General features: G+C 53.0%; 52 protein-coding genes and 2 pseudogenes (1 of these 54 running past the window's edge). 11 read left to right on the forward strand and 43 right to left on the reverse strand.

Going from position 1 to position 57671, the window contains the following annotated elements:
- Window positions 1–384 precede the first annotated feature (384 nt).
- Together CHU32_RS21565 and pepT are read right to left on the reverse strand one after the other, a co-directional pair.
- Entirely contained in the window at window positions 385–831 is a 447-nt protein-coding gene (locus CHU32_RS21565; RefSeq protein ID WP_103678035.1) for an REP-associated tyrosine transposase, read from the reverse strand.
- Between the two features lie 271 nt (window positions 832–1102).
- Window positions 1103–2341 (reverse strand): peptidase T, encoded by a 1239-nt coding sequence (pepT, locus tag CHU32_RS21570; protein ID WP_176691701.1) that lies wholly within the window; start codon window positions 2339–2341, stop codon window positions 1103–1105.
- Between the two features lie 254 nt (window positions 2342–2595).
- On the opposite strand from pepT, the gene potA reads away from it, so the two are divergent.
- From potA to potD, 4 genes are read left to right on the forward strand one after another with little or no spacing between them, the layout of a single operon-like run.
- Window positions 2596–3732: a spermidine/putrescine ABC transporter ATP-binding protein PotA gene (potA, locus tag CHU32_RS21580; RefSeq protein WP_103678036.1), complete on the forward strand. Its 1137-nt coding sequence runs from the start codon at window positions 2596–2598 to the stop codon at window positions 3730–3732.
- A complete protein-coding gene (gene potB / locus CHU32_RS21585; RefSeq protein ID WP_103678037.1) occupies window positions 3716–4573 on the forward strand; it encodes a spermidine/putrescine ABC transporter permease PotB in 858 nt (285 codons plus the stop codon). Before potA ends, potB begins: the two co-directional genes overlap by 17 nt.
- Window positions 4570–5349, forward strand: a complete 780-nt coding sequence (gene potC, locus CHU32_RS21590) for a spermidine/putrescine ABC transporter permease PotC (protein WP_103678038.1) — start codon at window positions 4570–4572, stop codon at window positions 5347–5349. The genes potB and potC overlap by 4 nt, the downstream gene beginning before the upstream one ends.
- A 1-nt stretch (window position 5350) precedes the next feature.
- Window positions 5351–6397: a spermidine/putrescine ABC transporter substrate-binding protein PotD gene (potD, locus tag CHU32_RS21595; RefSeq protein ID WP_103678039.1), complete on the forward strand. Its 1047-nt coding sequence runs from the start codon at window positions 5351–5353 to the stop codon at window positions 6395–6397.
- A 67-nt stretch (window positions 6398–6464) separates the two neighbouring features.
- On the opposite strand, the gene CHU32_RS21600 is transcribed toward potD, so the two are convergent.
- From CHU32_RS21600 to CHU32_RS28165, 8 genes and pseudogenes are all read right to left on the reverse strand, one after another.
- Window positions 6465–6788 carry a hypothetical protein gene (locus CHU32_RS21600; protein ID WP_103678040.1) on the reverse strand — a complete coding sequence of 108 codons (324 nt, stop codon included), beginning with the start codon at window positions 6786–6788 and terminating at the stop codon, window positions 6465–6467.
- A 105-nt stretch (window positions 6789–6893) separates the two neighbouring features.
- Window positions 6894–7712, reverse strand: a complete 819-nt coding sequence (gene cobB / locus CHU32_RS21605; RefSeq protein ID WP_103678041.1) for a Sir2 family NAD+-dependent deacetylase — start codon at window positions 7710–7712, stop codon at window positions 6894–6896.
- 2 nt (window positions 7713–7714) lie between these two features.
- Window positions 7715–8638 carry an N-acetylglucosamine kinase gene (gene nagK / locus CHU32_RS21610; protein ID WP_103678042.1) on the reverse strand — a complete coding sequence of 308 codons (924 nt, stop codon included), beginning with the start codon at window positions 8636–8638 and terminating at the stop codon, window positions 7715–7717.
- 18 nt (window positions 8639–8656) lie between these two features.
- Window positions 8657–9901, reverse strand: a complete 1245-nt coding sequence (gene lolE, locus CHU32_RS21615) for a lipoprotein-releasing ABC transporter permease subunit LolE (protein ID WP_103678043.1) — start codon at window positions 9899–9901, stop codon at window positions 8657–8659.
- Entirely contained in the window at window positions 9901–10602 is a 702-nt protein-coding gene (gene lolD, locus CHU32_RS21620) for a lipoprotein-releasing ABC transporter ATP-binding protein LolD (RefSeq protein ID WP_103678044.1), read from the reverse strand. Before lolD ends, lolE begins: the two co-directional genes overlap by 1 nt.
- A complete protein-coding gene (gene lolC / locus CHU32_RS21625) occupies window positions 10595–11794 on the reverse strand; it encodes a lipoprotein-releasing ABC transporter permease subunit LolC (RefSeq protein WP_176691702.1) in 1200 nt (399 codons plus the stop codon). Before lolC ends, lolD begins: the two co-directional genes overlap by 8 nt.
- A gap of 169 nt (window positions 11795–11963) precedes the next feature.
- Window positions 11964–12524 (reverse strand): annotated as a pseudogene (locus CHU32_RS28160) (substrate-binding domain-containing protein); the annotation flags it as partial.
- 24 nt (window positions 12525–12548) lie between these two features.
- Window positions 12549–13451 (reverse strand): hypothetical protein, encoded by a 903-nt coding sequence (locus CHU32_RS28165; protein WP_139156244.1) that lies wholly within the window; start codon window positions 13449–13451, stop codon window positions 12549–12551.
- A 126-nt stretch (window positions 13452–13577) separates the two neighbouring features.
- Between CHU32_RS28165 and mfd the strand changes: the two genes are divergently transcribed.
- On the forward strand, window positions 13578–17024 hold the full coding sequence (gene mfd, locus CHU32_RS21635) for a transcription-repair coupling factor (RefSeq protein ID WP_103678046.1): 3447 nt from the start codon (window positions 13578–13580) through the stop codon (window positions 17022–17024).
- A gap of 74 nt (window positions 17025–17098) precedes the next feature.
- On the opposite strand, the gene bhsA is transcribed toward mfd, so the two are convergent.
- On the reverse strand, window positions 17099–17356 hold the full coding sequence (gene bhsA / locus CHU32_RS21640; protein WP_103678047.1) for a multiple stress resistance protein BhsA: 258 nt from the start codon (window positions 17354–17356) through the stop codon (window positions 17099–17101).
- Window positions 17357–17592: 236 nt separating this feature from the next.
- Here bhsA and CHU32_RS21645 point away from each other — a divergent pair, with 236 nt between their 5' ends.
- Complete coding sequence (locus tag CHU32_RS21645; RefSeq protein ID WP_103678048.1) at window positions 17593–18228, forward strand: TetR/AcrR family transcriptional regulator; 636 nt, start codon at window positions 17593–17595, stop codon at window positions 18226–18228.
- A 58-nt stretch (window positions 18229–18286) separates the two neighbouring features.
- Here CHU32_RS21645 and CHU32_RS21650 read toward each other — a convergent pair whose 3' ends face one another.
- The 8 genes from CHU32_RS21650 to hinT form a co-directional block, all read right to left on the reverse strand.
- Window positions 18287–18826, reverse strand: coding sequence for a glycine zipper 2TM domain-containing protein (locus tag CHU32_RS21650; RefSeq protein WP_103678049.1), 540 nt, complete (start codon window positions 18824–18826; stop codon window positions 18287–18289).
- Between the two features lie 324 nt (window positions 18827–19150).
- Window positions 19151–20455, reverse strand: coding sequence for an NAD(P)/FAD-dependent oxidoreductase (locus CHU32_RS21655; RefSeq protein WP_103678119.1), 1305 nt, complete (start codon window positions 20453–20455; stop codon window positions 19151–19153).
- Window positions 20456–20698: 243 nt separating this feature from the next.
- Window positions 20699–21241, reverse strand: coding sequence for an alpha/beta hydrolase YcfP (gene ycfP / locus CHU32_RS21660; protein ID WP_103678050.1), 543 nt, complete (start codon window positions 21239–21241; stop codon window positions 20699–20701).
- Between the two features lie 34 nt (window positions 21242–21275).
- Window positions 21276–22301: a beta-N-acetylhexosaminidase gene (gene nagZ, locus CHU32_RS21665; RefSeq protein ID WP_103678051.1), complete on the reverse strand. Its 1026-nt coding sequence runs from the start codon at window positions 22299–22301 to the stop codon at window positions 21276–21278.
- Window positions 22302–22315: 14 nt separating this feature from the next.
- The gene (gene thiK, locus CHU32_RS21670) at window positions 22316–23134 is read right to left on the reverse strand and encodes a thiamine kinase (protein WP_103678052.1); all 819 of its coding nucleotides are present in this window, start codon (window positions 23132–23134) and stop codon (window positions 22316–22318) included.
- The gene (gene lpoB / locus CHU32_RS21675; RefSeq protein WP_103678053.1) at window positions 23115–23762 is read right to left on the reverse strand and encodes a penicillin-binding protein activator LpoB; all 648 of its coding nucleotides are present in this window, start codon (window positions 23760–23762) and stop codon (window positions 23115–23117) included. Before lpoB ends, thiK begins: the two co-directional genes overlap by 20 nt.
- 22 nt (window positions 23763–23784) lie before the next feature.
- Window positions 23785–24162, reverse strand: coding sequence for a YcfL family putative periplasmic lipoprotein (locus CHU32_RS21680; protein ID WP_103678054.1), 378 nt, complete (start codon window positions 24160–24162; stop codon window positions 23785–23787).
- A gap of 4 nt (window positions 24163–24166) precedes the next feature.
- Window positions 24167–24523 carry a purine nucleoside phosphoramidase gene (gene hinT / locus CHU32_RS21685; RefSeq protein ID WP_103678055.1) on the reverse strand — a complete coding sequence of 119 codons (357 nt, stop codon included), beginning with the start codon at window positions 24521–24523 and terminating at the stop codon, window positions 24167–24169.
- A 368-nt stretch (window positions 24524–24891) separates the two neighbouring features.
- Here hinT and fhuE point away from each other — a divergent pair, with 368 nt between their 5' ends.
- Window positions 24892–27081 (forward strand): ferric-rhodotorulic acid/ferric-coprogen receptor FhuE, encoded by a 2190-nt coding sequence (gene fhuE / locus CHU32_RS21690; protein WP_103678056.1) that lies wholly within the window; start codon window positions 24892–24894, stop codon window positions 27079–27081.
- A 149-nt stretch (window positions 27082–27230) separates the two neighbouring features.
- Window positions 27231–27659 (forward strand): hypothetical protein, encoded by a 429-nt coding sequence (locus tag CHU32_RS21695; protein ID WP_103678057.1) that lies wholly within the window; start codon window positions 27231–27233, stop codon window positions 27657–27659.
- Between the two features lie 63 nt (window positions 27660–27722).
- Here CHU32_RS21695 and ptsG read toward each other — a convergent pair whose 3' ends face one another.
- The 14 genes from ptsG to yceD all read right to left on the reverse strand — a co-directional run bounded on the left by ptsG (window position 27723) and on the right by yceD (window position 40160).
- A complete protein-coding gene (gene ptsG / locus CHU32_RS21700; protein ID WP_103678058.1) occupies window positions 27723–29156 on the reverse strand; it encodes a PTS glucose transporter subunit IIBC in 1434 nt (477 codons plus the stop codon).
- Window positions 29157–29451: 295 nt separating this feature from the next.
- The gene (locus CHU32_RS21705) at window positions 29452–30246 is read right to left on the reverse strand and encodes a metal-dependent hydrolase (RefSeq protein WP_103678059.1); all 795 of its coding nucleotides are present in this window, start codon (window positions 30244–30246) and stop codon (window positions 29452–29454) included.
- Between the two features lie 10 nt (window positions 30247–30256).
- Window positions 30257–31261 (reverse strand): DNA polymerase III subunit delta', encoded by a 1005-nt coding sequence (gene holB, locus CHU32_RS21710; RefSeq protein ID WP_103678060.1) that lies wholly within the window; start codon window positions 31259–31261, stop codon window positions 30257–30259.
- Window positions 31258–31899 (reverse strand): dTMP kinase, encoded by a 642-nt coding sequence (tmk, locus tag CHU32_RS21715; RefSeq protein WP_103678061.1) that lies wholly within the window; start codon window positions 31897–31899, stop codon window positions 31258–31260. The genes holB and tmk overlap by 4 nt, the downstream gene beginning before the upstream one ends.
- Window positions 31889–32911, reverse strand: coding sequence for a cell division protein YceG (yceG, locus tag CHU32_RS21720; RefSeq protein WP_103678062.1), 1023 nt, complete (start codon window positions 32909–32911; stop codon window positions 31889–31891). The genes tmk and yceG overlap by 11 nt, the downstream gene beginning before the upstream one ends.
- Before the next feature lie 8 nt (window positions 32912–32919).
- Entirely contained in the window at window positions 32920–33723 is an 804-nt protein-coding gene (pabC, locus tag CHU32_RS21725) for an aminodeoxychorismate lyase (protein WP_103678063.1), read from the reverse strand.
- Between the two features lie 114 nt (window positions 33724–33837).
- Window positions 33838–35079: a beta-ketoacyl-ACP synthase II gene (gene fabF / locus CHU32_RS21730; RefSeq protein ID WP_103678064.1), complete on the reverse strand. Its 1242-nt coding sequence runs from the start codon at window positions 35077–35079 to the stop codon at window positions 33838–33840.
- 76 nt (window positions 35080–35155) lie between these two features.
- Window positions 35156–35392, reverse strand: coding sequence for an acyl carrier protein (gene acpP / locus CHU32_RS21735; protein ID WP_000103754.1), 237 nt, complete (start codon window positions 35390–35392; stop codon window positions 35156–35158).
- Window positions 35393–35602: 210 nt separating this feature from the next.
- Entirely contained in the window at window positions 35603–36337 is a 735-nt protein-coding gene (gene fabG, locus CHU32_RS21740; protein WP_103678065.1) for a 3-oxoacyl-ACP reductase FabG, read from the reverse strand.
- Between the two features lie 13 nt (window positions 36338–36350).
- Window positions 36351–37280, reverse strand: coding sequence for an ACP S-malonyltransferase (gene fabD / locus CHU32_RS21745; protein ID WP_103678066.1), 930 nt, complete (start codon window positions 37278–37280; stop codon window positions 36351–36353).
- Window positions 37281–37295: 15 nt separating this feature from the next.
- Window positions 37296–38249 carry a beta-ketoacyl-ACP synthase III gene (locus CHU32_RS21750; protein ID WP_103678067.1) on the reverse strand — a complete coding sequence of 318 codons (954 nt, stop codon included), beginning with the start codon at window positions 38247–38249 and terminating at the stop codon, window positions 37296–37298.
- Between the two features lie 6 nt (window positions 38250–38255).
- Entirely contained in the window at window positions 38256–39290 is a 1035-nt protein-coding gene (gene plsX, locus CHU32_RS21755) for a phosphate acyltransferase PlsX (protein WP_218113790.1), read from the reverse strand.
- Between the two features lie 123 nt (window positions 39291–39413).
- Window positions 39414–39587 carry a 50S ribosomal protein L32 gene (gene rpmF / locus CHU32_RS21760; RefSeq protein WP_103678068.1) on the reverse strand — a complete coding sequence of 58 codons (174 nt, stop codon included), beginning with the start codon at window positions 39585–39587 and terminating at the stop codon, window positions 39414–39416.
- Between the two features lie 51 nt (window positions 39588–39638).
- Window positions 39639–40160 (reverse strand): 23S rRNA accumulation protein YceD, encoded by a 522-nt coding sequence (gene yceD, locus CHU32_RS21765; RefSeq protein WP_103678069.1) that lies wholly within the window; start codon window positions 40158–40160, stop codon window positions 39639–39641.
- Window positions 40161–40303: 143 nt separating this feature from the next.
- Here yceD and CHU32_RS21770 point away from each other — a divergent pair, with 143 nt between their 5' ends.
- Window positions 40304–40888 (forward strand): Maf family protein, encoded by a 585-nt coding sequence (locus CHU32_RS21770; RefSeq protein ID WP_103678121.1) that lies wholly within the window; start codon window positions 40304–40306, stop codon window positions 40886–40888.
- 158 nt (window positions 40889–41046) lie between these two features.
- Here the strand turns inward: CHU32_RS21770 and CHU32_RS21775 are convergent.
- The 8 genes and pseudogenes from CHU32_RS21775 to rluC all read right to left on the reverse strand — a co-directional run.
- Window positions 41047–41280 (reverse strand): annotated as a pseudogene (locus CHU32_RS21775) (23S rRNA pseudouridine(955/2504/2580) synthase); the annotation flags it as partial.
- A gap of 143 nt (window positions 41281–41423) precedes the next feature.
- Window positions 41424–42209 carry a sulfite exporter TauE/SafE family protein gene (locus CHU32_RS21780; RefSeq protein ID WP_103678070.1) on the reverse strand — a complete coding sequence of 262 codons (786 nt, stop codon included), beginning with the start codon at window positions 42207–42209 and terminating at the stop codon, window positions 41424–41426.
- Between the two features lie 110 nt (window positions 42210–42319).
- Window positions 42320–44800: a (2S)-3-sulfopropanediol dehydratase gene (gene hpfG / locus CHU32_RS21785; RefSeq protein ID WP_103678071.1), complete on the reverse strand. Its 2481-nt coding sequence runs from the start codon at window positions 44798–44800 to the stop codon at window positions 42320–42322.
- A gap of 37 nt (window positions 44801–44837) precedes the next feature.
- Window positions 44838–45794, reverse strand: a complete 957-nt coding sequence (hpfH, locus tag CHU32_RS21790; RefSeq protein ID WP_103678072.1) for a (2S)-3-sulfopropanediol dehydratase activating enzyme — start codon at window positions 45792–45794, stop codon at window positions 44838–44840.
- A 154-nt stretch (window positions 45795–45948) separates the two neighbouring features.
- Window positions 45949–47073 carry a helix-turn-helix transcriptional regulator gene (locus tag CHU32_RS21795; protein ID WP_103678073.1) on the reverse strand — a complete coding sequence of 375 codons (1125 nt, stop codon included), beginning with the start codon at window positions 47071–47073 and terminating at the stop codon, window positions 45949–45951.
- A 173-nt stretch (window positions 47074–47246) separates the two neighbouring features.
- On the reverse strand, window positions 47247–48395 hold the full coding sequence (locus CHU32_RS21800) for an iron-containing alcohol dehydrogenase (protein WP_103678074.1): 1149 nt from the start codon (window positions 48393–48395) through the stop codon (window positions 47247–47249).
- A 20-nt stretch (window positions 48396–48415) separates the two neighbouring features.
- On the reverse strand, window positions 48416–49846 hold the full coding sequence (locus tag CHU32_RS21805) for an SLC13 family permease (RefSeq protein ID WP_103678075.1): 1431 nt from the start codon (window positions 49844–49846) through the stop codon (window positions 48416–48418).
- A gap of 328 nt (window positions 49847–50174) precedes the next feature.
- A complete protein-coding gene (gene rluC, locus CHU32_RS21810; RefSeq protein WP_176691703.1) occupies window positions 50175–51128 on the reverse strand; it encodes a 23S rRNA pseudouridine(955/2504/2580) synthase RluC in 954 nt (317 codons plus the stop codon).
- Between the two features lie 569 nt (window positions 51129–51697).
- On the opposite strand from rluC, the gene rne reads away from it, so the two are divergent.
- Entirely contained in the window at window positions 51698–54985 is a 3288-nt protein-coding gene (rne, locus tag CHU32_RS21820) for a ribonuclease E (RefSeq protein ID WP_103678077.1), read from the forward strand.
- Window positions 54986–55028: 43 nt separating this feature from the next.
- On the opposite strand, the gene CHU32_RS21825 is transcribed toward rne, so the two are convergent.
- A complete protein-coding gene (locus tag CHU32_RS21825) occupies window positions 55029–55964 on the reverse strand; it encodes a LysR family transcriptional regulator (RefSeq protein ID WP_103678122.1) in 936 nt (311 codons plus the stop codon).
- Window positions 55965–56071: 107 nt separating this feature from the next.
- Here CHU32_RS21825 and CHU32_RS21830 point away from each other — a divergent pair, with 107 nt between their 5' ends.
- Window positions 56072–57286, forward strand: a complete 1215-nt coding sequence (locus tag CHU32_RS21830) for an MFS transporter (protein ID WP_103678078.1) — start codon at window positions 56072–56074, stop codon at window positions 57284–57286.
- A 31-nt stretch (window positions 57287–57317) separates the two neighbouring features.
- Here CHU32_RS21830 and flgL read toward each other — a convergent pair whose 3' ends face one another.
- Window positions 57318–57671: the 3' end of a flagellar hook-associated protein FlgL gene (gene flgL / locus CHU32_RS21835; protein ID WP_103678079.1), read on the reverse strand. 600 nt of this gene lie beyond the right edge of the window; only the last 354 of its 954 coding nucleotides appear in the window; its start codon lies beyond the right edge, outside the window; it ends in the stop codon at window positions 57318–57320.

A 57671-nucleotide genomic window follows, 5' to 3' on the forward strand; every position in this document is an offset into this window, starting at 1 on the left:
GCGCCATCAGGCATTCAGCCCAACGCACCCCATCGTAGGCCTGATAAGCGCAGCGTCATCAGGCATTCAGCCCAACGTATCCTATCGTAGGCCTGATAAGCGTAGCGCCATCAGGCAATCAGCCCAACGCACCCCATCGTAGGCCTGATAAGCGTAGCGCCATCAGGCATTCAGCCCAACGCACCCCATCGTAGGCCTGATAAGCGCAGCGCCATCAGGCATTCAGCCCAACGCACCCCATCGTAGGCCTGATAAGCGCAGCGTCATCAGGCATTCAGCCCAACGCACCCCGTCGTAGGCCTGATAAGCGTAGCGCCATCAGGCAAATGGATTCGGTTCTCCCGCCGCAAAATCGGAAACGTCTCCCGCCCAGTCCACAGGATACTACCCGTCTTTCACATCGCGGTGAAAGGTCGAATATGGCCAGTCCTTAACATGTTGCACCAGGCCATGTTTGAGAGGGTTAACGTAAATATAATCAACATGACGTCGATAGTCCTCTTCATCCCTAACACCATGTTCCCAAAAGCGAGGCTGCCAGATCTGCACCTTACCCTCTTCTTGCCTGAGTGATTTGGTAAATGTTTTTTTGATATCACGCCAGCGTCCCGAATAATCATCGTCGTCTTCCGGTAACGTCCAGATACAGTGCATATGCTCAGGTAAAATAACCCAGGCATTGATGATGAAAGGCTTTTTATGACGGATCAGGTTAACAGCCTGACGCAAGAGGTTAATATGGCGAGTAAGTAAAGGCCGCCGACGATCGTGGAGGTTTACGGTGAAAAACGAGGTGCCGCCTTTGATATAGTATCGACGATAGGACGACATGCGAGACTCCTTTCCCAGTGAAGGCATTAAACGAAGCAATGTGCTCGTAATGCCGGGCGGCGCAAGCTTGCCCGACCTACGCCATCCCTGCGGCACCAGTGTCGCACCGCGCCCCATAGTAGGCCTGATAAGCGTAGCGTCATCCAGGCATTCAGCCCAACGCACCCCATCGTAGGCCTGGTAAGCGCAGCGCCATCAGGCATTCAGCCCAACGCGCCCCATAGTAGGCCTGATAAGCGCAGCGCCATCAGGCATTCAGCCCACCGGGTCATCAGGCAACGTTGGCGTTATGCTTCGTTGTTAACTCTGCAATACGCACAATGACCTGTACCGCTTTTTCCATTCCTTCAAGCGACACAAACTCATGTTTACCATGATAGTTATATCCGCCAGTGAAGATATTCGGGCAGGGTAATCCCATAAAGGAAAGCTGAGAACCATCGGTACCGCCGCGAATCGGCTTCATATTAGGTTCGATATTACAATCGAGCATCGCCTGTTTAGCGATGTCAATAATATGCGGGTGCTCAACAACCTTCTCATGCATGTTGTAATAACTGTCTTCAATGATAAGCTCGATATAACAGTCCGGGTGCAGTCCCTTACCCACCTTCTTCGCAATTTCCATCATCTTGCGCTTGCGGGCCTCAAACTGTTTACGATCGAAATCGCGCACGATGTAGTGCATTTCTGCACGATCAACGGTGCCTTTAATGCTGGTGAGATGATAAAACCCTTCATAACCTTCCGTGTGTTCCGGGCTTTCTTCCGCAGGCACTTCTGCGTGAATGCGTGACGCCAGCGACAGCGCATTGACCATCACCCCTTTTGCGGTGCCAGGGTGAACATTATTACCGACGATTTTGATGGTCACCGATGCGGCGTTGAAATTTTCAAATTCCAGTTCGCCAACGCCGCCGCCATCCACGGTATAGGCCCACTGCGCAGCAAATTGCTCAACGTCAAAATGCTTCGCGCCTTTGCCGACTTCTTCATCCGGTGTAAACGCCACACGGATATCACCGTGAGGGATGTTTTTACTTTTTAATACCGCCAGTGCGGTCATGATCTCAGCCACGCCCGCTTTATCGTCCGCACCAAGCAGGGTTTTCCCATCGGTGGTAATCAGCGTCTGGCCAAGCATCTGATGCAATACCGGAAACATCACAGGAGACAATACTTCGTCACCAATACCTAACGCGATATCACCGCCACGATAACCTTCGATGATCTGCGGGTTCACATTCTTACCGCTGAAATCCGGTGAGGTATCGACGTGGGAAATAAACCCAATTGCCGGTACCTCGCTTTCGACATTGGCAGGCAGCGTGCCCATCACGGTGCCTTTATCACTCAGGGTAACGTTGACCAGCCCCATCTCTTCAAGCTGGGCTTTGAGCAAATGCAACAGCTTCCATTGTCCTTCGGTACTCGGTACCTGACGCACGCCAGGCTTCGACTGCGTATCCAGAGAAACGTACTGTAAAAAACGCTCAAGTAATTTTTCCATGCGGTCACCCTCACTTTTTGTGACAACATTATCAATAAGCACGAAAACACAAATATTGCGTCAGGTCACTTTTAGGCTGGCAAACGAGAATATTTTTCGTTACGACTGCCGTTGTCATAAAGGTAGCGTACCATTACGCATCAAGGATTGGCGATTTCAATGGTTTGCCGTAGAATGCCAGCCCTTAATCATGTGCAGAACCCAAAGGTGGTTAATCACAAACCCCGTATCGGTCCGCTTTCCGTTACGTTTACATGGGACAGAGTCATAAATTGAATACACAACCGCGTTCGCTTTCACCACTGGTGCAACTGGCGGGAATTAATAAAAGTTTTGATGGCAAGACAGTTATCGCAGATTTTAATCTGACCATCAATAACGGCGAATTCCTTACCCTACTTGGCCCCTCTGGCTGCGGTAAAACAACCGTTCTGCGCCTGATTGCCGGGCTGGAAAATGTCGATACCGGCCGCATTCGCCTGGAAGATCTGGATATCACCGATGTTCCGGCTGAAAATCGTCACGTCAATACTGTGTTTCAAAGCTATGCGCTTTTCCCGCATATGACCGTATTTGAAAACGTGGCATTCGGCCTGCGGATGCAAAAAACCCCTGCCAGTGAGATCGCCCCGCGCGTGAGCGAAGCGCTGCATATGGTGCAACTGGAAGAATTCGCTCAGCGCAAACCGCATCAGCTCTCTGGTGGCCAGCAGCAACGCGTCGCTATCGCCCGTGCGGTCGTCAATAAGCCCCGCCTGCTGCTGCTTGATGAATCCCTTTCCGCGCTGGATTACAAACTGCGCAAACAGATGCAAAATGAACTCAAGGCTCTGCAACGTAAACTGGGGATTACGTTTGTTTTCGTTACGCACGATCAGGAAGAAGCCCTGACGATGTCAGACCGCATCGTGGTCATGCGCGATGGGCGCATTGAGCAGGACGGCACACCGCGTGAAATCTACGAAGAGCCGAAAAACCTGTTTGTCGCCAGTTTCATTGGCGAAATCAATATATTCAATGCCACGGTAATTGAGCGTCTCGATGAGCGCCGGGTACGCGCCAGCGTCGAGGGCCGTGAATGTAACATTGACGTTAACTTTGCCGTCGAAAAGGGACAAAACCTGAATGTATTGCTGCGCCCTGAAGATTTGCGGGTCGAAGAGATTAACGACAGCAGCGAGGTCGAAGGACTGGTCGGCTACGTGCGCGAGCGTAACTATAAAGGCATGACCCTTGAGTCGGTAGTCGAACTGGAAAACGGCAAAATGGTGCTGGTCAGCGAGTTCTTTAACGAAGATGATCCGGATTTCGATCACTCGCTGGATCAGAAAATGGCGATTAACTGGGTAGAGAGCTGGGAGGTTGTACTGGCCGATGAAGAACACAAGTAAATTCCAGAATGTGGTAATTGCCACTATCGTGGGTTGGCTTGTGCTGTTTGTCTTTCTGCCCAACCTGATGATCATTGGCACCAGCTTTTTGACCCGCGACGACGCGAATTTCGTCAAGATGGTCTTTACGCTGGATAACTATGCCCGGCTGCTGGACCCGCTCTATTTCGAGGTCTTGCTGCATTCAATCAATATGGCACTGATTGCTACCGTCGCCTGCCTGGCGCTGGGATACCCCTTCGCCTGGTTTCTGGCGAGGCTGCCGCAGAAAGTGCGTCCGCTGTTGCTCTTTTTATTGATTGTACCCTTCTGGACCAATTCGCTGATTCGTATTTATGGCCTGAAGATTTTTCTCAGCACCAAAGGGTATCTGAACGAATTTTTGCTGTGGCTGGGCATTATTGATACTCCGATACGGATTATGTTTACCCCCAGCGCGGTGATTATTGGTCTGGTCTATATCCTGCTGCCGTTTATGGTAATGCCGTTGTATTCCAGTATCGAAAAGCTGGATAAACCGCTGCTTGAGGCGGCGAAAGACCTGGGCGCGAATAAAGTGCAAACCTTCTTTCGCATTATTCTGCCACTGACTATGCCGGGTATTATTGCCGGTTGTCTGCTGGTCATGCTGCCGGCAATGGGGCTTTTTTACGTCTCCGATTTGATGGGTGGCGCAAAAAACCTGCTGATAGGCAATGTGATTAAAAGTCAGTTCCTGAACATTCGCGACTGGCCATTTGGCTCAGCCACCAGTATTACGCTAACAGTGGTCATGGGGTTGATGCTGCTGATTTACTGGCGTGCCTCACGCCTGCTGAATAAGAAGGTGGAACTGGAATGATCGGTCGTCTGCTGCGCGGCGGCTTTATGACCGCCATCTATGCTTATCTTTATATTCCGATCATTATTTTGATCGTTAACTCGTTTAACAGCTCTCGTTTTGGTATTAACTGGCACGGCTTTACTACCCAATGGTATAGCCTGCTAATGAATAACGACAGCCTTCTTCAGGCCGCACAGCATTCGCTGACCATGGCGATTTTCTCCGCCACGCTGGCGACGCTGATTGGCTCGTTAACCGCTGTCGCGCTCTATCGCTATCGTTTTCGCGGTAAGCCGTTTGTAAGCGGGATGCTGTTTGTGGTGATGATGTCGCCGGATATTGTAATGGCCATTTCGCTGCTGGTGCTGTTTATGATACTGGGAATTGAGCTGGGTTTCTGGTCACTGTTGTTTTCGCATATTACCTTCTGCCTGCCGTTTGTCGTCGTAACAGTCTATTCGCGTCTTAAAGGGTTCGACGTGCGGATGCTGGAAGCGGCGAAAGACTTAGGTGCCAGCGAGATGACCATTCTGCGCAAAATCATTCTGCCGCTGGCGATGCCCGCCGTTGCCGCAGGCTGGCTGCTCAGCTTTACTCTGTCGATGGATGACGTTGTGGTGTCATCGTTCGTGACCGGTCCGGCCTATGAAATTCTGCCGCTGAAAATTTATTCGATGGTCAAAGTCGGTGTTTCACCCGAGGTAAACGCGCTGGCCACAATTTTATTGGTTCTGTCGCTGGTTATGGTGATTGCCAGCCAGCTTATTGCACGTGATAAAACAAGGGGACGTTAAGATGATTAAATGGTCACGCCACCTGCTGGCCGCGGGCGCACTGGCCGTCGGCATGAGCGCCGCCCACGCTGACGACGCAAAAACGCTCTATTTCTACAACTGGACCGAGTATGTACCGCCAGGTCTACTGGAACAGTTCACCAAAGAGACCGGGATCAAGGTGATTTATTCGACCTATGAGTCGAATGAAACCATGTATGCCAAGCTAAAAACCTATAAAGATGGCGCTTACGATCTGGTGGTACCTTCGACTTATTTCGTCGATAAAATGCGCAAGGAAGGCATGATCCAGAAGATCGACAAATCACAGTTGACGAACTTCAACAATCTCGATCCGCAAGTGCTGAATAAACCCTTTGATCCGAATAACGATTACTCGATTCCCTATATCTGGGGCGCGACGGCCATCGGTATTAACAGCGATGAAATTGATCCAAAAACCGTTACCAGCTGGGCCGACCTGTGGAAACCACAGTATAAAAGCAGCCTGCTGCTGACTGATGATGCGCGTGAAGTGTTCCAGATAGCGCTGCGCAAGCTCGGTTACTCCGGTAATACCACCGACCCGAAAGAGATCGAAGCGGCATATAAAGAACTGCAAAAATTGATGCCAAACGTGGCGGCTTTCAACTCCGACAACCCTGCTAACCCGTATATGGAAGGCGAAGTGAATCTGGGTATGGTGTGGAACGGCTCGGCTTACGTGGCTCGCCAGGCGGGAACGCCGCTACAGGTCGTCTGGCCGAAAGAAGGCGGTATTTTCTGGATGGACAGTCTCGCCATTCCGGCCAACGCCAAAAACAAAGAAGGCGCGCTGAAGCTCATCAACTTCCTGCTGCGTCCGGACGTGGCAAAAGAGGTTGCGGAAACTATTGGTTATCCAACGCCAAACCTCGCCGCGCGTAAGCTGCTTAGCCCGGAAGTGGCTAACGATAAATCCCTCTATCCGGATGCGGAAACCATCAGTAAAGGCGAGTGGCAGAATGATGTCGGCGACGCCAGCGCGATTTATGAAGAGTATTATCAGAAGCTGAAGGCGGGACGTTAATTAACAGGCCGCGCTCCTTTTCCGCAAAGGGGCGCGGACGGCTGACGACCTGAGTTAATTGCGCGGGTCATAACGGTCGCCACGCAGTTAACGCCACGATAATGCCGATAGCCAGACCACCCCACCCGACAAATCGCATCACTTCGTAGCGTATCTTCTCACCCGCCCGGTGCTTCTTAAAGAGATCGCGGCCAACAGCAAGCAGTAAAATCGCCAGCAGCACGCCAGAGTTAAACAGACTCACCAGGCAAAATAACCAGGCCAGCGAACCATATTTCAGAAATTGCAGGCACATCTTCGCAATGCTGGCCCCTGCCCGGCCCTTTGGCCAGATATCGCTGGCGATAACCATAACCATCACGACGATGGCCAGTAGATAGATGAACCACATTATTGGGCTGTCCTTAGCTTCATAAGTCGTAGCGTATTCTTACACAGACTCTTGAAAAATAGAAAGTTAGCAATAACGTCGCCCCTGCCCAACGTCCAACCACACTTACAGGCCAGCCAGCAACTTCTCCACAAACTCAGGCACTACCTCGCTCGCCAGTCCATAGTGTTTCTCTTCAAATTCACTACCAACCTGGCTGGGTTCAAGGTTCAGCTCTACGGTATGTGCGCCGTGGAGCCGGGCTTCATGGACAAAGCCAGCCGCCGGATAAACGTGGCCGGACGTGCCGATGGCGATGAAAACATCCGCCATCGCCAGCGCGCTGTAGATTTCATCCATGCCAAGCGGCATTTCACCAAACCACACGACGTGCGGGCGCAACGGCGCGGGAAACTGGCAGCAGTGACATTTATCTTCCGGCGTAACATCGCCAGTCCACTCCAGTACCTGCCCGCTCCATGAACAGCGGACTTTCAACAACTCGCCATGCATATGCACGATATGTTTATTGCCGGCGCGCTCGTGAAGATTATCGATATTCTGCGTAACCAACAGAAAGCGATCGCCCAGCGCTTCTTCAAGCTTCGCCAGCGCCCGGTGGGCAGCGTTGGGGACAATTTCAGCCTGCTGTAATTGCCGACGGCGGGCGTTGTAGAATGCCTGCACCAGCGCCGGATCGCGGGCAAACCCTTCCGGCGTTGCCACATCTTCTACCCGATGCTCTTCCCACAAACCATCCGCTGCACGAAACGTACGAATCCCCGACTCGGCAGAAATCCCCGCGCCGGTCAGCACCACGACTCTTGGTTTTTCCATCTCTTCTGGCACCCTGTCTCTGAAGAAAATGCGCTGACGCAAACGCTCGCGCAGCCGGCGTTTATTACGGCGAAAACGGCTTAATCGATGTAGGCGGCGCGACTGCATAATTACCTCTGTGGCGTATCAGTAAGATGGAGAAACGCCGCGCCGCGCATTCCTCCTGCATCACCGTGCCGCGCGCGCTCAATGCGCGGTACGCTGGCAACCGGTAACAGATGGCGCGGTAGACGCGCCGCGAGTCCTTCAGCTATAGCACTAAAGTTAGACAATCCACCACCAATCACCACTAAATCAGGATCGATAATGGTCAAAATATTACCGAGGCAGACTGCCAGCAGGTCAAGGTAGCGCTCCACATGCTGATGGGCTTTTTCATCGCCCTGATGCCAGAGCGCGACGATCTCTTCGCCACTCAGCGGCTGCTGGTAGTAATGCTGATAAAGCCAGGCGAAGCCCCGCCCGGAAAGATAGTTTTCGATACAGCCAAGCTGCCCGCAGCCGCAGCGCCGCAGGGGGAAATCAAAGCCCATCAGAGTGAATGCATCGACCGGCAGACGAATATGCCCAAATTCCCCGGTGATATAGCTGCGCCCGGTGATGGCTTTGCCGTTGATGACCAGACCACCGCCAACGCCGGTACCCAGAATCAGACCCATCACCAGGGGATACTGAATAAACTCGTCATCCCAGGCTTCGGAAAGGGCAAAACAGTTGGCGTCGTTATCCAGCCGCACGTCGCGGTCCAGCAGGCGACTGAGGTCGGCGCGCAGTGGTTTTCCGCTCGCCGCCGGGACGTTGGCTGCATACAGCGTGCCGTCATCCGTTTCTGGCATTCCCGGAATGCCAATGCCAACCGAGCCTTTACAGGCAAAGCGTGCGTCGGCTTCGGCCACCAGATCCGTTACCGCACGCAAAAAGGCATCATAACTGTCTCGTGGGGTGGCGATGCGCGTTTCCCATTGCAGACGTCGCTCAGTGTCAAAAACGCCTAGCGCAATCTTACTGCCACCAATATCAAATCCGTAATACATCGCCACTCCTTGTTGAAATTATTGCCCGCTTAATACCCTTGCAGGATCAATGTTACTCGCGCGCCGCGCCGGATACCAGCTTGCCAGAAGGCTTAACAGCAGGGCCGTCACCAGCACATACAGTACATCCAGCCAGTGTAATTCTGAAGGCAGGAAATCAATAAAGTAAATATCTCCGGAGAGAAATTGATGGCCGATGAGCTTTTCAATGCGCGCAATAATCGCCGTTAGTTGCAGTGCGCCGATGATGCCAATAACCACGCCGATAAGGCTGCCGAGCAGCCCGGCAAGCAGACCGTACCAGACAAATATCGCGCGGATAAGCCCGTCTTTCGCCCCAAGGGTACGCAACACGGCAATATCGCTACTCTTGTCTTTCACCGCCATCACCAGGGTGGAAACGATGTTAAAGCAGGCCACGCCAATCACCAGAATCATCGCCAGATACATAATGGCGCGGATCATCTGAATATCGCGGTACATATAGCCGTAGGTGCCCACCCAGCTTTTGATATAGACGTAATCGTTGGACACTTCGCCTGCCGAACGCACCAGCGCCGGAGCGTTAAATACATCGTTCACCTTCAGCGCAATACCGGTCACGCTGCTGCCCATATCAAGATACTGCTGCGCATCCTGCATGGGGATCATGGCAAAACTATGATCGAGCTGGCCGCTAAGTTGCAGAATACCCGTTACTTTGAGTCGGATACGCTTTGGCTGTAGCAGTTTGTGATCGGCGCTGGCGTTGGGGATCATGATAGATACTGAGTCACCCGGTTTAACATTCAGCGCGTCGGCAACACCTTTGCCAATGATGATTTGTTGTTCACCCGCCTTGAAGTTCGCCCAGGCGTTTCCCTGCACATACTGTGGCAGCGCGCTAAGACGGCTTTCCTGCTGAGGATCGACACCTTTCACCTGAATGGCGCGGATATTCGCCCCGCTCTCCACCAGCCCGGTGAAATCCACGTATGGCGCGGCGGCAACAATCCCGGGGACTTTTTCGATTTTACTGAGTTTATCGTTCCAGCCATTCCATGGCTGGTTTACCGGTTCGATCTGCCCGTGCGGCACCACGGCCAGAATGCGGTTATTCAGTTCGCGCTCAAAACCGTTCATTGCGCTCAGGCCGATAATCAGCACCGCGACACCAAGCGCAATCCCGACGGTGGAGATAATCGAAATCAGCGATACCATGCCGCTACGGCGGCGACCACGGCTAAAGCGCAGGCCGATTAAAAGCGATAAAGGCGAAGCCATTAGTCTGCTCCCATCAGGCTCAGTTCAGCGCTCAGATGACCATCACGCATTTCCAGTTGGCGGGACATCCGCCGCGCCAGTTGTAAATCGTGGGTCACAACCAGAAACGCGGTGCCCTGTGAAGCATTCAGCTCACCAAGAAGCTGGAAAATGCTATCCGCATTACGCGCATCAAGGTTACCCGTCGGCTCATCCGCCAGTACCAGACGCGGATTATTGACCAGCGCGCGGGCAATCGCTACGCGCTGACGCTCACCGCCGGACAGTTCAGAGGGACGATGGCTGGCACGATGATCAAGCCCCACCGCTTTGAGCATTTCCTGCGCCCGCTGATTAATTTCTGCCGGGCGTTTTTTGCCGATCAAAAGCGGCATGGCGACGTTCTCAAGCGCGGTAAAATCGGGTAACAGGTGGTGAAATTGATAGATAAAGCCGAGGTTCTGGTTGCGCAGTTCCGCTTTGGCCGCTGAGGAAAGTTTGCTCATCGGCTGACCGCTGAAAATCACGTCGCCGGAGGTGGGTGTGTCCAGCCCGCCGAGCAAATGTAATAGCGTACTTTTCCCGGAGCCTGAGCTGCCGACTATCGCCATCATCTCGCCTTCGCCCACGCTGAAGCTGACATCGTGCAGCACATCAGTTTGCACACTGCCTTCCTGATAGCGTTTGCACAGGTTGTCGCATTGCAACAGGATCTTATTCATAACGTAAAGCCTCAGCGGGTTGAGTGGCGGCAGCGCGCCATGAAGGATAAAGCGTAGACAGTAGCGCAATGGCCATTGCAACCAGCGCAATCACCACAACTTGTAGCGGTTCAATCGCCACCGGCAGCGCGGCACCATCAAGGAATGCGCCGATAATCGGCATTAAATTATTAAGCTGGCTGGCAAGCAGCGCCCCCAGCGCGGCACCGAGCAGCGCGCCGATAATACCGGCACTGGCCCCCTGCACCATGAACACCGTCATGATTTGCCGCGGCGTCAGCCCCTGAGTTTGCAGAATAGCCACCTCGCCCTGCTTTTCCATGACCATCAGCCCCAGCGAGGTGATGATGTTAAAGGCAGCAACGGCAATAATCAGGCTTAACAGCAGGCCCATCATGTTCTTTTCCATCCGTACAGCCTGAAACAATTCGCCTTTACGCTCGCGCCAGTCCTGCCATTTAGTGCCAGACGGGAGGGATTGCTGACTCAGTGTATCAACCTGTAAAGGCGCGTTAAGCCACAGACGCCAGCCGGTAATATTGCCGGCCGGATAACGCATCAGGCGCGACGCGTCCTGAATATTGACCAGCATTTGATAGCCGTCGACTTCGCTGTTTGCTGCAAAGGTGCCAATAACTGTAAACAGGCGCTGGCTCGGAATACGCCCCATCGGGGTGAACTGGCTGGCGGATGGCACCATGATACGTAATGAATCGCCACGGTTCAGGCCCAGTTGCCCCGCCAGCTGTTCGCCGAGAATGACGTTGTAACGGCCCGGCTGCAAATCAGTCTGTTTTACATTAACTAAATACGGTGAGAGCGGATCTTTTTGTGCCGGATCAATCCCCAGCATCACCCCAACGGCCACGCTACGCGCGCTCTGTAATACCACGTCCCCGGTGGTAATGGGCGCAACACGGGTCACCCCCTGAAGCGTCACCGCTTTCTCAGGAATTTTTTGCGGATCAAGCGACCCTTGCGTTGAAGAAAGAATGGCCTGCGGCATCAGCCCCAGAATGTTATTTTGCAGCTCGCGCTCAAAGCCGTTCATCACGGAAAGTACCGTCACCAGCGCCATAACGCCAAGCGTGATGCCGATAGTAGAAAGCCATGAGACAAAGCGACCGAAGCGGTCCGCTGCGCGCCCACGCATGTAGCGCAGGCCAATGAATAGTGCGACAGGTTGGTACATGTAATCCGTCTGGTTGCTGTGGCAGAAGGGGAAGTATATAAGCGAAAGCAGGACGGGTAAATGACGTAACCGTAAGTGTCTGTCATCGTACTGGTAAAAAATCGCTGCAAATCAAACCACTATCGGCCCGGTCTTAGCATATACCGGGCAAACGGATAGCCTTTTCCTTTTATTTTATTGCCACATACCCGACATCTTCCATCAGTTGCTGCCCCTGCGGGCTTAAAAACCAGTCGATCAGCGCCTGCGTATTTTTTGACGGCGGCCGGGCCGTGACCATATAAATATCGACGCTGAGCGGATAACTGCCGTTGCGGATATTCTCCTCCACAGGCGCAACGCCGTCGATGGACAGTAGCCGCAGAGCGTCGTTATGCTTCATGATGGTGGCGTAATAGCGGAAAGTGTAGCCCAACGAGTTAGCGCGGTTTTGATAGTCGGCAACTCGCCGGATAAGCACATCCATTCCTTCCTCGGTAGTCTCCAGCGGCTTACGCATCGCCTCCCCCTTCATCACCCTCGCCAGCATGGCCGTCTGGCTGCCCGAACCTTCCGGGCGTTGATAGGGCAAAATACGTTCATCAGGGCCGCCCACCTCGCGCCAGTTGCTAATGCTGCCGGCATAAATGGCGCGGATCTGCGCGGTCGTCAGTCCGCGGAGCGGGTTGTCTTTATGGGTGACGAAAACGAACGCTTCACGGGCGAATGGCCGTAGCGTTAGCGTAAGACCGCGCTGACTGGCGGCCTCCCGCTGCTACGCCGACGGCTCAAGGGCGAAGATCATATCGACATTCCCCTTAATCAGCGAATCATACGCCAGAGGCGTTCGATGGCTGTCCACTAGTTCCCTGATGCTGGTCTCATCCTGATTCTGATAAATGGCCTGAACGGCAGAGGCGTAGAGCGGATAAAGCGCCGTCGCGCCGTCCAGCCTCGGCCAGTCGCGCCCGATGTGTAACGTGGGCGGCGAAGCAAGTTGCGTCAGGCGATTGCCCTCCCAAAAAGGCATATAATCCCAGATATCAATATTTGCCCTGAGCGTATATTTATCAGTCTCTTCCACCAGTCGATAATGACGATCGTAAGTTTGCCAGCCAAGTAAAGCCGCAACGGCCAGCATCAACCCGCCCGTCACCACCAGCGCCGCCCGCTGACCGCGCCGCCCGCGAATCTGTACGCCCTGTCGCCGGGAGAGAGCCGCCAGCGTTACGGCAAAAGAGAAGCAGGCCACGGTGGGTATCAACAACACCAGTACCTGAAGCGGCTCAATTTCGTCACAGTCAGCAGAAAACGGGAAGAACGTGATGAAATAGCTAATAAAAAAGATATTGTGGCTCACGTCAAAAAACAGATCATTTTCAAAGTCGCCATCGGTCATAATCAACAGGCTAAACCAGAGCGCCAGCGTACAAAACAGTGCGAGCAGTACAGGCGAGTAGCGCGCGAAAAAGGTCTCCGGCAAGCGGCGGCCTCCCCAAATGCTCGCCATAACCGCCCCGCCGCAGGCGGTCGCAACGGCGCTAACTGTTACACCCGCCGCATCCCTCAGATCGCAATTAAAGAGTACCTTGACAATGAGGATCACTATACTGGCGATAACCGGAATCCCGAGCATCAACGTCAGTATATTTAATAACCAATACTTCCCTGTTTTCATTTTTCTCTCCCTGGCCTGGCCACCCTCAATAGTTTATCCGGTTTCGTCATCAACACGGGACATTTGCTAATGAGTAATGATCGCGGATAATAAAAGGCATTCTTTAGCAGAGATCCTGACAACCTAATGCCTGAACAACATCGTTATACGCTGCCAGTCAACGCTGGCGATCAGCGCCAGTTGGGCGAACTGACAGGTGCCGCCTGCGCCACGCTGGTGGCGGAAATCGTCGAACGTCATCCCGGACCCGTAGTGCTCATTGCGCCGGACATGCAAAACGCCCTGCGCCTGCACGACGAAGTCACTCAGTTTACAGATAACCTGGTCATCAACCTCCCCGACTGGGAAACCCTGCCTTACGATAGTTTTTCACCGCACCAGGAGATCATCTCCTCGCGTCTGTCGGTGCTCTATCAACTCCCCACCATGCAGCGTGGCGTCCTTATTTTGCCCGTCAATACCCTGATGCAGCGGGTTTGTCCGCACAGCTATCTGCACGGTCACGCGCTGGTGATGAAAAAAGGCCAGCGCCTTTCGCGCGATGCCCTGCGCGACCAGCTTGAAGCGGCGGGCTACCGCCATGTGGATCAGGTTATGGAGCACGGAGAGTATGCTACCCGTGGCGCGCTGTTGGATCTCTATCCGATGGGTAGCGCCCAGCCCTATCGTCTGGATTTCTTTGATGACGAAATCGATAGTCTGCGTCTTTTTGATGCCGACACCCAGCGCACGCTGGAAGAAGTTGATGCCATCAATTTGCTGCCAGCGCATGAATTCCCCACCGATAAAACCGCCATCGAACTGTTCCGCAGCCAGTGGCGCGACAAGTTTGAGGTGAAACGCGACGCCGAGCATATCTACCAGCAGGTGAGTAAAGGGACGCTGCCAACCGGCATCGAATACTGGCAACCGCTGTTTTTTAGCGAGCCGCTGTCACCGCTGTTCAGTTATTTTCCGGCCAATACCCTGATTGTTAATACCGGTGATGTTGAAGCCAGCGCCACACGTTTTCAGAGCGATGCTCATGCGCGCTATGAAAACCGGGGCGTGGACCCGATGCGCCCGCTGCTGCCGCCAGAACTACTGTGGATGCGCACCGATGAGTTGCTCGGCGAATTAAAACGCTGGCCACGCATCCAGCTTAAAACTGAGTCTCTGGCGGACAAAGCCGCCTTCACTAATCTTGGCTATCGTACATTGCCGGATCTGTCGGTGCAGGCACAGCAGAAATCGCCGCTGGATAATCTGCGTAAATTCCTTGAATCCTTTGAAGGTCCGGTGATTTTCTCGGTGGAAAGTGAAGGCCGTCGCGAAGCACTGGGCGAATTGCTGGCACGGATTAAGCTTTCACCAAAACGCATTCTGCGGCTGGATGAAGCAGCGGACAACGGGCGCTATGTGATGCTCGGCGCGTCCGAGCACGGGTTTATCGATACACTGCGCAACCGGGCGCTGATCTGCGAAAGCGATCTGTTAGGCGAACGGGTAGCACGTCGTCGCCAGGATAACCGCAGAACTATCAATCCGGATACGCTGATCCGTAACCTTGCCGAGTTGCATACCGGTCAACCCGTGGTGCACCTGGAACATGGCGTCGGTCGCTATGCGGGTATGACGACGCTTGAAGCCGGCGGCATCAAAGGCGAGTACCTGATGCTAACCTATGCTAACGACGCCAAACTGTACGTCCCGGTGTCGTCCCTGCATTTGATCAGCCGTTATGCTGGCGGTGCGCAAGAGAATGCGCCGCTGCACAAATTAGGTAGCGACGTCTGGACCCGGGCGCGGCAGAAAGCCGCCGAGCGCGTGCGTGATGTGGCGGCGGAGTTGCTGGATATTTATGCGCAGCGGGCGGCCAAAAAAGGCTTCGCCTTTAAACATAATCGCGAACAGTATCAGTTGTTTTGCGACAGCTTTCCTTTTGAAACTACCCCCGATCAGGCGCTGGCGATCAACGCCGTGCTAAGTGATATGTGCCAGCCGCTGGCGATGGACAGGCTGGTCTGTGGTGACGTGGGCTTTGGTAAAACCGAAGTCGCCATGCGTGCGGCGTTTCTGGCGATTGAAAACAATAAGCAGGTCGCGGTGCTGGTCCCGACCACCCTGCTCGCGCAGCAGCATTTTGACAATTTCCGCGACCGCTTCGCCAACTGGCCGGTGCGCATTGAGATGCTGTCACGCTTTCGCAGCGCCAAAGAGCAGGCGCAGATCCTTGAGCAGGCGGCGGAAGGCAAAATCGATATTCTGATTGGCACCCACAAACTGTTACAGGCGGACGTCAAATGGCGCGATCTGGGTCTGCTGATTGTCGATGAAGAGCATCGCTTCGGGGTTCGGCACAAAGAGCGGATCAAAGCGATGCGTTCTGACGTCGATATTCTCACCCTTACCGCCACGCCTATTCCGCGCACCCTGAACATGGCGATGAGCGGCATGCGCGATCTGTCGATTATCGCCACCCCGCCGGCGCGTCGTCTGGCGGTGAAAACCTTCGTGCGCGAGTACGATAATCTGGTGGTGCGCGAAGCAATCCTGCGTGAAGTGCTGCGCGGCGGGCAGGTTTATTATCTTTATAATGATGTCGAAAACATCCAGAAAGCGGCAGCCCGACTGGCTGAGCTGGTGCCGGAGGCACGCATCGCTATTGGTCACGGCCAGATGCGCGAGCGCGAACTGGAACGGGTGATGAATGACTTCCACCATCAGCGTTTTAACGTGCTGGTGTGTACCACGATTATTGAGACCGGCATTGATATTCCAACCGCCAATACCATTATTATTGAGCGTGCCGATCACTTCGGTCTGGCCCAGCTTCACCAGTTACGCGGCCGTGTCGGTCGTTCCCACCATCAGGCCTATGCGTGGCTGTTAACCCCGCATCCGAAAGCCATGACCACCGATGCACAGAAGCGGCTGGAAGCCATTGCCTCGCTGGAAGATTTAGGTGCCGGTTTTGCGCTGGCGACGCACGACCTTGAAATTCGCGGCGCGGGTGAACTGCTGGGTGAAGATCAGAGTGGACAGATGGAAACCATAGGCTTCTCTCTGTATATGGAGCTTCTGGAGAATGCGGTGGACGCGCTGAAGGCCGGACGCGAGCCATCGCTTGAAGACCTCACCAGCCAGCAGACCGAAGTTGAGCTGCGGATGCCGTCGCTGCTGCCGGATGATTTTATTCCTGATGTCAATACCCGCCTTTCTTTCTATAAGCGTATTGCCAGCGCGAAGGCTGAGAACGAACTGGAAGAAATCAAAGTTGAGCTGATCGACCGTTTTGGATTGCTGCCAGACCCCGCGCGTAATCTGCTGGATATTGCCAGTCTGCGTCAGCAGGCACAACGTTTGGGTATTCGTAAGCTGGAAGGGAATGATAAAGGCGGGCAGATTGAGTTTGCCGAGAAAAATCATGTTAACCCCGCCTGGCTTATTGGACTGCTACACAAGGAGCCGCAGCATTTCCGCCTCGATGGCCCGACCCGGCTGAAATTTTTCCAGGATCTGAGTGAACGAAAAATTCGCATGGACTGGGTGCGTAACTTTATGCGCCAGCTAGAAGAAAATGCGATTGCCTGAGTAAAAATCGACGTAAAAAAAGCCCCACGAAAATGACCGTGGGGCTTCCTGTAAATATCAGGCAGAGGGTTATCTTATTTGTAAATGACGGCGGTGCCATGCAGGGTATTCGGACCGCTTACGGAGGTAATACGGAACGATTTCGCGCCCATCTCATCCGCTTTCTGCGCCAGTTGATTTTCCAGCGAACCTAAATTTGTCCCGGCATCAGCAGAGATAACGCCTGCTTTTTGCTGATCGGCTGGGGTGGACTGGACCTGTACAGCGGCGACGCTTGCGAAAGAAAGTGAACTCAATACGGTAGCGGCGATGAGGGCTTTTACGTTTTTCATAATAGTAACCTTAAGCAGATGAAAGGGGATCGAATTACTTAACGATCGATAGGTAAATCATAAGTGTGATCAATGTCACAGTCAAGGTTATTTTATAACGATCGTTATAATAAATAAAAAAGTCTTATCTTTCATAATGATAAGCTTATGAATTTTTTATTGTTTGAAAGGTAGCACCACGATACATTTATTTTTATAATGGTTATTCACTTAACTGATTCAGGTACAACGGCACCATGACAGCTGACGTTCAAAGTTGCACAAAAAAAAGCCGTGGCCGACCAAAAGTGTTCGACAGGGAAGCGGCGCTGGATAAGGCCATGGCACTGTTCTGGGAGCATGGGTATGAAGCAACCTCGCTTGCCGATTTGGTTGAAGCGACTGGCGCTAAAGCCCCTACGCTCTACGCAGAGTTTATTAATAAAGAAGGCTTATTTCGGGCGGTACTCGATCGCTACATTTCGCGTTTCGCCGCACGCCATGAAGCGGCGCTGTTCGAGGAAGATAAATCCGTGGAGCAGGCACTAAACGAATATTTCACGGCAGTTGCGACCTGCTTTACCAGCAAAGAAACGCCAGCTGGCTGTTTTATGATCAATACTTCCGCAACGCTTGCGGCATCATCAAAAGAAATTGCCCGTACGCTGAAAACCCGTCATGCGCAGCAGGAAAAAACGCTTTGCCAGTTTTTGATCGCTCGCCAACAGCGTGGTGAGATCCCGCCACAAAAAGATGTTCAGGCGCTGGCGCAGTTTCTGAATTGCATTTTACAGGGGATGTCTATCAGTGCCCGTGAAGGTGCGAGCCTTGAGGATTTGCAGCAAATCATCCGCACCACTTTCTGTTTGTGGCCCAAAATGCTGACCCTGTGACCCACAAAAAAGCCCCTCAGCCTGAGCGATGAGGGGCAAACAGCAGATAACGCTTTTTTTACGCTTTGTTATTCAGGATCAGCTGACCATTGTTATCAAGCGGGATTTGCGTACCCGGATCGTCTTTCATGCGGATTTTCCCCTGTTGATCGCCGATTTTATAGGTCACATCATAACCAAGCATATTTTCCGATTTGTCATACACCGTTTTGCAGCGCTGCTGCGTAGTGGTGTAGGTGTCATTTTCCTGCATTGATCCCTGGATCTGGTTGCCTGCATAGCCGCCCCCCAGCGCCCCGGCGATGGTGGCGATATCTTTACCGCGACCGCCGCCGAACTGGTGGCCGACTACGCCCCCCGCCACTGCACCCAGCACGGAACCGGTAATACGATTTTCATCCTGTACCGGGCGTCGGTGCGTCACCGTGACGTTGCGGCACTCTTTACGCGGTGTTTTGACCGTTTCTTTGATAGGCGTTGCGGAAACCACCTGAGCATACTGCGGGCCACGTTCAAAGACATCCAGACTGGCTACGGCTGCCACACCCAGCGCAGCGGCTACGCCAATCCCTATACCCGCCAACATTGATTTATTCACGGGAGATCCTCCTTCGTTGCTATTGGTCATAATTTTGCAATCAAGGGAATATTCCGCCAATCAGAACTGCGCTTAAAAACGGGGATTCGGGGGGTATAACCGCAGGATTCAGAGGAGTCTTAGGGCTTAAGGCCGGTTTGACAGGATTATGTTTTGTCGGCACCGTGGACTGAACGCCTGATGATGCTGCGCTTATCAGGCCTACAAAAGGTGGATCGGGAGACTGGATTTCTTGTGGCGCTCACTATCAGGCCTACGGGTGACGCGGTCTGACAGCGGTTTTCCAGGCCGGGCAAGCTTGCGCCGCCCGGCAGGATCAGCGCCTTAGTGCAGTTTAAGGCGCGGACGGATCACCCGGTTAATGCTGCCGACCAGCATCATCAGGCCCGTTTTGAAATAGCCGTGTAGCGCAATCTGGTGCATCCGGTACAGTGAGATATAGACAAAACGCGCAATCCGCCCTTCAATCATCATTGAACCCCGCGTCAGGTTGCCCATCAGGCTGCCAACGGTCGAAAAATTAGACAATGACACCAGAGAACCGTGATCTTTATACTGATAGGCTTTGAGCGGTTTACCTTTACGTTGCGCGAGGATGTTATGCAGCGCACAGGTCGCCATCTGATGCGCTGCCTGAGCGCGCGGTGGCACGAATCCGCCTTCCGGACGCGCGCAGGATGCGCAGTCACCAATCGCGTAAATATCGGCATCGCGGGTGGTTTGCAGCGTCGGCTCGACCACCAGCTGGTTGATGCGGTTCGTTTCCAGGCCGCCCAGATCTTTCATAAAGTCCGGGGCTTTGATTCCTGCCGCCCAGACCATCAAATCGGCCTGGATATATTCGCCTTCTTTGGTGTGTAAGCCACCTTCGTCAGCACTGGTAACCATCGTTTTAGTGAGAACCCGCACGCCCAGCTTGGTCAGCTCATTGTGCGCCGCGCCAGAAATACGCGGCGGCAGTGCAGGCAGAATACGCTCACCCGCTTCCACCAGCGTCACGTTCAGCGCTTCATTGGTCAGCCCTTTGTAGCCATAGCTGTGCAGTTGCTTCACCGCGTTATGCAGTTCAGCAGACAGCTCCACCCCGGTAGCACCACCGCCAACAATCGCGATATTCACCTTGCCGCTTGCGCCAAGGTTTGCCGAGAATTTGAGAAACAGGTTAAGCATTTCCTGATGGAAACGGCGCGCCTGATGAGGATTATCCAGGAAAATACAGTGGTCTTTAACCCCTGGCGTATTGAAGTCGTTAGAAGTACTACCCAGCGCCATGATCAGCTTGTCGTAAGGCAGCTTGCGCTCAGGCACCAATAACTCCCCTTTTTCATCACGCAGCTCAGCGAGCGTCAGGGTTTTGCTTTCTCGATTAAGATCGATAACAGACCCGAGCTGGAACTGGAAATCGTGGTTACGGGCGTGAGCCAGATAGCTCAGCGCATCCACCCCTTCGTCCAGCGAGCCAGTAGCCACTTCATGCAATAGCGGCTTCCATAAGTGGCTATGGTTGCGATCAATCAGGGTTATTTTCGCTTTTTTGCCGCGACCCAGCTTTTTCCCCAGCTGCGTCGCCAGCTCAAGACCTCCAGCCCCACCGCCGACAATGACAATTTTTTCTAATGGCGTAGTCAACATGACCCCCTAAAATTATTAACCAATTGTTAACTAAAGGTTATATAAATAACTTTTAGTTAACAACAAGTTACTGTCGTGAAACTGTCTCTTCTACATGAGAATAACACGTCAGGGTCATTGGTCATACCAAAATTGATGTACATCAAGTTTTGCTGCTGAAAAGATGAACAAGTGTAGACGCTGAGTAAAAAAAAGGGCCAGCCATCTGGCTGCCCCTGTTGAACGAAAGAGGTAAGTGGCTTACCCGAGGGTCTTAAACGCCTTAATGCGCTGCAAATGCGGCGAGATATTTTTGAACTTGTGCGTTTGCTCTTCATCCCAGACAATTTCATACCACGGGCATAAAATCTCGGCACTACGCTGACTGTTAAGCGCCTCATCCCGGCGTGACAGAATCGCCATACAGCGGTCGCGGTTCTTCTCGCGGAAATTACTGACGCACTTGGTCGCGATGTCCGTATACTCCTCCGGACGATCGATTTTGCCCTCCATATTCTCTGCCGGGAACAGGTTCGGATTGAACACCACCTGGCGAATATCGCAGAGAAAACCAATTCTTTCCGCCCAGAAGCCGCCCAGTCCGACGCCGCAAATCAAGGGGCGATCGTCCGCATTGAGCTGGAGCATTTTGTCGACTTCTTTTAGCAAATGCTGCATATCGTGCTTCGGGTGACGCGTGCTGTAGCTTATAAGCCGGACATCGGGATCAATGAACTGGAGCTGCAACACTTTTTCGTGATTGCCCGGGCTGTTTGAGTCAAAACCGTGTAAATAGATAATCATCGCATCCTCACCATACTTCGCGCCCCGCAAGGGGTTAATGGATTGCTTTGTATTCCTGCCAGCGTTCGTGCAACTGATTCAGTTGTGCACTGACGGTTTTCCAGCGGCTGGAATCCATCAGTTCCTGACGCGTAAAATCACCTTTATGATACAATTGCGTAACACGCTGCGCATTGATCGGCGACAGATTATCCAGCACACTGACGGCCCCTTTACGATTATTGCAGACCAGGATCATATCGCAACCTGCGTCCAGCGATGCCTGCCCGCGCTCAGCATAGCTGCCCATAATGGCAGCCCCCTCCATTGAAAGGTCATCTGAAAAAATCACGCCGTCGAAATGAAGTTCACCGCGCAGCACGGTTTTCAGCCAGTGCGGGGAGCCGCTGGCTGGCCGGGGATCGATTTGCGTGTAGATGACGTGCGCGGGCATAATGGCATCAAGGCGTTTTTCATCAATCAGGCTGCGGAAGATGGTCATATCTCTGGCACGGATCTCCGCTTCAGTACGCGGGTCCTGCGGCGTCTCTTTATGCGAGTCGGCGGTAACGGCACCGTGACCGGGGAAATGTTTACCGGTGGTTTTCATGCCCGCGGCATGCATACCGTCAATAAAATGGCGGGCTATTGCCAGCGCCTTGCGCGGATCGTCATGATAAGCACGCTCGCCGATAGCCGCGCTGATATGACCGACATCCAGCACTGGTGCAAAACTGATATCAATATCCATGGCGATCATTTCACTTGCCATCAGCCAGCCTGCCTCTTCAGCCAGCCGGCCACCTTCATCCAGACCGTGTAGCGCTGCAAAAGACTGTGCTGCCGGAAGACGAGTGAACCCCTCGCGAAAACGCTGGACGCGTCCGCCTTCCTGATCGACCGCTACCACCAGCCGGTGACGCGAGGCGGCACGGATTTGCCGTACCAGTTCGCGCAATTGCGCAGGATCGTGGTAATTACGGCTAAAAAGAATTAATCCGCCCACTGATGGATGCGCCAGAATCTCACGCTCCTGCGCATCCAGTTCAAAACCTTCGACATCCAACATTACCGGACCCACGCTTACTTCTCCTGTCATTTATGTAGCTGTTTCCATATTGCATCGGCCAGGACAATAAACTGCCCGTCACCGGTTTGTTGCCAGCGGCACTCGTACCAACCCGCCATTAACATGAGCACCCAGGGCCGCCAGCGCTTTACCTGTCGCCAGAGCTGACTGGGCGCAATCTTCGCCTGTGCCGCGTACGTATCAACCAGTTCGCGTCTCGCCGCCAGCCCACTCATCCACACGGCAGCCAGCTCCAGCGCGATATCCCCGTCGCCGACATATTCCCAGTCAATCAACCGAATACCGTCAGCGGTATGTACGATATTACCGGGATGAACGTCCATATGCAGCGGTGACAACCGTAATGGAGTCGGTTCTCCGGTTCGCTTTAATTTTTTGAGCTGCCGAAGCCAGAACGGCGTGCGGCGTGCGCTGGCACTGTTCTGCCAGTAATATTCCAGCAGCGGCCACAGTATAATTCGCCAGCCAAAGCGCGGCTGCTGGTGCAAATGATACAGCACCTGGGCCAGTTCGGAAGTAGCAGGCAGCGCGCTTTTTACCTCACCGTCGAGGTAATCGATCACCATCCAGCCGCGGACATAAAAATGCGCAGCGGGAGCCAGCGAAGCAGGTAAGTGATGAAGGGCGCGATACTGACGCCGAAATTGAAATTCAGGGGCTCGAGGGTCGTGATGCTGTCGAAGCACCCGCCGCCGTTGCCCCTCTTCAATGATCCAACTCCCACCCCCCAAACCGCAGAAGTCCTGCGGTGTGACGAGATGGTAATGCGGAAAAAAACGTGACAGTAGCTGGTCACGCGACAGCTTATTGTTGCTGAACGGCACCTTTACCTGACCAGATAATCTCGCCAGTCTGCACCAGCATTAGCTGCATTTGCAGGGTAGGCGCATTAACATTGCCGGAGGCGTTCGAATACAAGACATAGTGCGCGCCAACGTTACGGGCAATGCCAATCGCCTTGCTTCGGCTGCCGAGGCTGTCCTGCGGTGACAGGCCAAGCTGCTGTTTCGCCATCGACAATTGCTGTGCGGAGACCAGGGTAAATTTGCCATTATTGGCCAGCGCATTGCGCAGCGCTTCAGTCGCCTCAGCGGCATTCAGTGAGCCATTAGTCCGGTTATTCACACTGTCGACCAGCAGCACACTGCCGCTGTTCACGCCATCCGCCTGGAGCATTTTCCCCGCCAGTGGCTGGATAGCGCTGTTCCAGTCGTAATGACGCTCACGCGGCGCGGGGGCTGCCGTGTCGTCCTGATGCTCAATAGGCCCCGGCTGTTGCGGGATAGTCGGTACCGTCGGCACCACCGGTACAGGCTGCTGTGGCTGAGTCGGTTGCGGCTGAGCACCTGGCTGGACGGTATCCACTGGCGCAGGCTGCTGCTCTTTATTCACACACCCGGCCAGAAAAATCGCAAGGGCGCTAATCAGCGCAACGCGACGCATAGTTATCATCAAGGTTCACCCCGTTATAATGTTATAAATAGAGATAAAGTCTGACCTTTTCGGCACCCAGACCGTTCGCCGTGCCGTACAGCGTGACGCCGGAATTGCCCGGAATCGTTATGCTGCGCGGTGCCTCCAGCGGGTGCATTTCCAGTCCTCTTCCGTCATACCAGTAAAAACGATAGTGTACGGTGACAGGTTCGCGTCGTTCATTAAACAGAGCAGAGGACGCGCTGGCCTGAATGTCGGAATTTTTAACGACAGGCGGCTGAGCGCTGATCCCGGCGGCCAGAACCGTCGCCTCCATGACCAGCGTCTGGTTATCGCCGACAGGTATTTCCGGACGCGAAGCGCTACACCCCGCCAGCAGCACAAGCATCAACAACCCGGCATAACGTCCTCTTACCATGGTATTAGCCTTTGTGTGCCAGCATAGGGCCCAGTGCACGACCGCCAAGCAGGTGCATATGAATATGATAAACCTCCTGCCCACCATGACGATTACAGTTGACGATCAGCCGGTAGCCATCTTCAGCAATGCCTTCATCACGGGCAATTTTCCCTGCAACGGTGATCATGCGGCCCAACGCCTGCTCGTGCGCTTCAGTCACGTCGTTGACGGTGGGGATCAGAATATTGGGCACAATCAGGATATGCGTGGGAGCCTGCGGGGAGATATCACGAAACGCCGTGACGAGTTCATCCTGATAAACGATATCCGACGGGATCTCGCGGCGGATAATCTTACTAAAAATTGTCTCTTCAGCCATGGCCTTTTCCTTAATTCATTATTAGCGTATCGCACCCGACAGGTTACGCACCAACCTGACATACAGGATATAACATCCCTAAGAGTATGAGCGACTTGCTCCCGCTCTTTCAACTTTATCCGAGGTTTTCTTTATGCTTACCGTCTGTTCGCTGACGCTTTAAGCACGAATGCAGCAAAAACGCGGGCATCAACCTTAAACCAATGTGCTGAGAACCCAGGTTACATCTGTTTACAGCTTGAACATAAATGCGTATATTTCGCATTTGCATTTACATGCGCGAATGCAATTCAGAATTATTACCTTGTACTTAATGTCGGCATCGCATCGGCATTGAGGCAAATAGTAAACATAACAAAGGGTTTAACATGTCTTTCAATCGTTCATCCAGGGATGACTCGCGTCTGCTTGCCGCCATTCCCACCCGTCTGGCTGCCTGCATTGCTTTCGCATTGATGCCTTCCGCCGTCTTCGCCGCCGATGCGCAAAAAGAAGATACCATTGTGGTTGATGCTGCTGCTGAGAATTCGCAAGATACGCAGGATCAGGATTACAGCGTCAAAGCCAGTACCGCGGGTACCAAAATGATGCTCATCCAGCGTGATATTCCGCAATCGGTCAGCATCATTAGCGAGCAGCGCATGGAAGACCAGCAGCTGCAATCTCTGGGGGATGTGTTGAGAAACACGACCGGCATAAGCGAAAGTTTTGCTGATTCAGACCGTGCCAGTTATTACGCGCGCGGTTTTGCCATCGACAACTATATGGTTGACGGTATCCCTACCCTGTTTGAATCCCGCTGGAACCTGGGGGATGCCCTTTCTGATACCGCGATTTATGAACGTATTGAAGTAGTGCGCGGTGCCAACGGCCTGACTACCGGCTCCGGTAACCCTTCTGCTGCCATCAATATGGTGCGCAAACACGCGGATAGCCGTGAGTTCAAAACCAATGTCTCTGCAGAATATGGTAGCTGGAATAAACAGCGCTACGTTGCCGATCTCTCTACCCCGCTGACGGAAGATGGCCGAATTCGTGGCCGTATGGTCGCCGGTTATCAGAATAACGACAGCTGGCTTGACAACTACAATCAGAAGAAAAAATTCTTCTATGGCGTGGTGGATGTTGATCTGACCGACGCCACCCGCTTCTCCGTCGGCTATGACTATCAGGAAACGAATGTGGATAGCCCGACCTGGGGCGGTGCGCCACGCTGGTATACCGATGGCAGCAAAGTCAATCCGGATCGCAGCTATAGTGCCGCTCCCGACTGGGCCTACAATGACAAAGAGTCCAAACGTACCTTTGCTACGCTCAATCAAAAGCTGGGCGGTGACTGGCAGTTGACGGTAAACGGTACCCATACCGAAATGAACCTCGACAGCCAGCAACTCTACCTGGATGGGCTGGTGGATAAAACGACCGGGATCATGGTGAGTCCATATGGCGCGTCCTATCCGTACGTTGGCGGTACCGGCTATAATACCGGTAAGCGTAAAGTCGACGCCCTTGATACGTATGCCAATGGCTCTTATGAACTCTTTGGCCGTCAGCATGAATTAATGATCGGCACGAGTTACAGCCGTCAGAACAATACCTATTACAGCTCGTGGGCTAACATTGGCGATACCGAGCTGGGAAGCTATTATGCGTATGATCAGAACTTCCCGGAGACCAACTGGAACCCGTTAAGCCTCGCGCAGAACGATACCATTCATCAGAAATCGGCCTATATGGCAACCCGAATCTCGCTGGCCGATCCGCTACACGTGATCCTCGGGGCGCGTTATACCAAATACAATCTGGATACGCTGAATCAACAGCTGGAGAAAAACAATACTTCCCCGTATGCGGGCATTATCTTTGATATTAACGATACCTGGTCAACCTATGCCAGTTACACCTCGGTCTTTAAACCGCAGACCCAGCGTAATATTGAGAAAAAATATCTGTCGCCAATTACCGGTAACAACTATGAAGCTGGCCTGAAAGGCGACTGGATGAATAGCCGTCTGACCACCTCACTGGCGGTATTCCGTATTGAACAGGATCACCTGGCGCAGTCCACGGGCGCACTCATTCCTGGTACCAGCGGTGAAACGGCCTATAAAGAAGTGGATGGCACAGTAAGTAAAGGCGTTGAGTTTGAAGTCAATGGTGCAATAACAGATAACTGGCAGATGACCTTTGGGATCACCCGCTACGTGGCAGAAGACAGCGAAGGCGAAGCCGTTAACCCGGATCTACCGCGTACCAGCGCTAAGCTGTTCACCAGCTACCGTATTCCGCAGCTGCAGGCGTTAACCGTCGGTGGCGGCGTCAACTGGCAGAACCATGTCTGGTCAGATGTGGCGGTGCCCGGCGGCACTTACCGTTCCGAACAAGGCAGCTTCGCGCTGGTCGATCTCTTTGCCCGTTACAACGTCACTAAAGCGTTCTCGGTGCAGGCAAACGTAGACAACCTGTTTGATAAGGAATACGACACCAACGTTAACAGCCGTGGCATTGTTTACGGCGAACCACGTAACTTCTCCGTTAGCGCGAACTACAGTTTCTGATTTATCTCTTCAGGGGGGCACTCGGCCCCCTTTCTGTTTCCCTTGCCCACCAATTTTAGACGTTGTGTATCTCCCTGATTCCAGGATACTGGTAATTCTGGACGCTTTGCTTCTCATTCATGCAGAGCTTTTATTTATCAGGAGAGAATATGTTTCGCTTTATTGTTGCCCTCTTTGCCTCATTCATGATCATGCAATCTGCCTTTGCAGATACCGCCCGTCCTGAAATCGCCAAATACGTCAAAGGCTATCAAGGTCAGGAAGGTGTTCAGGTATGGACGCTGCGTATTGGACCTAAAGAGGCCAATGAATCATTAGTTCAGATAGTGAACGTCGATAACGCGCTGGATAAGAAAATCATTCGTTGCAAAGTGGAGCCGGCGAGCGGTGGCGCAACCAGCTACAAAACTGAAGTTGAGGGCAAATCATGGGAGCTTTTGCGGGTTAAAGACGGCTCAGGTGAGCTGTATCTGCCCGGCGAATCGTCATCAACCTGGGTTGCCTATAGCCAGTCACTTTCTCAGGAGGGAAATGCTGAGCATTTTCTGACGGATTATCTGGAGCAGGAAGGGAAATAATTTTTTTGCCCTGACGTAAAAAAGGCAGCGATTCCGCTGCCTTTTATCTCCCCAACTTACCCCTTAGCTGTGACGGATATACTCATCCATCTCAGTTTTCAGGTTGTCAGACTTGGTACCAAAGATAGCCTGCACGCCGGAGCCTGCAACCACCACCCCTGCCGCACCCAGACGTTTCAGGCCAGCCTGATCGACTTTAGCCACGTCCGCCACGCTCACGCGCAGACGGGTGATACAGGCGTCAAGGTTTGTGATGTTATCTTTACCACCAAACGCCGCCACCAGAGCCGGAGCCATCTCGCTGGTCGCGCCTGCTTTCGCATCTTCAGTACTGTCTTCGCGGCCCGGCGTTTTCAGGTTCAGTGCTTTGATCAGAACGCGGAAAACCACATAGTAAACCACCGCGTAGCAAATCCCGATGACAGGGAACAGCCACAGCTTGCTGCCGTTGCCGCTCAGCACGATAAAGTCGATCAGACCGTGGGAGAACGACGTACCATCACGCATGCCGAGCAGAATACAGATTGGGAATGCCAGACCTGCCAGAATCGCATGAATGATGTACAGGATCGGCGCAACGAACATGAAGGAGAATTCAATCGGTTCGGTAATACCGGTCAGGAATGAGGTCAGCGCCGCGGAAATCATAATGCCGCCCACTTTGGCGCGGTTTTCCGGCTTCGCGGAGTGCCAGATAGCAATAGCGGCTGCCGGCAGACCGTACATTTTGAACAGGAAGCCACCGGACAGTTTACCCGCAGTCGGGTCGCCCGCCATATAACGCGGGATATCACCGTGGAATACCTGACCTGCGGCATTGGTGTATTCACCAATCTGCATCTGGAAAGGAACGTTCCAGATATGATGCAGACCGAACGGCACCAGGCAACGTTCAATAAAGCCGTAAATACCAAACGCCACCACCGGGTTCTGGTAAGCAGCCCATTGGGAGAAGGTCTGGATGGCAGCGCCAATCGGCGGCCAAACGAAGGAGAGCAGCACGCCAAGTACAATCGCAGTCAGACCAGAGATGATCGGGACGAAGCGTTTGCCCGCAAAGAAGCCCAGATATTCAGGCAGCTTGATGCGATAGAAACGGTTGAACATATACGCCGCAATCGCACCGGCGATGATGCCACCTAATACGCCAGTATCAGCAAGGTGTTTCGCAGCGATTTCTTCAGCAGGTAAATGCAGAACCAGCGGGGCAACCACGGCCATGGTTTTCACCATAATGCCATACGCCACGACCGCGGCCAGACCAGATACACCGTCGTTATTAGTGAAGCCTAATGCGACACCGATAGCGAAGATCAGCGGCATGTTAGCAAAAACAGATCCGCCCGCTTCGGCCATTACATGGGAAACGACTTCTGGCAGCCAGCTGAAGTTAGCCGAACCGACGCCCAGCAGGATACCTGCGATGGGGAGTACGGATACTGGCAGCATCAGCGATTTACCGACCTTTTGCAGGTTAGCAAATGCATTCTTAAACATAATTGAGAGTGCTCCTGAGTATTTGTGCTTTTTTACGCTTTCGCGCCTGGATGAGGGGGGAGAACCTCATCGTGGACCAGGCCTCTTAGGGCCTTTATTTATTACACAGAGTAAAATAATTCATGAGATTTTTGTTTGACGACAATCACGTTTCCGTCATCAATCATTAGAAACTTTTCATAGATTTACAAACTGGATAGCAAAGATGCTTATGGTTTGCCTTCACCGCCCATTTTCAGGCGGTGAACTTTACTCGTTTCTGTCATTAATTACGAGTACTAAAATAATAGCTCTATCAGGCAGGCTGGAGGCGTTGCGGGGCAATATGAAAGAGAGTGGCGAAGTTCTGTGTGGTCTGCTGCGCCAGTTGCTCAAGCGTTACGCCTTTCAGTACCGCCAGATATTCCGCCACATCACGCGTCATGGCTGGCTGGTTTTCTTTGCCCCGATGCGGCACCGGCGCGAGATAAGGTGAATCCGTTTCAACCAGCAGACGGTCAAGCGGAATGTAGCGCGCGGCATCCCGCAGTTGTTCAGCATTGCGAAACGTGATGATGCCGGAAAAAGAGATATAAAATCCCATGTCCAGTAGTTTGCCCGCCGTTTCACGATCTTCCGTAAAACAGTGTAGTACCCCACCACAATCCGTCACCTTTTCTTCGGCCAGGATCGCCAGGGTATCGGCACGTGCATCGCGCGTGTGAACGATCACCGGCTTGTTTAACTCGCGTCCAATGCGGATATGCTCACGAAAAGAGTGCTGTTGACGCGCTTTGGTTTCTGGGGTGTAAAAATAGTCCAGCCCCGTTTCTCCCATCGCGACTACGCCTGGCTGAGCGGCAAGGCTACGCAGCTCTTGAACATCATATTCTTCTTCCTGGTTCAACGGATGTACGCCACAGGAAAAAACGACGTTCGGACGTTCGCCCACCAGCTCGCGCATTCCCCGGTAGCCAGGGAGCGTGGTGGAAACCGCAAGACAGAATTTTACGTCACGAGCGGCGGCTTTCGCCAGAACATCGTCAACGTCTGTATGCAGGGATTGATAATCAAGACCATCAAGATGGCAGTGTGAGTCGACTAAAAACATAATGTCTCTCTCAGAGATGTGAAACAGGGAGTGCCACGCCGGTTTGCAGGTCATGTTCCCAGCGTAGCAAACGATCGGTAAGGGTAAGTTCACGATTGAGGCCAGAAACATTCAGCAGTTGTTCCCGACACGCGCAGATGTCCTGCATGATGCATTGCAGTTGAGCAGACTTTAATTCCCGGGTAAGCTGGTTTACCAGCGGCACGGCATCCGCGTTCGTTAAATGCGTAATGTGCTGTTTGACTTTCAATGCATCAAGCAACAACGCCGCCAGCCAGTGCAGACGGGTGGCCACATTATCATGATTGAGGGTGGACAGCAGGGAAAGCCAGTCATGTTCCGTTAATGCCAGTTCCAGCCCCTGACAAAGCTGTTGGCGGGCTCCCCAAACGTCAGGCTGCAATAGCTGAAGCGCCGCCGCCGGTGCATTCCCACTCAACCGTAATGCCGTAAGCATCATATCATGTGACGCCGTCACCTCCCGGGCGAGCCATGCCAGCGCCCAGGCCTCAGCAGGCGGAGCAAGATGATGCAGTCGACAGCGGCTGCGCAGCGTGGCCATTAAATGGGCGGGTTCGCGACAGGCCAGCAGAAACCAGGTATTCGCCGGTGGTTCTTCCAGCGTTTTTAGCAATGCATTGGCAGCGGCATCAGTCAGCAACGTGGCATCGGTTAACCAGACGACTTTTGCACCGCCAAGCCGTGCATGCTCATAAAGCTTTTCACTGAGTTCGCGTACCGCATCAATACCCAATGAACTTTTGCCCTTTTCCGGGGCCAGGCTGTAATAATCCGGATGGGTACCCGCCTGCATCAACAGACAGCTATGGCATTTACCACAGCTTTTATGCCCCTGCGGCTGCTGGCACATCAAATACCGGCTGATGGCATAGAGTAGCGACTCGGCCCCCATGCCGGGCAGTGCATGAATCAGTAACGCATGATGGCCGCGCCCGGCCTGATAGCTGGCAACCAGCGCTTCAAAGTGTGGGCGCAGCCATGGGTACCATTTCATGCCCCCAGCTCCTTCACCCACGCAGTAATGACATCACGGAGATCGCTCATCACCTTTTCCAGCGACTGGGTCGCATCAATGGTATAAATGGTTTTATCCTGCGCCGCCAGTTCCTGATACCGTGCACGGGTGCGGTTGAAGAAGTTTAACGATTCCTGCTCGATGCGATCCAGTTCACCGCGTGCACGGGCGCGTTTCAGCCCCACTTCCGGCGTGACGTCGAGATACAGAGTAAGATCCGGGCGAAAATCACCGAGCACCGCATCGCGCAGGGTTGCCAGCATCTGACGGTCTACGCCGCGTCCACCGCCCTGATAGGCTTGCGTTGAGAGATCGTGACGGTCGCCAATGACCCACTGCCCCTTCGCCAGCGCGGGTTTTATCACCGTTTCCACAAGTTGTACGCGCGCTGCGTAAAACATCAGGACTTCAGCTTTAACATTAATTTTTTCATCGCCCGTGGACTGGATATCCAGCACCAGACTGCGCAGTTTCTCGGCCAGCACCGTTCCGCCAGGTTCGCGCGTGAAGAGCAAATCGCCGATGCCCAGTTCTTTCAGGGTTTGTACCACGACATCACGCGCGGTGGTTTTACCTGCACCTTCCAGCCCCTCGATAACGATATATTTACTGCGCATTTTTTTCCTTAAGTGCTTTCAGGTAGTCCTGAACCGACCGATTATGGCTGGCAAGATTAGTGTTGAACGTATGTCCGCCTTTACCATCGGCAACAAAATAGAGATACGGCGTTTTTTCCGGATGTGCCGCCGCGGTAAGCGACGCTTCACCTGGCACAGCGATGGGGCCCGGCGGCATTCCTGCAATGACGTAGGTATTATACGCGCTTGGCGTCTCCAGATCTTTACGCGTAAGGTTACCATTATAGCTCTCGCCCATACCATAAATCACAGTAGGGTCGGTTTGCAGGCGCATCCCAATCCGCAGCCGGTTGATAAATACTGAGGCGACGCGGGTACGTTCACTGGCGACAGCGGTCTCTTTTTCAACAATCGAAGCCATAGTGACCAGCTGATTTTTATCCGCGTATGGCAATCCCTCCGCCCGCCCTTCCCAGGCTTTATCAATGGCGGCCACCATTTTCGTGTGGGCCCGCGTAAGCAGCGCCACATCGCTGGTATTGGCGGTGTACATCCAGGTATCGGGCCAGAACCAGCCCTCGACCCAGTCAGGATTTTCCAGTTTCAGTGCTGCAGCTACGCTTGCGTAGCTATCATCTTTCAGCGTGTGCTTAATGTACGGTGCATCACGAAGCTGGCGCAGATAATCGCTGACGCGCATACCTTCGACGAAGCGCAGCGGGAACTGCGCCTCTTTACCGCTTTCCAGCAGCTTTAGCATATCGCGCACGGTCATCTGTGGCGTAAAACGGTAGGTCCCCGCTTTAAAGTGGGAAAGATCGGGTTCAAGACGCAACAGCCACTGGAAGACGCGTGGACGATTAATGATTTTCTCGTTATAAAGTTGCTCGCCCAGTGCCAGCCGACCGGTACCTGCTTTAAGCGTAAAGATGGTTTCATCTTTGATGAGCAGAGTACTGTCGGCAAGATGGCGGACTTTCCATAGACCTGCGCCTGCGGCAATACCCAGCACAACGAGTAACAGAAGGACAAAACGTAACATTTTCTTCATGATGTAGTTTATGGCTCACAAAGGGGGGCTAAAAAATGATAAAGCTCGCGAGATGACCAGACATGCTCATTCCAGCGGCGGACTGGCACCAGTGGCATCAGCGCATTGCAAATAATCACCTCATCGGCACCAGCCAGGGCTATTTCCTGACACTGTACTTCGCGCACCCGCCACGGGGAGGCACTCAAATGATTTAAACAGTGTTGACGCATGATCCCCGCCACACCTGCGTTTTCAAGTTGCGGTGTAAAAACCGTCTGTCGCTGACGCCAGAATATATTGGCGGCACAGCATTCCGTTAACCACCCATCGCTGTCAAGCACCAGCGCTTCATCTGCGTTTGTTTGTTCAAGATGCATGCGGATAAGAACTTGCTCAAGTCGATTCAGATGCTTAATACCCGCAAGATGAGGATTGCGACCGAGTCGTACCGGGCTGAGCGTCAGCGTAATACCCTCGCTACGCCAGCGCGAAAAATGGGCCGGATAGTCTGAAACTGATAGCATTCGCGTTGGAGTGAGGCAAGCCGTCGGACTATAACCACGTCCGCCACCGCCACGGCTGAGCACAACTTTAAGAACGCCCTCACCTTTTGCGGCAGCAAGTTGTTGCATTTCGGTGGTGAGAATATCCCAGCTTTCAAAGGGTATATGCAGGCGCTCACAGGCGGCACGCAGGCGCTGGACATGAGCCTCTAAAAGCGCAATCCGACCCGTGGCGATTCTGGCTGTCGTAAAACAACCGTCGCCGAATTGAGTGGCTCTGTCTGCTGCCGCTAACGTGTTCTGTTGACAGCCATTAATCAAGAACATAGTGGCTCCTTAATGGGCAGACAGTTTGGCAGGATGACTGGCGCAGGACAAGCGGAGAAAACTGAATTGAAAAGGCCCACCGAAGCGGGCCTTTAAACGAAGTCGCTAACGCAATTAGATCTTTTTGAAGATCAACGAGCCATTAGTGCCGCCAAAGCCGAAGGAGTTACACAGGGTGTACTCCAGTCCGCTAACCTGACGTGCTTCGTGTGGAACGAAGTCCAGATCGCAACCGTCATCCGGGTTATCCAGGTTGATGGTTGGAGGTACGGCCTGATCGCGTAATGCAAGGATGGAGTAGATAGATTCTACCGCACCCGCCGCACCCAGCAGATGACCGGTCATGGATTTGGTTGAGCTCACCATTACGCGGCTGGCAGCATCGCCAAAGACGGTTTTTACCGCCTGAGCTTCTGCTTTATCACCCGCCGGAGTGGATGTACCGTGCGCATTCACATACCCGATTTGGCTTGCATCAATGCCGGCATCGCGAATAGCGTTCGCCATGGCCTGCGCAGCACCTTCGCCGTTTTCCGGCGGAGAGGTCATGTGATAGGCATCACTGCTCATGCCGAAACCAACGATTTCCGCATAAATTTTAGCGCCACGTTTTTTCGCGTGTTCGTACTCTTCAAGTACGATAAGGCCTGCGCCATCACCCAGCACAAAACCGTCACGGTCTTTATCCCACGGGCGGCTTGCTGCCTGCGGGTTATCGTTACGCGTAGACAACGCACGCGCGGCACCAAATCCGCCAACGCCCAGCGGCGTACTGGCTTTCTCTGCGCCACCGGCCAGCATCGCGTCGGCATCGCCATAAGCGATCATACGCGCAGCCTGCCCGATGTTATGCACACCGGAAGTACAGGCGGTGGCAATAGAAATACTGGGTCCACGCAAACCAAACATAATGGTCAGGTGGCCTGCTACCATATTGACGATGGTGGACGGCACGAAGAACGGGCTGATCTTACGCGGACCACCGTTAACCAACGACGTGTGGTTATCTTCGATAAGGCCGAGACCGCCGATACCGGAGCCAATAGCAGCACCAATACGGGTAGCGTTCTCTGGCGTCACAACAAGGCCAGAATCCTGCATGGCCTGTACGCCAGCCACAATTCCATATTGGATGAAGGCATCCATCTTGCGCTGTTCTTTGCGCGAGATGATGTCATCACAGTTAAAATCCTTTACTAAGCCAGCAAATTTCGTTGCATAGGCGCTAGTATCGAAATGGTCGATCAGGCTGATGCCACTCTGACCGGCAAGGAGAGCTTTCCAGGTAGACTCTACGGTATTGCCGACAGGAGACAACATGCCCAGTCCGGTCACAACTACACGACGCTTAGACACGGTTGTCCTCCAGGGAGGGAAAAAAAAGGTGCCAGATAAAACTCAGGCGGTCGAATGACCGCCTGGAGATGTTCACTTATGCCTGGTGGCCGTTGATATAATCAATGGCAGCCTGAACGGTAGTGATTTTCTCAGCTTCTTCGTCCGGAATCTCAGTATCAAACTCTTCTTCCAGAGCCATTACCAGCTCAACGGTGTCAAGAGAATCTGCGCCCAGGTCTTCAACGAAAGAAGCATTATTGGTCACTTCTTCCTGCTTAACGCCCAGCTGCTCGCCGATAATTTTCTTAACGCGTTCTTCGATAGTGCTCATACTCTTAAATTTCCTATCAAAACTCGCTTTCGCGATGGTTTTCGTAGTGTATAAAATGTTGAAAAATTTGCAACTAAATCCCGGCAGTTCTTACCACGATTTTACGCTATTTTGCGGGTGAACCCCTCAATAACGCAAACTATTTTGCACCAGTTTATGCTTAAAAACGTGCGGTTTGCGCGGTTCCTGAGCATTCCGGGTGCATCGTGGTTAAACCATGTACATTCCGCCGTTGACGTGCAGGGTTTCACCAGAGATGTAACCTGCTTCGTCAGAAGCTAAAAATGCAACCGCGCTGGCGATCTCTTTTGCATCACCAAGACGACCCGCCGGAACTTGCGCCAGAATACCCGCACGCTGCTCGTCAGAGAGCGCGCGCGTCATGTCCGTTTCAATAAAGCCCGGAGCAACAACGTTTACAGTAATACCACGCGACGCCACTTCACGCGCCAGCGATTTACTGAAGCCGATCAACCCTGCTTTTGCCGCAGCATAGTTGGCCTGGCCAGCATTTCCCATAGTCCCAACAACAGAACCAATGGTAATGATACGCCCATGACGCTTTTTCATCATAGCGCGCAATACGGCTTTTGACAGACGGAAAACCGATGACAGATTGGTTTCCAGGATGTCATTCCATTCGTCTTCTTTCATGCGCATTAACAGGTTATCACGCGTAATGCCGGCATTATTCACCAGAATGTCGACTTCGCCAAACTCTGCGCGAATATTTTCCAGAACGGATTCGATAGATGCCGGATCGGTCACATTCAGCATCAGGCCTTTTCCGTTGCTACCCAGATAGTCGCTGATAGCCTGCGCGCCATTCTCACTGGTGGCGGTGCCAATCACTTTTGCGCCGCGAGCAACAAGCGTTTCTGCAATCGCGCGACCAATGCCGCGGCTTGCGCCCGTTAACAGTGCGATTTTTCCTTCAAAACTCATGGTATTCCTCTTTTTATTGTGCAATCGCCGCTGACAGTGCGTCCGGCTCGTTAAGCGCCGATGCAGTCAGGGTGTCAACAATACGTTTGGTCAGGCCGGTTAATACTTTACCTGGACCGACTTCATAGAGATGCTCAACGCCCTCTGAAGCCATAAATTCTACGCTCCTGGTCCACTGAACCGGGCTATACAGCTGGCGTACCAGCGCGTCGCGGATAGCGTCTGGCGCGGTTTCGCATTTTACATCAACGTTGTTAACGACAGGCACGGACGGCGCGTTAAAGGTGATGTTTTTCAGTTCGACCGCCAGCTTTTCAGCCGCTGGTTTCATCAATGCACAGTGGGACGGCACGCTAACCGGCAGCGGCAATGCGCGTTTAGCACCCGCAGCTTTACAGGCAGCACCGGCACGCTCAACAGCGTCTTTATGCCCGGCAATCACTACCTGCCCGGGAGAGTTGTAGTTGACCGGAGAAACCACTTCACCCTGAGCAGATTCTTCACAGGCTTTAGCGATAGCGGCATCATCAAGGCCGATGATGGCAGACATCGCCCCAGTTCCGGCCGGTACAGCTTCCTGCATAAACTTGCCGCGCAGCTCGACCAGACGCACCGCGTCGGCGAAATCAATAACACCGGCACACACCAGCGCCGAGTATTCACCGAGGCTGTGTCCGGCCATCAGAGCCGGCGTTTTGCCGCCCTGCTGCTGCCACGCGCGATACAGCGCAACAGAAGCCGCCAGCAGCGCAGGCTGCGTCTGCCACGTTTTGTTCAGTTCTTCCGCCGGCCCCTGCTGGGTCAGCGCCCAGAGATCGTAACCGAGTGCCGCAGAGGCTTCACGAAATGTCTCTTCAATAACCGGGTGAGCAGCGGCCATATCAGCCAGCATCCCAACGGTCTGCGAACCCTGACCCGGAAAAACGAATGCAAATTGCGTCATGTTATTATCCTTATTTCAGAAACGAACCAGCGCCGAGCCCCAGGTGAATCCGCCGCCGAAGGCTTCCAGCAGGACCAGTTGTCCGGCCTTAATGCGACCATCGCGCACCGCTTCATCCAGCGCGCAGGGTACCGATGCCGCAGACGTGTTGCCGTGACGGTCAAGCGTCACCACCACGTTGTCCATCGACATCCCCAGCTTCTTCGCCGTAGCGCTGATGATGCGCAGATTCGCCTGATGCGGCACCAGCCAGTCAAGCTGCGAGCGGTCGAGATTATTCGCTTCCAGCGTCTCATCAACAATGTGCGCCAGTTCCGTGACCGCGACCTTAAAGACCTCATTGCCGGTCATCGTCAGATATGTTGAATTCTCCGGATGCACGCGATCCAGATTCGGCAGCGTTAATAGCTCGCCGTAGCGGCCATCGGCATGAAGATGGGTAGAAATAATCCCCTGCTCTTCCGACGCGCTAAGTACCACGGCCCCTGCACCATCACCAAAGATGATGATCGTACCGCGATCGGTGGGATCGCAGGTGCGCGCCAGTACGTCGGAGCCAATCACCAGCGCATGTTTCACCGCACCCGACTTCACATATTGGTCCGCTACGCTTAGTGCATAGGTAAACCCTGCACACGCTGCACCAATATCAAATGCCGGACAGCCTTTAATTTCCAGCATGTTCTGGATCTGGCAGGCCGCACTGGGAAAGGCATGGGTTGCTGAGGTGGTAGCAACAATAATCAGTTCGATCTGCTCGGCATTAACGCCCGCCATGTCCAGCGCACGTTTAGCGGCTTCAAAGCCCATTGTCGCAACCGTTTCATTCGGCCCGGCGATACGGCGTTCACGAATACCTGTACGAGTGACAATCCACTCATCAGACGTGTCGACCATTTTTTCCAGATCGGCGTTGGTTCGCACTTGTTCGGGCAGATAGCTGCCGGTACCCATAATCTTCGTATGCATGTAAGCTCAGTCACTTTTTGCTAATACAGATTCCAGGCGAGCGGCAATCCGCTGAGGGACTTGTCGCTGCACCGCCTGCACTGCCTGTTCAATCGCCACGCTAAACGCGCGCTGATTGGCCGCACCATGACTCTTAATCACCGTGCCGCGTAATCCTAACAGACAGGCACCATTATACTGGTCGGGGTTGAGGTGACTGAATCGCCTTGTCAGGCTTTTTTGTAACCAGTGTTTTAATAACCACAGCCACCACGACCGTTTTTTACCTTCGCCCTGCGACTTCAGCAGCGAAAGAAACATCCTTACAACACCTTCCATGGTCTTTAATGTGACATTGCCTGTAAATCCGTCACAGACCAGAACATCGGTTTTGCCGGTCAACAGTTCATTGGCTTCAAGATAACCAATATAGTTGATTGAGGGCACGTTCTTTAGCCGTTCAGACGCCTGGCGGATGCTATCGAGGCCTTTGACCTCTTCTTCACCAATATTGAGCAACGCCACGCGAGGTTGCGTGATGCCAATGACATCTTCTGCCAGAACAGCCCCCATCACGGCAAACTGCACCAGCATTTTGCTGTCACAGTCTACGTTAGCACCCAGATCGAGCACCACCGTTTTTCCCTTCTGCTGGTGAGGAAGAATCGTCACCAGCGCCGGACGCTCAATGCCGTCAATCGGCTTGAGCAATAATTTCGCCAGCCCCATCAGCGCACCGGTATTGCCCGCACTTACGCAGGCTTCGGCACGTCCTTCTTTCACCAGCTCCAGCGCAATACGCATTGAGCTGCCCCGGCTGTTACGCACAGCCTGTGAGGGGCGGGCATCACTGGCAATAACTGACTGCGCAGGAATAACCTGCAGACGCGAACGTTGTTCAAAGTCAGCTCTGGCAAGTAATGGCGTGATAGCGTCGGGATCGCCGACCAGGAGGAGTGTGAGTTGCGAATTAGAATTCAGTGCCTGCAAAGCTGCAGGCACTGTCACGGAAGGGCCAAAATCGCCCCCCATGACATCTAACGCCAGGGTTAGATGAGTCAAGGTATCGTCGCTGCCCGGTTTGGTTATCCCCGCTGACACGGGGAATTCCTCACTAAGCGTCACCACGCTTTTACTCGTCGATTTTCACGCTATAGTGCGCGAAAGCCGTTGAGTATCGCGTGATTACTTAGCGATGACCTTGCGGCCACGGTAGTAACCGTCGGCAGTCATGTGGTGACGCAGGTGGGATTCACCAGACGCTTTGTCTACAGACAGGCTGGTAACTGCGGTCAGCGCGTCATGAGAACGACGCATGCCACGTTTGGAACGGGTTGGTTTATTTTGTTGTACGGCCATGGACCTTACTCCTTAATTACGGCTTCTCCCCGCGCTCGCGGGAAACACCTATTACTTACGCTTTAAGCTGGCTAATACGGCAAATGGATTTGGTTTTTGTGCCTCTTCAGGCAACTCGCCAAAGACCATGTCCGCGTCGGACACTTCACAGTGTTCAGAATCATGCACCGGAACTACTGGCAAGGAGAGGATGATTTCATCTTCCACCATCGCCAGCAGATCGATTTCACCGAAATCGTTAACCTCAATCGGCTCATACGCTTCCGGGAGTGCTTCAGCCTGTTCGTCGGAACGGACCGGACTGAAACAATACGTTGTGTGAACGTGACGCGTGAACGGTTTCCCGCAGCGCTGACATTCGAGCGTTACCGTTACCGCTGCATCGCCGGTAATCACCGCGAGGCGCTGGTTGTCGATAGCGAACGACATGGCGCATTCTACATCACTGTCCACACTGACTACAGACTCGGCGACGCGCTCGGCCTGATCGGGAGTATAAATACCCTGGTAATCAAGGCGTTTTTGAGCCGTACGAACCGGATCAAGAGTCAGGGGTAATTTTACCTTTTGCATAGGGCGCGCATATTAACTTTGTAACGTCATAGAGTCAAAGAAAAAGGCAACCTGAGGATGCCTTTTGCCAATAATTCGCACACATTGCGGCCTTTAGTTTAAAATGAGGTCATCCGATACGCTATATCTGAATGAAAAAATATATGACCCGTCTTATTCTTGCTTCAACTTCGCCATGGCGGCGTATGCTGCTCGAAAAGCTTGGCCTCGCCTTTGAATGTGCCGCGCCGGATACCGATGAAACGCCCCAGTCCGGTGAAACGCCGCGCCATCTGGTGCTGCGTCTGGCCCAGGCTAAAGCCCAGTCGCTGGCCGGGCGTTTTCCAGAGCATTTGATTATTGGTTCGGATCAGGTATGCGTCCTGAACGGTGAAATCGCCGGCAAACCGTTGACCGAAGAAAAAGCCCGCCAGCAGTTGATGCAGGCCAGTGGAAATATCGTCACCTTTTATACCGGGCTGGCGCTTTATAATTCGGCGACGGGGCATTTACAAACTGAATGTGAGCCGTTTGATGTTCACTTTCGCCATCTGAGCGAACAGGAAATAGGCGACTATTTACGCAAAGAAAACCCACTTCAGTGCGCCGGCAGTTTTAAAAGTGAAGGACTGGGGATTGCGCTGTTTGAGCGGCTTGAAGGACGCGATCCTAATGCGCTGGTGGGGCTGCCGCTGATAGCGCTGTGTCAGATGCTGCGCCGGGAAGAGATGAATCCGCTTTTGGGATAACGTGTCTGGAACAGAAGACCATCTCTGACAACGTAATGCAATATGCCGGATGGCGGCTACGCCTTATCCGGCCTACATTCGCGACATATCAGGAACTTACACCACATCGTAGGCCCGGTAAGCGCAGTGCCACCAGGCAGAACGACGCAGGCCTGGTTCGCGTTACGCAACACCTGCAGGCACCGCTTCAGCTCGTCATCCAGCGGTGCTTCAATGCGCAACACCTCCCTGGTTCACGGGTGGGTAAACTTCAGCGCCGCCACGTGGAGGAAAAGACGGCTTAGACCGATTCCCGCCAGTTGCTTATCAAACTCGCGGTCGCCGTAGCGATCGTCAAAGGCAATCGGATGCCCGGCATATAACGTATGCACGCGGATCTGATGGGTGCGTCCCTTTCTGCATACCTTTATCACGCAACTGCTCATGCAATGAACGCAACGCCGAGCATTTTATCAGCAGCAGGATAAGGTTCCATGGCTGGATAAAGGGCTGAAACCTTAATAAGCGCCCCTCAGCTTGAGCTGAGGGGCGTCACTCAGGCGAGGGCCATCAGACTGGTGATCAACATATTGCCGCCGACAAACAGCAGCACCAGATACACAATCCGCAGGAAGGTTTCCTTTCTGATGCGCTGCAAGAAGGCCATGCCGAGGAAGAAGCCAATCGCCGCCATTGGGAAACCAATTGTCAGCGCGCTGCCCAGATGCGCCGTAAACGCGCCATTACGGTACTGGTTGAAGGCATTCCAGGTGTTAAATACTACCCACACCATATTCATGGTGTTACGAAACTTCTCTTTCTCCCTCACCGCTTCAATGGTGTAGACGGTGATCAGCGGCCCGCCAATGGTAAAGGCTCCATGAACAATGCCGCCCAGGATCAGGCAGCCGTAACGGAAGCTCTTTCTTGCCAGCGTGTCCGGCGCGTTAGTAGCCTCCACTTTTTTAAAGATGATAGGGTTGACGATATGCTTGTAGATATTCATCACCGCAATAATCGTCACCATGGCACCAATGCAAATTTTCGCCACGTTGGGGCTGATGGTATAGAACAGATAGTTACCGATCAGGATGCCCGGCACGCAAAGCACGACGATTTTGCCGAGGTCGCGCCAGGAGATGTCGCGCCAGGTTTTGACCGCCAGAAAGTAGAGAAACGGCAGCGTAATCACCGTCCCGTAGGGCACCCCAACCGATGTGCCAAGCAACCCGTTCGTGACCGATGCTGCGATAACCGTACAACCAAAGCCCGTACATCCCTGTACAAAAAAGCCGACAATTTGCATCAGACCGACAAGGACAAAATCAAGATTAAAATTCATTATATCCGCCCTGGAAAGCGCTTAAAGTTTGGCTACATTGCGAATGTCCGGACCTACGCCGGACATGACCAGGCGAGCGCCATGCGCCCGCCCTGTTAGCAAGAAGAAGGTTAAAAATGGAGTTCAGTACGCTGGATCAGATCTTTTTGCAGCGGTTTACCCAGTTCAACAAAGTAGGCGCTGTACCCCGCCACGCGCACTAGCATATCTTTGTAGTCTTCCGGTTTTTTCTGCGCCGCGCGCATGGTTGCCGAACTCATAATATTGAACTGGACGTGCATGGCCTGTTTGGCGATGTACTCATCAATAAAGCTCACCAGCGTATCCCGCCCTTCGACACCCGCGACCGCTTCCTGCGGGAAGCGCAGATTCATCAGCGTGCCATTGGTGGCCAGGCTGTGATCGACCTTGGTCAGCGAGTTGACCAGCGCCGTCGGCCCGCAAATATCATGAGAGCCACCGTCGGTGTGTACCGGCCCCATATTGTCGGAGATAGGTTCGAATTTCTTACGACCATCAACAGAGGCATTGGTATTGAGTCCCATTCCTACGTTGGCGTTAACAGAGTAGACGCCCGGGCTGAACTCACCGCCGCGCGGCGTTTTCCTGCCACTGATATGGCGGCAATAGCATTCGAACATGAATTTAAACAGCTCATCGGCATAGTCGATATCATTGCCATAGTGATGCACTTTAGAGCTGTTCACCAGCGCATACAGTTTTTCATGCCCTACCCAGTTATCCTTCACCGCCTGCAGCAGCTGTGCGCCGGTATAGCGCTTCTCGTCAAACACCAGTTGTTTGATCGTCGCCAGGCTGTCGGCGCAGGTCGCCATCCCCGCCGCCTGCGGCGCGATACCGTTATATTTCGCCCCGCCTTCGGTTAAATCTTTGCCCGAGGCCACGCAGTCTTCATAAAAGGCGGAGACATAAGGCACGGGCTTCAGCGCCCGGTGCGCGCTGTCGATAATGTTCAGGCTACTGCACATTTGATCGGTCCAGTATTCGAACTGCTTGTCGACGCTCGCCAGCACCTCATCAAAACTCTGGTAGGTGTCGAGGCTGCCCGTATCCGGCCCCAGTTGCTCTCCGGTGCTCAAGCTGCGTCCGCCGTTGACCACCATCTCCATCATCTTCGGGGTGTTGACATAGGCAACATCATGCCAGCCATACTCCTTACCGGCCAGGTCAAGCTCGACGCAGCCCACGACGCAATAGTCACGCGCCTCTTCCAGCGTCATCCCCTTACGCATCATGCCCTTTATCGACGGCGCATCATTGAAGATTTTCGGATGCCCATAGCCTGCACGAATACATTCAACGGTCTTAATTTTCAGCTCGTAAGGCGTATTTTCATGCATTCGCACACACACCCACGGGTTCATCATCCGCGTATGCGCCGACCCTTCCAGCATCAGCATGGTGAGATCATTAGTGGCGTCATTACCGTCCCGGTCAACGCCGCCCAGAGTCAGACTCTCGCCACCAAAGCCACGACCGTTACGCACGGCCACGGTACCTTTGTCTTTCAGCTTGGTTGGATTGTTCATTTTGACGTACTGGACTTCAATTAGCTCCAGCGCAAATTCTTTGCTGATGGTGTTGTTCTTCATGTCGGCTTCGTACCACGGGTATAACCACTGGTCCATGCGACCGTAGGAGATAGAGTGGCCGTTGCTCTCAATCTGAATCAGCGAGGTAGCGAAATTGAAAAGCTGTAGCGCCTGCCAGAACGTTTGCGGTGCGCCGCCGGCAATCTGCTCGCAGTTACGCGACATGGTTTCCAGCTCATTTTTGCGTTGAGGATTGGCCTCTTTTTGCGCATATTCCTGCGCCAGGCGGGCATAACGCAGAATGTATTTCTTCGCAGCTTCCAGTTCGATAATCATCGCCTGGTAGAAATCGCGCTTGTCGCCATATTCCGGATCGCGCTTACTCAATTTTTGCAGGCCAGCCTGAGCGTTGGCGATCAGCCCGTTGTAACCCAGTTTCATCAGACAGGCATAATCAATCGCCAGATGCCCGGCACCAGCATAGTGATAAAGGTTGGTCTGGAAAATTTTTTCACCGACTTCAGAACCTTTAATTTGATCTTGTTCCAGCCGGCAATTGATCAGGTCATCAACCGTTTTCCCCTGCCAGTAGCGACATAGTTCAACAATTTCCTGCCGTTCTTCGTCATTGCGGATATAGAATTGATCGTTAGCGCGTTCTTCAAACGGTGAATGCAGAATCTCGTCAATAATCCAGTTGACGGAAAATTCCGGGTAGATCGGTGAGGCTTTGGCCGGAGCAGCAATTTCTCCGAGGATTAAATCCTCGTCATAAATATGCAGCGTGGTGTTTAGCAGAATATTCTCAAACGCATATGCACATTTTAACTTACTCGGCGCATGCTCATGCTTTTTGTACGCCTCGGTAATCAGGCGTAGACGCTCGACGTCAATGTCATAAGGTCTGTCGAGGAATGTCTGGCGCAGTCGGTTAACTCGCGGATACGGTGACCAATCCTCATGGTGTACCTGATACCCCAGGCTGTAGGTTTTATCATAAGGCTGAGTACCGCTTGCGGTGGTATGATTCTCTTTCATAAAAAGTATTCCATTTAAGGTTTAAATTAAATATTGGCTATTTTTCTTTTGTCCCCACCACGCAATGAATGCCGCGCTGGTTAAAATATTCGGCTAACGTCTGGACATGCTTCTGAAAGGCCCGGCGATTAAATTTTAGAGTTTGCATTTTATATGGCAGGCCTAATGACTGATATTTTTCTTCGCCCAGTCGCATAAAACTTAGCAACTGTAGGGTACGAACTTGCCCATTCATTTCATTGAGAATAAAGTCAGCAGTATTTTTCGCATTATCCGTATCATCATTACCCCCCGGAACAACCGGAATGCGAAGAATAATTTCACGCTGTATACTAGCGAGTTTTTTTAGATTAGAGAGGATTTTATTGTTTGACGCGCGGGTATATTTTTTATGAACCACTGGGTCCATATGTTTAATATCAGAGATGATGATATCGGTATATGGTAAAACCGCACTGACTTTTTTCCATTCCACAAATAAAGAGGACTCGAGGCAGGTTTGAATCCCCTCCTGCTTACAGGCTTTAAAGAGTTCAACGACAAACTCTGTCTGCAGTAGCGGTTCGCCACCGGAGACAGTCACCCCGCCCCCCGAGCGATCATAGTAACCTTTATCCTTACGGATCAGTTGCATACACTCGTCTACCGTCATGGGCTTACCCCATAGTTTAATGGCATCCGATGGACACGCGTCCTGGCAGGCCAGACAGTGAGAACATTGCGCCCGATTAATCGCGGTAAGCTTTCCGCGCGTAAAATCTAATACATTATTTTCAGGGCACACATCAGCGCAAGTGCCACATTTCTTTGCAGAGATACATTTCGTTTTATAAATGCCCAGTTGCACATAAGGCATCAGGCTTTCAGGGTTGCTACACCATTCGCAGCGTAACGGGCAACCTTTGAAAAACAATTCAGTCCGCATTCCTGGTCCATCATGAATGGTGAAGCGCTGAATATTAAAAATAATAGCCTGGAGTGGTAACGGATTCATACCTGCCTTCCCGAACGTTCATCTCTGGCGTTCCTGCTGGCAAATACTTAAAATGCCGCCAGGGACTTTTGCTATAACCCAATAAATACAGGGTAACGCAAAATAAATGTGTCAAGGAAGCGGCTATTCTCACTATTTTACTAGGGAGTTCTCCCTATTTTTTAGCGCCCTCTCTCTCTTTATCCTCAAACCATTTGTAGAGTTGAAACCGACTATTTACACCGCATTTAATATAAATATTTTGAATGTGTTTCTTAACGGTGTGATAACTTATTACCAGCTCGTCGGCAATCGCCTGGTAAGTCAGCCCATTATACATCAGAGTGGCCACTTTCTGTTCTGCCTGAGTCAACGGTAGCTTGACGCCAGAATAATCAACAGCTTTATCATCACCTTTTTGCGAAATGGTGATCCAATGATAGGTATCGACAATGCCATTAGAGTAGCTCTGATCATAAGTGTAGATTTTGAAAATATAGTTCTTAATTATTCGCGTCTGCACACGATTTGCCGCAGAACTGTCATTTTCACTGCCGAGTAAAAAAGGTAACCAGTTACAGGGCTTACTACTACTTATCTGCTCGGCAATTGTCGTACCGAGAATGTCCTTCAGGTACTCCTGGGCCAGGTCATTCGAACTCATAATATGCATAAAATCATCGGTAACCAGGTAAGCCCGTTCTCCTGAAGAGATAATTTCATTCTGGATATTTGAAACAATGCGAATCTGTTCATGTTTTTTGAAGTTTTTATATGAATTAGCAACATACACATATATTCTATTTAATAACTCTATTTCCTCATTACTAAAATCTCCGGCGTCTAACGTCTTGAAAAAGGCCACCTGAATATAGGCGTTAATTCCGAAGGCCATCGTTACGCTATAATGCTGCTGGAAATTCTCTTCGAGAAAGCGCACATAGCCAGAATGCTCATAGTCAATAGCGCCAATGACATCAGTGGACTTATACAAACGGGGGATAACGTTAAAATAGGTGAGCTGATCAACCACCGCTTCCTGATGGATGACGTGGCGAACGATATCATTAGCCACGAACTTTCGGTACGGATGGTCTACACTGTCTGGCATCACTCCGTTCCAGTTAACCCATGAAAGAAATTTACCTTGTGTATCAAAATATGAAATAAGTATTTTCTTGAAGCCGAAATTTCGCTCAATTGCGTCGATTAAAACGCTGCTAAAAAATTCACGCGCTGAAATTTGTCGCTCTGACATTTCAGAGAAAAATCGCATTTGATCTGCGCCTTGGTAACCCATGGCTATTCCCTTTATAAAATATGGCATTCATTTCAGATTAATCAAAAGCAAAGTTATTGCGCAATCATTTTTTTAAACAAAAGCTGAACATCGTGGTTAGATCACAATGAATCAGCTTTTGCCTTGTAATGTTTCGCGTCAAGAAAATGACATGTTAAATAAAACGCAGTTTGTTACAACGCTTTTTTATAAAGTTCAATAATATCATTTAACGTTGTTTGTCTTGGATTCACAATTACGTTACCGCTTTTCATCGCATCTCTTGCCATCTCATTGATCATGTCGGCCTTAACACCTACATCTGATAAACAATCAGGAATGCCGCAATCCTTATTTAATTTACGCACGGCATCAACCAGATCCTGCGGCTTAAATCCAGACGAAAATTTATTTTCCTGGCAGATATAATTGTAGATTTTTTGATAACGCCCCTTATCCGCCAGCGCGTTATATTCCAGTACCGTTGGCAACAAAACCGCGTTCGCCACGCCGTGTGGAACGTGGAAAAAAGCGCTTACCGGATGACTCATCGCATGGACGTTACCCAACCTCGCCCAGGCAAATGCGATACCGGCGAAAGTACTGCCCGCCATCATATCGCAAGCCGCAGCAGTATCCCGGCGGTTAGCGATAAAGGCGCGTAGGCTACCACCGATAAGTTGCATTGCCTTTTCCGCCATCGCATCGGTGAACGGCGAGGCATTAACGGAAAGATAGGCTTCTATCGCATGAATTAATGCATCAATCCCGCATGCCGCGGCAATCGAAGCCGGCGCGGTCATAATCAGTTCAGGGTCCAGCAGCGCGTATTTCGGTAAAATCTCGTAACTTATCACCGATAGCTTATAGTTACGCGCTTCGTCGGTGATAACGGATGAGGCTGTCACCTCGCTACCGGTGCCTGCGGTGGTCGGAATCGCAATCATCGGCACAATGGGGCCGGGAACGTTATTGCTACCTTCATAGTCGGTGATCTTGCCGCCGTAGTTTGCGAGTACGCCGACCGCTTTGCCGACATCCATCGCACTGCCGCCGCCCAGCGCCACGATACTGGTTGCGCCACACTGCAGATAATCTGCGGTAGCCTGATTAACGATATCCACGGTCGGGTTCGGCAACACGTCGAGCCATAAGGTGCAACGAATGCCAGACTGAACAATGATGTCTTCCACCCGTTTGACAACCCCTAAACCTTCCAGGCCGCGATCGGAAATCAAAAAAACATGCTCAGAATGATTCTCGCTCAGAATGGAAGGTAGTTTGTTTAAACTGCCAACGCCAAATTCAATATTCTGTGGAATCTTAAAGTTAAAGCTGTTCATTACGTTCCCTTCCCCTCTTTTTACTTTGCATAATCAGTAAGATAACTAAACACATGCCACCATTTCAGGCATGCGTAACCCACGGCGACGACCATCACCATGTGCACGATGGCCATCACCAGCCCGCCTTTGAACATTTTTCTTGCATCGAGACCATAGGCCACCGGGATGGCGCGTATGCTAATCGGCAGCATGAATTCCGCGTTAAACGCCATCACGGTAATGAACCAGTATGGAATGGGGTTTAACCCCAGCTTACTGGTAAAGCCCAGCACGATAGGTAACACCACCGCCGCTGAGGCCGTGGAGTTTGTCGTTTCCGAAAGTAAACGGGCCAACAGGGTGAATACCACGAGGGTCAACAGGCCGCCATCAAGAGACAGATGAGTAATCAGGCTGGCAATGCCTGCGCTGGCACCGGAATCATTAACCATATTGCCTAATGCCAGCCCACCACCAAACAGCAGCAGCATCCCCCACATGGTCTCTTTTTCCGCCCGCTCCCACGTCAGGAGCGGTCCATTCTTCGCCGAAGTGAGCACGAAACAGAGTCCGCCCAGGATGAGGTAGAGATAAGCCGGGGAAAGCGCAGGCAGCGTCGCGGCATAAAGGGGACGCGTGAACGCGCCAAGCAGCCCGGTTAAAAAAAGCACGGCGCAGATTTTTTCATCCCGCGTCATTGGCCCCAGCTGTCGGTACTGCTGCTGAAACCATGCTCGCGTGCCATCCAGCCTTTTCACCTGCATCGGCATCAGTAGCATGCAGCCAAGGCTCACCAGCGAGATAAGCACGAAGAACGGCAGCAGGCGTATCAGCCAATCGACATACATAAACTCGTGGCCGATTTTGCTTTCGAGTATTGAAATAGCAGCCAGATTCATGGCTCCGCCAAGCGGGCTGCCAACGCCGCCGATGCCACCTCCCCAGCCGATTGCCAGTAGGATAGGTACTGCGGGTTTACAAGAAGGAATGTCTTTGTAACCCGACGCGGTGAGCATCGCCACGGCGATTGGCGTAAATAACGCGCAAACCATCACATTGGGGAAAATCGTGGACGTAATAATGCTGGCCAAAAACCAAACGGTAACCTGCGACTTCATGGACGGCCCGATCAATGAAAGCACTTTCAACGCCACACGGCGGTCAAGGCCAACGCTCGCCCACGGTAGACAGAGCAGTCCCGAACCGAGAATCAGTATGATGCTATCGGAGAAGTATTGCCGCGTGATGCCCTCCATCGGGATGATGTTAAACAACGCATTCATCACAATGGGCAGTAAACTCGTGACGGCGACATGCACCGGACGAGTCACCCACCACAGGATCATCCACAGCAAAACGCCTACAGATTGGGCACCTGATAGCGTAAGACTTGATGAAAATAGCAACGCCGAAACGGCAAAAATAGAAGGGCCAGACAAAATGACAATGAAACGCTGTGAGTTATTCATCACCGACTCTCTGTTCATTCGCTCGCAGCCTAAACGATTCAGCTTGTTGGGTAAAAAAAATGCCCAATGAGCAATGGTTATTCCCTGATTTGGCATCAGGATACGCAGCTAGCGTAACCATTAAAAACCAAACAAATCCTTATATATCAGGACGGTAACAAAAACGAAGCCGTGATAAAAGCAGGTGTTCTCACTATTTGTCATAGGGAATATTCCCTATTTGGCGAAAAACATGCGCAAGGTCACCTTAAGGTCGCAAACCGACAAAGGGAGTGAAAGGGAATGAACAAAGAAGAGAAGACGGCGGATCAACGACCCGCCGAAATGATTATTTTGTGTTACGCAGCACCTGCAGACAACGCTTAAGCTGGCCGTCCAATGGCGCTTCTACGCGCATCATTTCCCCCGTCCCCGGATGAGTGAATTTCAGCGCCGCCGCGTGCAGGAACAGACGATTCAGCCCGGTGCCTGCCAGCTGTTTGTCAAACTCGCGGTCGCCGTAGCGATCATCAAAGGCAATCGGGTGGCCCGCATGCTGCGTGTGGACACGGATCTGGTGCGTACGGCCGGTTACCGGGCTACACCGTACCAGAGTGGCGAAGGCATAGCGCTCTTCCACCTTAAATCGCGTTTCCGACGGCTTGCCTTCCTGGCTGACGCGAACAATGCGCTCGCCGCTCTGTAAAATGTTTTTCAGCAGCGGTGCCTGTACCGCCTTCACGTGCGACTGCCACTGCCCGCGCACCAGCGCCAGATAGTCTTTCTGCATCCCCTTCTCACGCAGCTGTTCATGCAGTGAACGCAGCGCCGAGCGCTTCTTCGCCACCAGCAGCACGCCGGATGTATCGCGGTCGAGACGGTGAACCAGCTCCAGGAAGCGCGCTTCCGGACGCAGAGCACGCAGCCCTTCAATCACCCCAAAACTTAAGCCGCTGCCGCCGTGCACCGCAGTACCGGAAGGTTTATTCAGCACGAGGATGTGGTCGTCTTCGTACAGGATCACATCGCTCAGCGCGGCCACTTTTTGCAGATGCGGCGATACCGCGTCTTCTTCACGTTCGGCCACGCGCACCGGCGGGATACGCACTTCATCACCGGCTTCCAGCTTGTATTCCGGCTTGATGCGTTTTTTATTCACCCGCACCTCGCCCTTACGCAAGATGCGATAAATCATGCTCTTCGGCACGCCCTTCAGTTGGGTGCGCAAAAAGTTATCGATTCGTTGCCCGGCTTCGTCAGCGCTGATGGCAACCATTTTTACGGTCGGAGTCTCAGTTTTCATGGTGCGCGATTCTAAATATCCCGGCTCATTAGCGCCACTCATTTTTCTGTGCTTATATTTAACATCATCAGATCTCATCTGGTTTACATGATGTTGTTGTGGTTGTTATTAGAACAATCTGACACTGGAGTGAAGAAACTGTGAGTAACCGTGTGATAAAAGGTAAAAGCCAGCTTGCTATAATAAGGTTAGCAATGGAATAATGATGCAGTTTTCCGTGTTGAATCTTGTTAAGACAAGGAATTTTGCGGAATTACCAGTTTTGTCTGTCCGGTCATCAACGCAGCAATGGCGTAAGACGTATTGACCTTTCAGACAGTTAGCGGGCTACGGGTTGTAGTCCTTACCGGTAAATGGAATCGTCCCTGGAGAGTTTTCCCAGGCTGTTTCCCAGTTAATTGCGCTGTATTTCCGTATGAAAGACAGGCAACCGACACTCTGCGCCTCTTAAGCGAGCGACAACCGTGAGGTTGGCGACGTGAACAGACACGAGGCCATCGGTCATCCCCGGAAAGGCAATACTCTGCCCGTAGCTTAGTCGTCAATGTAAGAATAATGAGTAAGTTACGATGAAAAGAATGTTAATCAACGCAACTCAGCAGGAAGAGTTGCGCGTCGCCCTTGTTGATGGGCAGCGCCTGTACGACCTGGATATCGAAAGCCCAGGCCACGAACAGAAAAAAGCGAACATCTACAAAGGTAAAATTACCCGTATTGAACCGAGTCTTGAAGCTGCTTTTGTTGACTACGGCGCTGAAAGACACGGTTTCCTCCCCCTCAAAGAAATCGCTCGCGAGTATTTTCCTGCCGGTTATAACGCCCATGGTCGTCCAAACATTAAAGATGTGTTGCGCGAAGGCCAGGAAGTCATTGTTCAGATCGATAAAGAAGAGCGCGGTAATAAAGGCGCAGCGCTGACGACTTTTATCAGTCTGGCGGGCAGCTACCTGGTGCTGATGCCAAATAACCCGCGTGCGGGTGGCATTTCGCGTCGCATCGAAGGTGATGACCGTACCGAACTTAAAGAGGCGCTGGCAAGCCTTGAGCTGCCGGACGGTATGGGCCTCATTGTGCGTACTGCGGGCGTCGGCAAATCTGCCGAAGCGTTGCAGTGGGATTTGAGCTTCCGCCTCAAGCACTGGGAAGCCATCAAAAAAGCCGCAGAAAGCCGCCCTGCCCCGTTCCTGATCCATCAGGAAAGTAACGTGATCGTGCGCGCCTTCCGTGATTATTTGCGTCAGGACATTGGCGAAATCCTGATTGATAACCCGAAAGTGATGGAGATGGCGCGTCAGCATATCTCTGCGCTGGGTCGTCCGGATTTCAGTAGCAAAATCAAACTGTACACCGGTGAAATCCCGCTGTTCAGCCATTATCAGATAGAATCGCAGATTGAATCCGCCTTCCAGCGTGAAGTGCGTCTGCCTTCCGGCGGTTCGATTGTTATCGACTCCACAGAAGCACTGACGGCCATTGATATCAACTCCGCTCGCGCCACCCGCGGCGGCGATATCGAAGAAACCGCATTTAACACCAACCTTGAAGCGGCTGATGAAATCGCCCGCCAGCTGCGTCTGCGTGACCTCGGCGGCCTTATCGTCATCGACTTTATCGACATGACCCCGGTCCGCCACCAGCGCGCGGTAGAAAACCGCCTGCGTGAAGCGGTGCGCCAGGATCGCGCGCGTATTCAAATCAGTCATATTTCCCGTTTCGGCCTGCTCGAAATGTCGCGTCAGCGCCTGAGTCCGTCACTGGGCGAGTCCAGCCATCACGTTTGCCCACGCTGTAGCGGTACCGGCACCGTGCGTGATAACGAATCGCTGTCGCTGTCGATCCTGCGCCTGATTGAAGAAGAAGCGCTGAAAGAAAATACTCAGGAAGTGCACGCCATTGTGCCGGTGCCGATTGCCTCTTACCTGCTGAACGAAAAACGTAACGCGGTTAACGCCATCGAAACTCGCCAGGGTGGCGTGCGCTGTGTGATCGTGCCAAACGATCAGATGGAAACCCCGCACTACTCGGTGCTGCGCGTGCGTAAAGGCGAAGAAACGCCGATGCTCAGCTATTTGCTGCCGAAATTGCACGAAGAAGCGATGGCCCTGCCGTCTGAAGAAGACACACCTGAGCGTAAACGTCCTGAACAACCAGCGCTGGCAACCTTTGCAATGCCAGACGTCCCGCCTGCACCACCGGTTTCAGAAGAACCGGTGAAAGCCGCGCCTGCACCACAAGCTGCGCCAGCCACCGTTCAGACCGCTGAGGGCCCGGGGCTCTTCTCACGCTTTATGAGCGCGCTGAAGAAAATGTTTGCCGGTGAAGAAGAGGCTAAACCGGTTGAACAGCCACCGGTCAAGGTAGAAGAGAAACAGGAACGTTCGCAGGAGCGTCGTAAGCCGCGGCAGAATAACCGTCGCGATCGTAACGACCGTAACGAACGTCGCGACAATCGTAACGAGCGCAACAACGACAGCAGCGAGACGCGTGAAGATAACCGTCGCAACCGCCGTGAAAAACCGCAGAATGCAGAGGCACGGGACGCTCGCCAGACTGTGGTAAATGACGAGGCCGATAAAGCCAAAGTACGTGACGAGCAGCAGCCACGCCGCGAGCGCAACCGTCGCCGTAATGACGAAAAGCGTCAGAACCAGCAGGATGTGAAAGCGCTTAATCGTGAAGAGCAGCCGTCTCAGGATGTCGAGCAGGAAGAACGCGCTCAAACGATGCCGCGCCGTAAACAGCGTCAGCTTAATCAGAAAGTACGCTTTACGACGGCCCCGGAGGCAATTGATACCGTTGAACAGTCGCCTGTCGTCACTGAGCAGCCTTCGATCGCCGCAGAGCCTGCACAAAGCGCACCGATTCAACGCACCGAACTGGCTAAAATCGATCTGCCAGCGGTAGTGGATACCCCGACTGAGCAACAAGACGACAATGGTGATAGCGGTGATAACCGCGATAATAACGGCATGCCGCGTCGCTCTCGCCGTTCGCCGCGTCATCTGCGCGTCAGCGGCCAGCGTCGTCGTCGTTATCGTGATGAGCGTTACCCAACTCAGTCGCCAATGCCATTAACCGTCGCCTGTGCTTCGCCAGAAATGGCATCAGGTAAAGTATGGATTCGCTATCCGGTAGCTCGTCCTCAGGAAACCGAGGTTGAACAGCAGCAAGAAACAGCGCCTATCGTTGCCGAAGTTGAGCAGGCGATCGTGGCTGTTATCGAAGAAACGCAGGCACAAGCGAAAGCAGAAGCTGTGGTAGACGTTGCTGAGCCGAATGTTCAGGTAAGCGAACCGCAGAATCCGCAGATCGAAACCTCTCATCCCGAGGTGATTGCCGCGCCGGTTGACGAGCAGCCACAGCTGATTGCCGATGCCGATGAAGCGGTGGCACAAGAAACGGCAGCGGCAGCAACGCCTGTCGAACCGGTTGCTGAAGAAACCGATGAGGTGGTTGCGCCTGCGCAGGTGATTTCAGCACAGGAAGAGCCTGTTGCGTCAGAAACGGAGGCGCCTGCGGCACCAGCACCAATCGCTGAGCCAGCGCCTGTCGCTGCACCGTCCGTTGAAGTGGCTGAGCCTGTTCAGGCCCCTGAATCGCAAGAGAGGGTCAAGCCAGTGCCTGCTGCTCAACCTGCTCCCGCCTCTGTGGTGACCAGCGCCGAGCCGAAAGCGGTTCATAGCCACGCAACCGCGCCGATGACCCGCGCCCCTGCGCCAGAGTATGTTCCGGAAGCGCCGCGTCAGAGCGACTGGCAACGCCCGGCATTTGCCTTTGACGGTAAAGGTGCCGCGGGAGGACACAGCGCCACCCACCATGCCACGGCCGCGCCAACGCGACCGCAGTCCGCGGAGTAAAATGCAAAGCCGACCTCAGGGTCGGCTTTTTACTGGTTTGTTTTTATTCCCCCTGCGCAAGACGCATGCCCGCGACCCGGGGCATAACCTCGCGCATCAGCTGTAAAAACTTACGCAGCCGCGTCGGGTAATAACGCGACCACGGATATACCAGATGTACCGGCAACGCGCCAGCCTGCCACGAGGGGATGACCTCGACCAGCCTGCCTGCGGCGAGATCCTCTTCCACTACCCAACGTGATACCAGCGCCAGCCCCAACCCGGCGAGGGCGGTATTACGCGCCACATACAGGCTGTCCGTACTTAGCCGCGGCTGAATGGCAATCATCTTATGCTCCCCGCTGTCCACGTGCGTCAGAAGGATCTCGTGCTGATAGAAGGTGCTAATCGCCACCCATGGCAGGGCTGACATCTGCTCCGGACAGGTAATATGCGCATAGCGTGCCAGCAGCGCAGGCGCGGCCACCAGGCTGCGCGGGACTTCAGCGAGCAACACCGAGACGGTAGCGGGGTCTTTCTCTGCACCAACCCGGATCGCACAATCAATATCGTCGCTGAGAAAATCGACGGTTTTATCATTTAACATCCACTCCACCGCCAGGCCAGGATAGCGCTGAAGAAAATTCACCAGCGGAGTTAACAACTGCTGCTGCCCAAATGCATGGGGCGCACGTACTTTCAGCACCCCTACCGGCTCGTCTTCTGCGGTGTGGAGATCATCCTCCAGCGCCAGCCAGGCATCAATCACCCTTTTGGCATGCTGATAACAACGCTCACCATCATCGGTCAATTTCATGGCGTGGGTGGAGCGCAGGATGAGTTTTGTTCCCAGCAGACGTTCGAGTGACTGTAAACGGCGGCTGACGGTAGCCTGGGTGGTGGCTAACTGGGCCGCTGCCGCCGATAACGATCCCGCTTCAACAATACGCACCAGCGTTCGCATCAGCTCCACCCGGTCTATACGCTCATTTTTTTTCATAGCAAATCTTACATACGCCAAACGTATAACCGTTTTACCATTTGCCCTACTACCGCGCCATCCGCTCATCATGAAAAATACGCCTGAACGTAATTGAGGACACTCTGATGAAAGCACCGTCATTGCCCCAGGCCACTACTGGCTGGATGATTTTTATACTTGCTCTCGGCGCGGGCTTTAGCGTCGCGGCTATTTACTATTCGCAACCTCTGCTCCCGCTGATGGGCACCAGCCTTATACTGAGCGTTGACGGCATGGGGCTGGTGCCGACACTGACACAGACAGGGTATGCGCTGGGGATACTGTTCCTGCTGCCGCTGGGCGATCGGTATGACCGACGGAGATTGATCCTGCTTAAAAGCGCGGCGCTGGCGCTACTGCTTTTACTGTGCAGCCTGAGCAACGGGTTCCACGAATTGTTAATAGTCAGCCTGCTGATTGGTATGGCGGCCACGATGGCCCAGGATATTGTCCCGGCGGCGGCAATCCTCGCACCTGCAGGTAAACAAGGGAAAATGGTCGGTACGGTGATGACCGGACTGCTGCTGGGGATCTTACTGTCACGTACCGTCAGCGGTCTGGTTGGCGCGGCTTTTGGCTGGCGGACGATGTATCAGGTCGCAGCGGCAATCGTGGCACTGACTGGCGGGCTGTTATGGAAAGTATTGCCACGCTTTGGTAGTCATTCAACGCTCAGCTATCCGGCGTTACTGCACTCAATGGCACAACTGTGGCAACGTTATCCGACGTTACGCCGCGCGGCGCTGGCGCAGGGCGCGCTTTCTGTCGCGTTCAGCGCCTTCTGGTCCACGCTTGCCATCATGCTGTTTACGCAGTATCACATGGGCAGCGCCGTGGCGGGCAGCTTTGGTATCGCCGGGGCGGCAGGCGCGCTGGCTGCCCCGCTGGCGGGCGGGCTGGCGGATAAAATTGGCGCGGCAAAGGTGACTCAGTTAGGGGCGCTGCTGGTCACACTCTCTTTCGCGCTGATGTTTTTCCTGCCGGCCTTGCCGGTTCACGGTCAACTGGCGCTGATCGCACTGTCGGCGGTGGGCTTTGATTTAGGATTACAGTCCAGCCTCGTGGCGCACCAGAATCTGGTCTATAGTCTGGAGCCGCAGGCACGTGGTCGCCTGAACGCCTTGCTGTTTACCGTCGTGTTCATTGGTATGGCGCTGGGATCGGTGCTGGGAAGTCAATTATACTCGCGGGCAGGCTGGACGGGCGTGGTTGAACTGGCAACGGCGATGGGTGCTGTCGCTCTGGTGATACGGCTGGTGGCGAACCGTGATGCCACTCACCCTGCCCGGGCGGCAGAATAAAAAACGCTCCGGCATGCCGGAGCGGTAATAACTATTTATTCATCTGGAACAACGACATGCCCTGCATGTCGCTGAAGGTTTTGTAAGAAGCCTGAAGCGCGGCCTGCTGCATCATGTAAGACGAAATGGCCGCATTCCAGTCCACATCCACCAGGTCGCTCATCTGCTGCGCCTGGGCGACGGTGCGATCGTCCCCCAGCGCATTCAGTGAATCCAGCTCGTTAAGCTGGGTGCCAAGCTCCGCGCGCACGCTGAGCACGTTGTTGAGCGCGTTTTTCAGACCACGGTTAGTCTTATCAACCGCCGCCTGCGACTCGGCCTGCGCCTCGTCATCGTCCGCGACCGGCGTTTTGAGGGCGGCAATGGCGCTGTCCAGCATGGCAAA

The organism is Superficieibacter electus (assembly GCF_002915575.1).
Taxonomy (GTDB): Bacteria; Pseudomonadota; Gammaproteobacteria; order Enterobacterales; family Enterobacteriaceae; genus Superficieibacter; species Superficieibacter electus.

Coding starts and splice junctions, on each gene's coding strand:
- CHU32_RS21680 (WP_103678054.1), bottom strand. CDS start 24,162: ATGGTAAGAGGACGTTATGCCGGGTTGTTGATGCTTGTGCTGCTGGCG.
- pepT (WP_176691701.1), bottom strand. CDS start 2,341: ATGGAAAAATTACTTGAGCGTTTTTTACAGTACGTTTCTCTGGATACG.
- ptsG (WP_103678058.1), bottom strand. CDS start 29,156: ATGTTTAAGAATGCATTTGCTAACCTGCAAAAGGTCGGTAAATCGCTG.
- CHU32_RS21645 (WP_103678048.1), top strand. CDS start 17,593: ATGACAGCTGACGTTCAAAGTTGCACAAAAAAAAGCCGTGGCCGACCA.
- cobB (WP_103678041.1), bottom strand. CDS start 7,712: ATGCAGTCGCGCCGCCTACATCGATTAAGCCGTTTTCGCCGTAATAAA.
- rpmF (WP_103678068.1), bottom strand. CDS start 39,587: ATGGCCGTACAACAAAATAAACCAACCCGTTCCAAACGTGGCATGCGT.
- CHU32_RS28165 (WP_139156244.1), bottom strand. CDS start 13,451: ATGAAAACAGGGAAGTATTGGTTATTAAATATACTGACGTTGATGCTC.
- rluC (WP_176691703.1), bottom strand. CDS start 51,128: ATGAAAACTGAGACTCCGACCGTAAAAATGGTTGCCATCAGCGCTGAC.
- nagK (WP_103678042.1), bottom strand. CDS start 8,638: ATGTATTACGGATTTGATATTGGTGGCAGTAAGATTGCGCTAGGCGTT.
- lpoB (WP_103678053.1), bottom strand. CDS start 23,762: ATGATAACTATGCGTCGCGTTGCGCTGATTAGCGCCCTTGCGATTTTT.
- CHU32_RS21565 (WP_103678035.1), bottom strand. CDS start 831: ATGTCGTCCTATCGTCGATACTATATCAAAGGCGGCACCTCGTTTTTC.
- lolC (WP_176691702.1), bottom strand. CDS start 11,794: ATGTACCAACCTGTCGCACTATTCATTGGCCTGCGCTACATGCGTGGG.
- CHU32_RS21770 (WP_103678121.1), top strand. CDS start 40,304: ATGACCCGTCTTATTCTTGCTTCAACTTCGCCATGGCGGCGTATGCTG.
- CHU32_RS21795 (WP_103678073.1), bottom strand. CDS start 47,073: ATGGGTTACCAAGGCGCAGATCAAATGCGATTTTTCTCTGAAATGTCA.
- bhsA (WP_103678047.1), bottom strand. CDS start 17,356: ATGAAAAACGTAAAAGCCCTCATCGCCGCTACCGTATTGAGTTCACTT.
- pabC (WP_103678063.1), bottom strand. CDS start 33,723: ATGTTCTTGATTAATGGCTGTCAACAGAACACGTTAGCGGCAGCAGAC.
- holB (WP_103678060.1), bottom strand. CDS start 31,261: ATGAAATGGTACCCATGGCTGCGCCCACACTTTGAAGCGCTGGTTGCC.
- CHU32_RS21800 (WP_103678074.1), bottom strand. CDS start 48,395: ATGAACAGCTTTAACTTTAAGATTCCACAGAATATTGAATTTGGCGTT.
- acpP (WP_000103754.1), bottom strand. CDS start 35,392: ATGAGCACTATCGAAGAACGCGTTAAGAAAATTATCGGCGAGCAGCTG.
- ycfP (WP_103678050.1), bottom strand. CDS start 21,241: ATGATTATCTATTTACACGGTTTTGACTCAAACAGCCCGGGCAATCAC.
- tmk (WP_103678061.1), bottom strand. CDS start 31,899: ATGCGCAGTAAATATATCGTTATCGAGGGGCTGGAAGGTGCAGGTAAA.
- hpfH (WP_103678072.1), bottom strand. CDS start 45,794: ATGAATCCGTTACCACTCCAGGCTATTATTTTTAATATTCAGCGCTTC.
- CHU32_RS21600 (WP_103678040.1), bottom strand. CDS start 6,788: ATGTGGTTCATCTATCTACTGGCCATCGTCGTGATGGTTATGGTTATC.
- hpfG (WP_103678071.1), bottom strand. CDS start 44,800: ATGAAAGAGAATCATACCACCGCAAGCGGTACTCAGCCTTATGATAAA.
- CHU32_RS21695 (WP_103678057.1), top strand. CDS start 27,231: ATGTTTCGCTTTATTGTTGCCCTCTTTGCCTCATTCATGATCATGCAA.
- CHU32_RS21805 (WP_103678075.1), bottom strand. CDS start 49,846: ATGAATAACTCACAGCGTTTCATTGTCATTTTGTCTGGCCCTTCTATT.
- CHU32_RS21750 (WP_103678067.1), bottom strand. CDS start 38,249: ATGCATACGAAGATTATGGGTACCGGCAGCTATCTGCCCGAACAAGTG.
- fhuE (WP_103678056.1), top strand. CDS start 24,892: ATGTCTTTCAATCGTTCATCCAGGGATGACTCGCGTCTGCTTGCCGCC.
- potC (WP_103678038.1), top strand. CDS start 4,570: ATGATCGGTCGTCTGCTGCGCGGCGGCTTTATGACCGCCATCTATGCT.
- CHU32_RS21705 (WP_103678059.1), bottom strand. CDS start 30,246: ATGTTTTTAGTCGACTCACACTGCCATCTTGATGGTCTTGATTATCAA.
- potB (WP_103678037.1), top strand. CDS start 3,716: ATGAAGAACACAAGTAAATTCCAGAATGTGGTAATTGCCACTATCGTG.
- yceD (WP_103678069.1), bottom strand. CDS start 40,160: ATGCAAAAGGTAAAATTACCCCTGACTCTTGATCCGGTTCGTACGGCT.
- rne (WP_103678077.1), top strand. CDS start 51,698: ATGAAAAGAATGTTAATCAACGCAACTCAGCAGGAAGAGTTGCGCGTC.
- CHU32_RS21780 (WP_103678070.1), bottom strand. CDS start 42,209: ATGAATTTTAATCTTGATTTTGTCCTTGTCGGTCTGATGCAAATTGTC.
- CHU32_RS21825 (WP_103678122.1), bottom strand. CDS start 55,964: ATGAAAAAAAATGAGCGTATAGACCGGGTGGAGCTGATGCGAACGCTG.
- hinT (WP_103678055.1), bottom strand. CDS start 24,523: ATGGCTGAAGAGACAATTTTTAGTAAGATTATCCGCCGCGAGATCCCG.
- fabD (WP_103678066.1), bottom strand. CDS start 37,280: ATGACGCAATTTGCATTCGTTTTTCCGGGTCAGGGTTCGCAGACCGTT.
- potD (WP_103678039.1), top strand. CDS start 5,351: ATGATTAAATGGTCACGCCACCTGCTGGCCGCGGGCGCACTGGCCGTC.
- mfd (WP_103678046.1), top strand. CDS start 13,578: ATGCCTGAACAACATCGTTATACGCTGCCAGTCAACGCTGGCGATCAG.
- lolD (WP_103678044.1), bottom strand. CDS start 10,602: ATGAATAAGATCCTGTTGCAATGCGACAACCTGTGCAAACGCTATCAG.
- fabG (WP_103678065.1), bottom strand. CDS start 36,337: ATGAGTTTTGAAGGAAAAATCGCACTGTTAACGGGCGCAAGCCGCGGC.
- CHU32_RS21830 (WP_103678078.1), top strand. CDS start 56,072: ATGAAAGCACCGTCATTGCCCCAGGCCACTACTGGCTGGATGATTTTT.
- lolE (WP_103678043.1), bottom strand. CDS start 9,901: ATGGCTTCGCCTTTATCGCTTTTAATCGGCCTGCGCTTTAGCCGTGGT.
- yceG (WP_103678062.1), bottom strand. CDS start 32,911: ATGAAGAAAATGTTACGTTTTGTCCTTCTGTTACTCGTTGTGCTGGGT.
- potA (WP_103678036.1), top strand. CDS start 2,596: ATGGGACAGAGTCATAAATTGAATACACAACCGCGTTCGCTTTCACCA.